The 57,671-nt window shown below is 64.8% G+C and carries 49 protein-coding genes and 1 pseudogene (2 of these 50 only partly in view); 32 read left to right on the top strand and 18 right to left on the bottom strand.

Annotation, left to right across the window (positions count from 1 at the left end):
• The 5 genes in view from R3D65_RS11725 to R3D65_RS11705 are tightly spaced (at most 13 nt apart) and all read left to right on the top strand, a layout consistent with a single transcriptional unit that may run on beyond the window.
• Positions 1-24 carry the end of an STAS domain-containing protein gene (locus tag R3D65_RS11725; protein WP_371275400.1) on the top strand. 264 nt of this gene lie to the left of the window's left edge, so the window shows 24 of its 288 coding nt (coding positions 265-288); the start codon falls outside the window, past its left edge; the stop codon is at positions 22-24.
• Between the two features lie 5 nt (positions 25-29).
• Entirely contained in the window at positions 30-377 is a 348-nt protein-coding gene (locus R3D65_RS11720) for a hypothetical protein (protein WP_371275399.1), read from the top strand.
• Positions 378-390: 13 nt separating this feature from the next.
• Entirely contained in the window at positions 391-2,502 is a 2,112-nt protein-coding gene (locus R3D65_RS11715) for an SLBB domain-containing protein (RefSeq protein WP_371275398.1), read from the top strand.
• A 7-nt stretch (positions 2,503-2,509) separates the two neighbouring features.
• The gene (locus tag R3D65_RS11710) at positions 2,510-3,196 is read left to right on the top strand and encodes a hypothetical protein (protein ID WP_371275397.1); all 687 of its coding nucleotides are present in this window, start codon (positions 2,510-2,512) and stop codon (positions 3,194-3,196) included.
• Positions 3,197-3,205: 9 nt separating this feature from the next.
• On the top strand, positions 3,206-4,225 hold the full coding sequence (locus tag R3D65_RS11705; protein WP_371275396.1) for a glycosyltransferase: 1,020 nt from the start codon (positions 3,206-3,208) through the stop codon (positions 4,223-4,225).
• A 27-nt stretch (positions 4,226-4,252) separates the two neighbouring features.
• Here the strand turns inward: R3D65_RS11705 and R3D65_RS11700 are convergent, their stop codons facing one another.
• On the bottom strand, positions 4,253-5,758 hold the full coding sequence (locus R3D65_RS11700; RefSeq protein WP_371275395.1) for a SpoIIE family protein phosphatase: 1,506 nt from the start codon (positions 5,756-5,758) through the stop codon (positions 4,253-4,255).
• Positions 5,752-6,690: a glycosyltransferase family 2 protein gene (locus R3D65_RS11695; protein ID WP_371275394.1), complete on the bottom strand. Its 939-nt coding sequence runs from the start codon at positions 6,688-6,690 to the stop codon at positions 5,752-5,754. Before R3D65_RS11695 ends, R3D65_RS11700 begins: the two co-directional genes overlap by 7 nt.
• 100 nt (positions 6,691-6,790) lie before the next feature.
• Here R3D65_RS11695 and R3D65_RS11690 point away from each other — a divergent pair, with 100 nt between their 5' ends.
• The 8 genes from R3D65_RS11690 (at position 6,791) to R3D65_RS11655 (ending at position 16,803) form a co-directional block, all read left to right on the top strand.
• On the top strand, positions 6,791-7,951 hold the full coding sequence (locus tag R3D65_RS11690; protein WP_371275393.1) for a glycosyltransferase: 1,161 nt from the start codon (positions 6,791-6,793) through the stop codon (positions 7,949-7,951).
• Positions 7,952-7,954: 3 nt separating this feature from the next.
• Positions 7,955-9,367: a lipopolysaccharide biosynthesis protein gene (locus R3D65_RS11685; protein ID WP_371275392.1), complete on the top strand. Its 1,413-nt coding sequence runs from the start codon at positions 7,955-7,957 to the stop codon at positions 9,365-9,367.
• Complete coding sequence (locus tag R3D65_RS11680) at positions 9,351-10,820, top strand: O-antigen ligase family protein (protein ID WP_371275391.1); 1,470 nt, start codon at positions 9,351-9,353, stop codon at positions 10,818-10,820. Before R3D65_RS11685 ends, R3D65_RS11680 begins: the two co-directional genes overlap by 17 nt.
• Positions 10,821-10,863: 43 nt before the next feature.
• Positions 10,864-12,675 carry a glutamine--fructose-6-phosphate transaminase (isomerizing) gene (gene glmS, locus R3D65_RS11675; RefSeq protein WP_371275390.1) on the top strand — a complete coding sequence of 604 codons (1,812 nt, stop codon included), beginning with the start codon at positions 10,864-10,866 and terminating at the stop codon, positions 12,673-12,675.
• Positions 12,672-13,394 (top strand): hypothetical protein, encoded by a 723-nt coding sequence (locus R3D65_RS11670; RefSeq protein ID WP_371275389.1) that lies wholly within the window; start codon positions 12,672-12,674, stop codon positions 13,392-13,394. The genes glmS and R3D65_RS11670 overlap by 4 nt, the downstream gene beginning before the upstream one ends.
• Positions 13,384-14,517, top strand: a complete 1,134-nt coding sequence (locus R3D65_RS11665) for a hypothetical protein (protein WP_371275388.1) — start codon at positions 13,384-13,386, stop codon at positions 14,515-14,517. The genes R3D65_RS11670 and R3D65_RS11665 overlap by 11 nt, the downstream gene beginning before the upstream one ends.
• A 64-nt stretch (positions 14,518-14,581) precedes the next feature.
• Positions 14,582-15,376, top strand: coding sequence for a hypothetical protein (locus tag R3D65_RS11660; protein ID WP_371275387.1), 795 nt, complete (start codon positions 14,582-14,584; stop codon positions 15,374-15,376).
• A complete protein-coding gene (locus tag R3D65_RS11655) occupies positions 15,376-16,803 on the top strand; it encodes a GumC family protein (protein WP_371275386.1) in 1,428 nt (475 codons plus the stop codon). Before R3D65_RS11660 ends, R3D65_RS11655 begins: the two co-directional genes overlap by 1 nt.
• Positions 16,804-16,833: 30 nt before the next feature.
• On the opposite strand, the gene R3D65_RS11650 is transcribed toward R3D65_RS11655, so the two are convergent.
• From R3D65_RS11650 to R3D65_RS11620, 7 genes are all read right to left on the bottom strand, one after another.
• The gene (locus tag R3D65_RS11650; protein WP_371275385.1) at positions 16,834-18,324 is read right to left on the bottom strand and encodes a sigma-54-dependent transcriptional regulator; all 1,491 of its coding nucleotides are present in this window, start codon (positions 18,322-18,324) and stop codon (positions 16,834-16,836) included.
• Between the two features lie 94 nt (positions 18,325-18,418).
• Positions 18,419-20,701 (bottom strand): ATP-binding protein, encoded by a 2,283-nt coding sequence (locus tag R3D65_RS11645; RefSeq protein ID WP_371275384.1) that lies wholly within the window; start codon positions 20,699-20,701, stop codon positions 18,419-18,421.
• On the bottom strand, positions 20,698-21,159 hold the full coding sequence (locus R3D65_RS11640; RefSeq protein ID WP_371275383.1) for a hypothetical protein: 462 nt from the start codon (positions 21,157-21,159) through the stop codon (positions 20,698-20,700). Before R3D65_RS11640 ends, R3D65_RS11645 begins: the two co-directional genes overlap by 4 nt.
• A gap of 176 nt (positions 21,160-21,335) precedes the next feature.
• Positions 21,336-22,385 carry a cytochrome-c peroxidase gene (locus tag R3D65_RS11635; protein ID WP_371275382.1) on the bottom strand — a complete coding sequence of 350 codons (1,050 nt, stop codon included), beginning with the start codon at positions 22,383-22,385 and terminating at the stop codon, positions 21,336-21,338.
• Between the two features lie 134 nt (positions 22,386-22,519).
• On the bottom strand, positions 22,520-22,930 hold the full coding sequence (locus R3D65_RS11630; protein ID WP_371275381.1) for a transcriptional repressor: 411 nt from the start codon (positions 22,928-22,930) through the stop codon (positions 22,520-22,522).
• On the bottom strand, positions 22,923-23,747 hold the full coding sequence (locus tag R3D65_RS11625; protein ID WP_371275380.1) for a metal ABC transporter permease: 825 nt from the start codon (positions 23,745-23,747) through the stop codon (positions 22,923-22,925). Before R3D65_RS11625 ends, R3D65_RS11630 begins: the two co-directional genes overlap by 8 nt.
• Entirely contained in the window at positions 23,740-24,621 is an 882-nt protein-coding gene (locus R3D65_RS11620; RefSeq protein WP_371275379.1) for an ATP-binding cassette domain-containing protein, read from the bottom strand. Before R3D65_RS11620 ends, R3D65_RS11625 begins: the two co-directional genes overlap by 8 nt.
• A gap of 209 nt (positions 24,622-24,830) precedes the next feature.
• Here R3D65_RS11620 and R3D65_RS11615 point away from each other — a divergent pair, with 209 nt between their 5' ends.
• Together R3D65_RS11615 and R3D65_RS11610 are read left to right on the top strand one after the other, a co-directional pair.
• On the top strand, positions 24,831-25,772 hold the full coding sequence (locus R3D65_RS11615) for a zinc ABC transporter substrate-binding protein (RefSeq protein ID WP_371275378.1): 942 nt from the start codon (positions 24,831-24,833) through the stop codon (positions 25,770-25,772).
• 32 nt (positions 25,773-25,804) lie between these two features.
• Positions 25,805-26,260 (top strand): MgtC/SapB family protein, encoded by a 456-nt coding sequence (locus R3D65_RS11610; RefSeq protein WP_371275377.1) that lies wholly within the window; start codon positions 25,805-25,807, stop codon positions 26,258-26,260.
• Positions 26,261-26,281: 21 nt separating this feature from the next.
• Here the strand turns inward: R3D65_RS11610 and R3D65_RS11605 are convergent, their stop codons facing one another.
• The 3 genes from R3D65_RS11605 to R3D65_RS11595 all read right to left on the bottom strand — a co-directional run bounded on the left by R3D65_RS11605 (position 26,282) and on the right by R3D65_RS11595 (position 29,953).
• On the bottom strand, positions 26,282-27,436 hold the full coding sequence (locus R3D65_RS11605; RefSeq protein ID WP_371275376.1) for a P-loop NTPase: 1,155 nt from the start codon (positions 27,434-27,436) through the stop codon (positions 26,282-26,284).
• 113 nt (positions 27,437-27,549) lie between these two features.
• The gene (locus tag R3D65_RS11600; protein ID WP_371275375.1) at positions 27,550-28,782 is read right to left on the bottom strand and encodes an NAD(P)/FAD-dependent oxidoreductase; all 1,233 of its coding nucleotides are present in this window, start codon (positions 28,780-28,782) and stop codon (positions 27,550-27,552) included.
• A gap of 79 nt (positions 28,783-28,861) precedes the next feature.
• Positions 28,862-29,953 (bottom strand): CaiB/BaiF CoA transferase family protein, encoded by a 1,092-nt coding sequence (locus R3D65_RS11595; RefSeq protein ID WP_371275374.1) that lies wholly within the window; start codon positions 29,951-29,953, stop codon positions 28,862-28,864.
• Positions 29,954-30,066: 113 nt separating this feature from the next.
• On the opposite strand from R3D65_RS11595, the gene R3D65_RS11590 reads away from it, so the two are divergent.
• The gene (locus R3D65_RS11590) at positions 30,067-30,942 is read left to right on the top strand and encodes an alpha/beta fold hydrolase (protein ID WP_371275373.1); all 876 of its coding nucleotides are present in this window, start codon (positions 30,067-30,069) and stop codon (positions 30,940-30,942) included.
• 3 nt (positions 30,943-30,945) lie between these two features.
• On the opposite strand, the gene R3D65_RS11585 is transcribed toward R3D65_RS11590, so the two are convergent.
• Positions 30,946-31,680 carry a sulfite exporter TauE/SafE family protein gene (locus tag R3D65_RS11585; protein WP_371275372.1) on the bottom strand — a complete coding sequence of 245 codons (735 nt, stop codon included), beginning with the start codon at positions 31,678-31,680 and terminating at the stop codon, positions 30,946-30,948.
• Between the two features lie 99 nt (positions 31,681-31,779).
• Positions 31,780-35,400: a bifunctional proline dehydrogenase/L-glutamate gamma-semialdehyde dehydrogenase PutA gene (gene putA, locus R3D65_RS11580; protein ID WP_371275371.1), complete on the bottom strand. Its 3,621-nt coding sequence runs from the start codon at positions 35,398-35,400 to the stop codon at positions 31,780-31,782.
• Between the two features lie 130 nt (positions 35,401-35,530).
• Between putA and R3D65_RS11575 the strand changes: the two are divergent.
• Together R3D65_RS11575 and R3D65_RS11570 are read left to right on the top strand one after the other, a co-directional pair.
• Positions 35,531-35,982: pseudogene (locus R3D65_RS11575) on the top strand (Lrp/AsnC ligand binding domain-containing protein).
• Between the two features lie 44 nt (positions 35,983-36,026).
• Positions 36,027-36,800: a hypothetical protein gene (locus R3D65_RS11570; RefSeq protein WP_371275370.1), complete on the top strand. Its 774-nt coding sequence runs from the start codon at positions 36,027-36,029 to the stop codon at positions 36,798-36,800.
• 6 nt (positions 36,801-36,806) lie between these two features.
• Here the strand turns inward: R3D65_RS11570 and R3D65_RS11565 are convergent, their stop codons facing one another.
• Together R3D65_RS11565 and R3D65_RS11560 are read right to left on the bottom strand one after the other, a co-directional pair.
• On the bottom strand, positions 36,807-38,264 hold the full coding sequence (locus R3D65_RS11565; protein WP_371275369.1) for an NAD-dependent succinate-semialdehyde dehydrogenase: 1,458 nt from the start codon (positions 38,262-38,264) through the stop codon (positions 36,807-36,809).
• A 154-nt stretch (positions 38,265-38,418) separates the two neighbouring features.
• On the bottom strand, positions 38,419-39,366 hold the full coding sequence (locus R3D65_RS11560) for an AEC family transporter (protein ID WP_371275368.1): 948 nt from the start codon (positions 39,364-39,366) through the stop codon (positions 38,419-38,421).
• A 160-nt stretch (positions 39,367-39,526) separates the two neighbouring features.
• Between R3D65_RS11560 and R3D65_RS11555 the strand changes: the two genes are divergently transcribed.
• From R3D65_RS11555 to R3D65_RS11535, 5 genes are all read left to right on the top strand, one after another.
• On the top strand, positions 39,527-39,808 hold the full coding sequence (locus R3D65_RS11555; protein WP_371275367.1) for an acyl carrier protein: 282 nt from the start codon (positions 39,527-39,529) through the stop codon (positions 39,806-39,808).
• A 19-nt stretch (positions 39,809-39,827) separates the two neighbouring features.
• Positions 39,828-40,997, top strand: a complete 1,170-nt coding sequence (locus R3D65_RS11550; RefSeq protein ID WP_371275366.1) for a beta-ketoacyl-ACP synthase — start codon at positions 39,828-39,830, stop codon at positions 40,995-40,997.
• Between the two features lie 14 nt (positions 40,998-41,011).
• The gene (locus tag R3D65_RS11545; protein WP_371275365.1) at positions 41,012-42,286 is read left to right on the top strand and encodes a beta-ketoacyl-ACP synthase; all 1,275 of its coding nucleotides are present in this window, start codon (positions 41,012-41,014) and stop codon (positions 42,284-42,286) included.
• Positions 42,287-42,407: 121 nt separating this feature from the next.
• Complete coding sequence (locus R3D65_RS11540) at positions 42,408-43,436, top strand: zinc-binding dehydrogenase (protein ID WP_371275364.1); 1,029 nt, start codon at positions 42,408-42,410, stop codon at positions 43,434-43,436.
• 18 nt (positions 43,437-43,454) lie between these two features.
• On the top strand, positions 43,455-45,929 hold the full coding sequence (locus R3D65_RS11535; protein WP_371275363.1) for a lipid A biosynthesis lauroyl acyltransferase: 2,475 nt from the start codon (positions 43,455-43,457) through the stop codon (positions 45,927-45,929).
• A 116-nt stretch (positions 45,930-46,045) separates the two neighbouring features.
• On the opposite strand, the gene R3D65_RS11530 is transcribed toward R3D65_RS11535, so the two are convergent.
• Positions 46,046-46,477 carry a L,D-transpeptidase gene (locus R3D65_RS11530; protein WP_371275362.1) on the bottom strand — a complete coding sequence of 144 codons (432 nt, stop codon included), beginning with the start codon at positions 46,475-46,477 and terminating at the stop codon, positions 46,046-46,048.
• 203 nt (positions 46,478-46,680) lie between these two features.
• Here R3D65_RS11530 and R3D65_RS11525 point away from each other — a divergent pair, with 203 nt between their 5' ends.
• The 5 genes from R3D65_RS11525 to R3D65_RS11505 all read left to right on the top strand — a co-directional run bounded on the left by R3D65_RS11525 (position 46,681) and on the right by R3D65_RS11505 (position 53,119).
• Positions 46,681-47,979 (top strand): acetylornithine deacetylase/succinyl-diaminopimelate desuccinylase family protein, encoded by a 1,299-nt coding sequence (locus tag R3D65_RS11525; RefSeq protein WP_371275361.1) that lies wholly within the window; start codon positions 46,681-46,683, stop codon positions 47,977-47,979.
• 104 nt (positions 47,980-48,083) lie between these two features.
• The gene (locus R3D65_RS11520) at positions 48,084-49,568 is read left to right on the top strand and encodes an ABC transporter substrate-binding protein (protein ID WP_371275360.1); all 1,485 of its coding nucleotides are present in this window, start codon (positions 48,084-48,086) and stop codon (positions 49,566-49,568) included.
• Positions 49,569-49,656: 88 nt separating this feature from the next.
• Positions 49,657-50,601, top strand: a complete 945-nt coding sequence (locus R3D65_RS11515; RefSeq protein WP_371275359.1) for an ABC transporter permease — start codon at positions 49,657-49,659, stop codon at positions 50,599-50,601.
• On the top strand, positions 50,601-51,473 hold the full coding sequence (locus tag R3D65_RS11510; RefSeq protein ID WP_371275358.1) for an ABC transporter permease: 873 nt from the start codon (positions 50,601-50,603) through the stop codon (positions 51,471-51,473). Before R3D65_RS11515 ends, R3D65_RS11510 begins: the two co-directional genes overlap by 1 nt.
• Positions 51,473-53,119 (top strand): ABC transporter ATP-binding protein, encoded by a 1,647-nt coding sequence (locus R3D65_RS11505; RefSeq protein WP_371275357.1) that lies wholly within the window; start codon positions 51,473-51,475, stop codon positions 53,117-53,119. Before R3D65_RS11510 ends, R3D65_RS11505 begins: the two co-directional genes overlap by 1 nt.
• Before the next feature lie 4 nt (positions 53,120-53,123).
• Here R3D65_RS11505 and R3D65_RS11500 read toward each other — a convergent pair whose 3' ends face one another.
• Complete coding sequence (locus R3D65_RS11500) at positions 53,124-53,540, bottom strand: TerB family tellurite resistance protein (RefSeq protein ID WP_371275356.1); 417 nt, start codon at positions 53,538-53,540, stop codon at positions 53,124-53,126.
• Positions 53,541-53,667: 127 nt separating this feature from the next.
• Between R3D65_RS11500 and R3D65_RS11495 the strand changes: the two genes are divergently transcribed.
• The 4 genes from R3D65_RS11495 to R3D65_RS11480 all read left to right on the top strand — a co-directional run.
• The gene (locus R3D65_RS11495; protein ID WP_371275355.1) at positions 53,668-54,447 is read left to right on the top strand and encodes a TSUP family transporter; all 780 of its coding nucleotides are present in this window, start codon (positions 53,668-53,670) and stop codon (positions 54,445-54,447) included.
• 111 nt (positions 54,448-54,558) lie between these two features.
• Positions 54,559-55,725, top strand: a complete 1,167-nt coding sequence (locus R3D65_RS11490) for an isobutyryl-CoA dehydrogenase (protein ID WP_371275354.1) — start codon at positions 54,559-54,561, stop codon at positions 55,723-55,725.
• A 33-nt stretch (positions 55,726-55,758) separates the two neighbouring features.
• Positions 55,759-56,643: a 3-hydroxyisobutyrate dehydrogenase gene (mmsB, locus tag R3D65_RS11485; protein ID WP_371275353.1), complete on the top strand. Its 885-nt coding sequence runs from the start codon at positions 55,759-55,761 to the stop codon at positions 56,641-56,643.
• Between the two features lie 339 nt (positions 56,644-56,982).
• Positions 56,983-57,671, top strand: partial view of an efflux RND transporter periplasmic adaptor subunit gene (locus R3D65_RS11480; protein ID WP_371275352.1) — the 5' portion only. It continues 67 nt past the right edge of the window; 689 of the gene's 756 nt are visible here — the first part of the coding sequence; its start codon is at positions 56,983-56,985; its stop codon lies off the right edge, out of view.

The raw sequence follows: 57,671 nt of genomic DNA, 5'->3' as shown, positions 1-57,671 counted from the left end.
GCTGACGACCGGAGCGCAGCGTAAAGGCCATGCGCGCTGTTCTCCCTCTCACGCTGGCTATCCTGTCATCCGGACTGACCGCCTGTGTCCATCCGTGGCCGCCGGCGGCGCGTGGCGGTCTTGCCGGCGGGCCGGCGCCGACACCGGAAATGGCAGGCGTCGCCACCGCACTCGACCGTGCGGCGGTGACGGGCGCCTTGCACCCGGCAGAGGCGTTTTCCGCCCGCCAGCGCCTCGACCTTGCCGGCCGTGAATACCGCGCCGGGCTTGCAGCCGATGCCGAAGCGGGCCTGCTCGATGTTTCCGTGAAACTTGGCGGCAGCGATATCGCCACCGCCGCAGGGCGCAAGACCTGCCTGAAGGCGCCATGTACCTGACCGGAGCCCCACGATGACAATCCCGCCGATCATCCGCCTGTTGCTCACGCTTGCCGTTCTGGCTGTGGTTTCGCCTGCCGCGCGGGCAGATGACAACGACCCGATCCGCATTGGTGACACGCTGGCCTTGCTGCTGCCCGGCGAGGCAACGCTGACCGGCGACTTTGCCGTCGACCGCAAGGGCGCCATCACGCTACCGGAAATAGGTCCGGTCGCTGTCGCCGGGTTGCCGCTGGAAGAGGCGGCCACGCTGGTGCGCCGGAAGCTGTCCCTCGCCTTTCGCGATATTGCGCGGCTGACGATGCGGCTGAAGGAGCGCAAGCTCTTCGTTGCCGTGGCCGGTCAGGTGGAAAAGCCCGGCACGCAGGAATTGCCGGGCGATGCCACGGTCGAAGTGGCGATTGCGGAGGCCGGCGGCATCAAGGCCGGGGCGCAGCTCGACAAGCTGAAACTCATTCGCGGCGACAGGGAAATCGTCTTCAATTACAAGCAATACCTGGATACGGGCGATCTGGACATCCTGCCGGCGCTTCAGCCCCTCGATATCGTTTTCGTTCCGATTTCCCCCCTCACCGGCAATGTGCAGATCGATTTCGACGCCGAAACGCTTTCGCGCGCAGGCGACGGCGCCGACGCCGGCGGTTCGGTGCGCATCTTCGGTGAGGTCCAGAAGCCGGCCCAGTTTGCCTTCAAGGACAACATGTCGCTGGTCGATCTGATCATGCGCGCCGGTGGCGTGACCCGCTATGCAGCCGTGGAGCAGATTCGCGTCATCACCGACAAGGGTCCCGTGCTGTTCAACCTGCAAGCCTATCTCGACAGCGGCGATGCCTCGCTGATGCCGGCCCTCGAACCCGGCGCCACGGTGTTCGTGCCGATCCTGGCCGACCAGATCAAACGCGGCAAGCACACCGTCTACATCATGGGCGAAGTGGCCAAGCCCGGCGCGTTCGAGGCCCAGAAGGGAACGACCTTCATCGATATCCTCGCCAACGCCGGCGGCCCCACCCGTTTCGCCGAGACCCGTCAGATCCGCGTCATCCGCGCTGGCGGCAATGTCGAGATGTTCGACCTGGTCGCCTTCACCGAAGGCAAGATAGCCGAAATCCCCCTCGTCCAGCCCGGAGACGCCATTCTCGTGCCGGAGAAGACCGAAACGCAGGAGCCTTCCTGGACCCGGCTGCCGCCGACCCGTTCGGTTCAGGTCATGGGCGCTGTCACCAAGCCGGGCCGTTATGAATGGGCGGACGAGATGAGCCTGTTCGACCTCATCGGCCATGCCGGCGGCCCCACGGCGAAAGGCGACCTCGCCGCCATCCAGATCGTCAAGCGCGCCAATGGCAAGGCGGAAACGGAGATTTTCAACATGAAGGCCTATCTGGACAATGGCGGCAGCGAGGCAGCCGTCCCGCTGATCCGTGCCGGCTATGTGGTCGTCGTGCCGGAACTCCCCGTCGATCCCAATGACAACAAGTCGCTTTGGGTGCGACAGGATGCCGACCGCTCCATCTATGTCATGGGAGCGGTCGGATCGCCGGGACGCTATGCGTTCGATCCTTCCTTCGGCTTTCTGGACATCCTGTCCGCAGCCGACGGGCCGACCGAAAACGCAGACCTGCGGCGCATCCGCGTCTCGCTGCGCGGCCAGGGCGATGCCGATCCGATCCGCGTCGACCTGCTGCGCTACATGGAAACCGGTGACGAGCGGGTTCTGCCGCACCTGCAACCGGGCGACATGATCTATGTGCCCGGCCATGACCGGACATGGACCGAGATCGAGACGGCGGAAACGGTGCGCGTTCTGGGCGCGGTGGCCAAGCCCGGCCGCTACACGTTCACCGCCCGGATGAACATACTCGACTTGCTGGCCCAGGCCGGCGGCCCCACCGACAGCGCCCTGCAGGACAGGATCGTGGTGGTCAACATGGGCAAGGAAAACAAGGCCTTTCATTTCGATCTTGAAGCTTTCAGCCGGACCGCAGACACCACGCGCTTGCCCGTGGTTCGCCCTGGTGACACGGTCTATGTGCCAGACAAGACACAGAGCCACTGGGCCCGGGTGATGAGCACGGTCAAGGATGCCGCGCAAATCGTCGCGCTCGTGGCCGCTGTCGCTGCCCTGTGAGGTTGCCATGATTTCCAAATCACGACATCTGGCCGCTCAAAGGGCCTATTCCGCCACACTGGGGCGGGGCGCACACACCCTCGCCGTCACCGGTTCCCAGCCCGATGCCGGCTCCACGGACCTGGCCTTCGACATCGCTGCCGCCGGCGCCGGGTTCGGAAAGCGTGTGCTCCTGGTCCGCGCCCATCTCACCGGCGCGGACATGGCCCGCCAAGCCGATATCGGCATCGGCCTGGAAGATGTCCGCGCGGCCAGCCAGCCGGCCGCCAACATGCTGTGGACCATCGACGTGCCGGCCGGAACCAGCCTGCATGCGCTTCTCAACGACGGCCAGGGCCTGCCCGCCGCCTCGGCGCAATGGCTGGCTTTCTTCGATTCCATCGTCTTCGACTGTCCACCCTTCGAGGCGCACCAGCCGGCCCTCTATACCCCGATGACCGCATCGGCCGCCGAAGCCCTCCTGCTGGTCACCATGCCCGGCGCCATGGCGCGCGGCGGCATGGAGGAAGTGCTCAAGTGGCTCACCGAATCCGGCGCGGTGGTTTCAGCCCTGGTCCTGAACGACAGGCTGAACCCGACGCTGGCCCAGGAAATGATCCGTGAAGCCAACCGCCTGCGGCGCGTGGCACCCGCCCTTGTGCGCTACATCACCCGCAAGGTGGAAGGCTGGCCCGCGCTCAACATGCACCAGTGAGGTCCGACGATGATCCTGCACTATCTTGATGCCCGCTATGTCGGCGGCATTGAAACCCATGTCGAAACCATTGTCGCCGCGCAGCGCGCCGAAGGGCTCGACGCCCGTATCCTGCTCCATGCCGTCTACTCCGAAAGCCCCGCCCATGCGCGGTTTCGTGCGGCGGGACTGCCGATTGCCGTTGCCGCGGATTTCGTCGGCCTGTGCCGCCTGTTGCGGATCATGCGCCCGGACATGGTGCATACCCATGGCTACAAGGCCGGCATTCTCGGGCGGATCGCGGCCCGGCTGGTCCACGTTCCCGTCGTCTCCACCTTTCATGCCGGCGAACGCGCGCGCGGTGCGGTGGGCGTTTACCAGTGGATCGACGAGAAGACCGCGTTCCTGGGCGGCCGGCTCGCCGTCTCTCGCGACATCGCCTGCGCCCTACCCTGGTCGGCCACCGTGATCCGCAATTTCGTGAACCCCGCAGCGCGGCCGCGAACGGAACCCGCGACGCCGGTTTTCCTGTTTGCAGGACGTCTTTCGCGGGAAAAGGGTCCGGACCTGTTCCTCAAGCTGGCGAACATGCGCGCCCGGTCCGGCGAATGGCGGCTGCTGGGTGACGGACCGATGCGCGAGGAACTCGTCCTGTCGCTGAACAGCCCGGCCGTCCTGGAGGGTTTCGCGATCAACATCACACCCTGGCTCGAACGCACAACAGCCCTCGTCATGACGAGCCGCAAGGAAGGCCTGCCAATGGCTGCGCTTGAGGCCATGGGACTGGGCGTGCCGGTCATAGCGCCGGCCGTGGGTGCATTGCCCGATCTCGTGCGCCATGGTGTGAACGGTTATCTCTATCCGCCGGGCGACATGGAGGAAGCCGCCGCATGCATCGACCGCCTGATGGCATCCGGCCCGGCCGCGCGTTCGGCCATGGGAGAGGCCGCGATCGCCACGATTCGCGCGGCTTATTCCCCGCAAACGGCCATGCCGGCGATTTTCGCCGCCTATCGCCGCGCCGGCTACAGGCCGCATCCGGCTGTCTGAGCGAATGCGCCGTCGCGGCGCGGAAATTCATCCGGCGCCTTCGATCAGGACGAACGTCCAGTCGTCCTGCGGCCGGGCGCCGAATGTCTTCAACGCTTCCGCCTCGATGGCATCGGCTGCCGCTTCGAGCGGCAAGGCGGACGATTGGCGGATGACCCGCAACAGCGTCTCTGGCATGCCCTCCAGCGTGTCGCTGCTGGCAGGTGCAAGTCCATCCGTCGCCAGAAACAGCCGTTCCCCGTCCTGGAGCCGAAGTGACCGGGCCCGCGCGCTGCATTCCGAAGTCAGTCCGGGCATCAATCCCTGCAAGGGGAAGGATCGTGCCGTATTGCCTGCCAGCAGAAGCGGGGCCGGATGCCCGCCCGAGGCCAGTTCCAGAACGCCAGCGCCGGGGAGATCGACAACCAGCACGGTGGCGATAAGCTGGCTGACCGCCGGGCTGGCGAGAATTGCCCCCGACAGATCGTCGAGACAGGCATCCGGGCCCGCCCACCGGTCTTGCGCCTGCCCGGCCAGCAAGCCGCCGAGCATGGCGGCCTGCAAACGGGCCGGCATGCCGTGGCCCATGCAATCGGCCATCACGAAGCGCCGCCTTTCACCGGTCCCGGTTCCACCGCCAAGATCGATGAAGGCATCGCCGCCGCCAGCCGTTGCCACCGCGGCGCGTGCCAACAGGCGCAGTCCGCCTGCCTCAACCGGCTTTGCAGCCGCGATACCCGGCGCCACGTCGGCCGTGAAGCGGCGGACTGCGCGAAGCGCATGGCTGCGATGGGCCGCCACAGCCTCGGCCGCCCGTTCGCGCAGTTCGAGCGGCCGTACCGGTTTCGCCAGCAGCATGTGTATCCCGTGACGCAGACCGCTTTCGCGGGCCACGCCTGTGGTGTCTGCGGTGATGAAGATGATCGGGCAATCGAGATCGAGGCGTGTTTCGAGCAGTGCCACCGCCTCGCCGTCGTCAAGGTTGTAGTCGGCCACAATGAGGTCGAAGACGCTGTCGGTGAGGATTGCGCCCGCTTCACGCAGCGAACGGGCGGCTGTTACCACGCCAACCTTTGACAGAAGCGCCGTGTAGAGCCCGCGCGTCGTGTCGTCGTCTTCGACCAGCAGGATCTCCGGCTGCGCGGGTTCACCGATCGACCGGCAGAACGACCAGGCATTGTCCTGGCCGTGGCTGTAGACCAGATCGTCGGTCGACTGGCGCACCAGCCAGAGGCCGCGGCCACTTTCGGCCATCGGATCCATCGCTGCAAGCGTACTGTCTTTCCATGCGCGCTTGAATTCCCTGAAAGGCGCCCCGTCGTCATGGAAATCGACGCGCAGGCGCCCTCCTTCCAGATGCAGGGCGACGGAAAAGCGCGACGGCTTTTCCGCCGCGTGGTTCACCGCGTTCGCGGCGATCTCGGCAAAGGCCAGTTCCAGGTCTTCCAGCGCCTTGCGCACGCCTGGCTTCTGAAATGCCTGGCAGGTAAAGACGCTGCGCATGCGCGCCGCCGTTTCCAGGCTTGCAGGTCCTTCCATACGGGCGATCAGCATGCGCCGGCCTTTCCTGAAATCCCGCCGAGACGGGCCACCGCGGCAAGCGCCTCATGGACATTGCGCCGGCTGGGCTGGCGCAGCAATGCGCCGAGGCGGAACGCCAGCGCGTCACCGTGGCGTCCATCGATCGACGCGGCTTCCGCGCGAACCGTGGCAAGGCGCGCCCTGGCCTCCCGGCGTGCCGAACGGGTCCCGCCCGAATGTCCGTAGCGCTTCAGGATCGTTTCCATGGCCGCGATGCGCGCCGTGCGGTTGGCGGTTTCGCTGTGTGGACGGACCAGATAATTCGCCGTCACCTGCGTGGAGACCGCAACCGGCCCGTCCTGGGCAAGGCGCAACCACAGATCCCAGTCCTCGGCCGAAGGCAGATCCTCTGCAAATCCGTTCGCGTTTCGCAACCGTTCGCGTTTCGCAACAACCGTGGACGTGCCCACGAGATTGCAGCCGATCAGCCTGACAAGGGCGTTTTCAAGCGGCATGAATGTCTCCTCGCGCAGATTCCGGAAACCGGGCTTCCAGTATTCAAAGGCGGTCCCGAGCGACCTGCCCTGCGGATCGAGATGAAGATAATCGGTAAACGTGAACGAAATGTCCGGCTGCGCCTCATGGTAGGCAATGTCGCGCGCAAGCTTGCCCGGCAGCCATTCATCATCCGCATCGAGAAACGCGATCAGGCCGGAATTTGCTTTCTCTATCAGAAGGTTGCGGGCCCGAGCTGGCCCCAGGTCTCCGCCTTCGAAAACCTTGAGCCAGGGCCGTTGCGCACGCACGATGCGGAGCCATTCGGCGGTGCCGTCGGTCGAGCCGTCATCCAGCACGAGAACCTCGAGCCCCGAGATGGACTGGGCCTCCACCGAGGCAATGGCCGAGGGCAGGAAATCCATGGCGTTGAAGGCCGGGATGACAACCGAACACAGGGGTCTGGGCATGTTTTCGTCTCCGCGCAAATCATGACGTCAGGTGCCGCCGGCGGCACGCTGGCATCCCCCTTGCAAGGCCGATGCCGAAACAATGCCGGAGCTTTCTTCCTTGAAGACCATCGCCTATGTCCTGACCGCCTTCCCGGTTCTGTCCGAAACCTTCATCGGCAACGAGATGCGCGCCATGCAAGCGCACGGGCACAGGATCGTGCCCTTCGTCTTTGATCTGCGCGACGGTCCCGCCCAGCCCCGCGACGATGAAATCGCAGCGCACGCGGTGCCGGTGGCCCGTATTCCGGCCTGGCAGGGTTTGCGCATGTTGCCCCTTGCCTGGCGCGCGCTTACCTTCCTGTGGAGGCAACAGCGCCTGTCACGCCGCTCCCTGCTCTGGAACGGGCTGAAACTGGCCGGGGCGATCCGGGCTGCCGGATGCAGCCACGTTCACGCGCATTTCGCCGGTGGCGGCGCGGCCCATGGTGTTGTCGCCGCCCGCATTGCCGGGCGGCCCGTCAGCTTCACCTGCCATGGCCATGACGTCTATGCCGAGCCGGAAGACCTGGAGGTCAAGCTCGCCGCAGCCGACCGTGTCGTCGCGGTCTGCGCCGACCTGGAAAGCGACTTGCGCGCGATGAACAGCAGGGCAGCGCTTGTCCGCATCCCCTGCGGAACCGATCCGGAGCGTTTCCAGCCACGCGATGAAGATGCCGGCGACAATGGCCGCTTCCTGTTCATCGGCCGCTTTGTCGGCTCAAAGGGGCTCGACGACCTGTTTGAGGCTCTCGGCTTCCTGGAAGGCAAGCACCGCATCAGGCTCGACATCGTGGGCGACGGACCGTTGCGCGCGCAAATCGGCGATGCCGCCGAAAGGATCAACCGCCAGGCCTTTCACCATATTCGCCTGCTCGGCAGCCGCGACGCGGCCTGGCTGGCAAGCCATGGACCAGCCTATCGCGCCGTCTGCCTGCCTTTCAAGGCCACGGCCGACGGTAACCGCGAAACCGGTCCGCTCGTGGTCAAGGAAGCCATGGCCATGGGCCTGCCGGTCATCTCCACCGCTTTCATGGGCGTGAAGGAAATGGTCACCCCGCAGACCGGCATTCTCGTGCCTCCCGCCGATCCCGTCGCGCTCGCCCAGGCCATTGGGCGAATGGACGCCATGCCGGCAGAACGCAGGCGAGCGATGGGGGCGGCCGGCCGTCTGCGCCTGCTCCGCCATTTCACGCTGGGCGCCCAGGCCGGCGCGCTCTCGGCAATGGTCGAGGCGGCCTGAGCCATGCGCCTGTCCCAGCCAGTCACCAGTTTTCTCGTCTACGGCCTCTCCATCATCCTGATGAAGGGATTTTCGCTCGTCACGATCCCGCTCCTGGCCTGGAAGCTCCCGACAGCCGCCTTTGGCGAACTCGATCTGGCCACGAGCCTGATCGAGTTCGCCGCTCTTTTTTCGGCGCTCGGCCTGACCGAACTGCTCTACCGCTTCTGCGCCGGAGAGGACAGTGAAGCCCGCATCCGCCTGGCCGAACTGGCCGGGACGGCCTTGATCGCCTTTCTCATCGTCCTGGCCCTGCTGCAGGCAATGGCAGGACCGCTGCAGCAATGGGCGGCGCTGGCCGTCGCCCCGCAAGCCTTCCGCCTGGCCCTGACAGGCGCTGCGGTGACCGCCCTTGTCGAGACACCGCTGGCCTGGCTGCGCCTGCGCAACAGGCCGGTGGCCTTTCTCGGCTTCATCCTCGCGCGCTCCATGGCGCAGATCGCGCTCGTATGGTCGGCCCTGGCCGCTGGCCTTGGCGCCTCGGGCGTGCTGGTCGCCAATGCCTCGGTGGACATTGTTCTGGCCGCCCTGCTTGCAGGCCTTTTCCTGCGCGAAAACGGTCTTTCCATCTCGCGGCTCATGGTCCGTAGGCTGGGCGTCTACGGATTGCCCATCGTCTTGTCCGGTCTTTGCATGTTCGCGCTTGGCGCGGCGGATCGCTGGTTCATTGCCGGCCACGTATCGCGTGCTGAAATGGCCCAATACGCCATTGCCGCCAAACTGGCGCTGGCGACGGCGCTGGTCGTGCAGCCCTTCGGCCTGTGGTGGTATCCGCGCCGGCTGTCGCTGCTCGCCCGTCCCGGCGGCAAGGAGCAGAATGCCACGGCATGGCTTGTGGGTCTGGCCATCCTGTGCGGCGGGGCCGTGGCGCTGCATCTGGTCATGCCGGCATTTGTCCGCCTCGCGTTGCCGGATGCCTACGGGCATGCGCTGCACTGGTTGCCATGGCTGATCGGCGCGATCGTGCTGAACGAGCTCGTCAGCCTGTCCAATGCAGGCGCCTATCTGGGCGGTCACACGTTCCGTGTACTGGCTGTCAACGCGGCCGCTGCCGTCGTCGCCATTGCACTCTATGCCGTTCTGATCCCGCAATCGGGTCTTGCCGGCGCCATCGCGGCCACGCTTGCTGCACAGGTGTTCAGGCTGGGCTGCTTCATCGCCCTGTCGCGCAAGAATGCACCGGTCCCCTTCGCTTCGCCGGCGGCGCTTCTGATCGTGCTCGCGGCGGTCAGTCCGACCCTGGCCGTTCCGCACGATGCCGGACTTGCCGCCGCTTTCGCAGCCGCCATCGCGGCCCCCATGCTGGCTTTCGCCGCCCTCGCCGTGGCCAGGCCGGACCTGCTCCGTTTCGCCCGCCTCCATGCCCTTCGCGCCTGATCCCCTTCAAGGTCCGCGCCAGGTCAAGGCGGTCAGCGCGAAAATCGTCGCTGTCGGCCTTGCCATGGCCATCGTCTCGGTGCTTCCGACGCTGGCGATTTCCCATCCCGCTCTGGTGATGCCCCTGGCCGCGGCGCCGCTCGGCCTCATCATCATGATGCGCATTCCGGTCTGGCTTGTCCTGGGCTTCGTATCCTTCACCTTCTTCCGCCTGCATGAGGCATTTCCCTTTCTCATGCCCTTCCGGATTCCCCAATTGCTGGCCCTTCCGACATTGATGGTGCTTGTCTGGCACATCGGCATCATGAAGCGCATCAAGCCGTTCTGGGGTAGCCAGATCACCGCCTTCGCCGTCTTCTTCACGCTCGTGACGGTCGGATTGCCCTTCGCATCCAATCCGGGCGTCGCCATTGCCTACTGGACCAGCGCCTATGTGAAGATTGCCATCATGACGCTGTCGATCGCCTGGCTGTTGCGCAAACCGTCGGATTTCCAGCTTGCCGCCCGCGTCATCGTCATTTCCGGAATTGCCGTTTCCTATGTGGCTGTCACCAACAAGCTTGCCGGCATCGGCCTGGTGGAAGGCACGCGGGTGACGATCGGCCGGGAGATCGGCTCGGTTCTGGGCGATCCCAATGACCTGTCGCTCGTGCTCACCTTTCCCTTGTCCTTCGCCGTTTCCATGGCCACGACCCGCGGCGGCTGGTTCAACCGGCTTCTGGGCACCGTCGCCATCGTCATGATCATCTGGGCGGTCCTGTCCACGCAAAGCCGGGGCGGCCTTCTCGGCAGCATGGCGGTCTTTGGCGTGACCGGGCTCAGGATCATACGCTCGAAACTGGTCCTGGCCGGCATTGGCGGGCTCGCCGCCACCGTGCTTTTCGCAGCCGCCGGCATCTCTGACCGCTCGTCCGGCGGCGCTGCCGAAGACGGTATCGACGAAAGCGCCATGGGCCGCATATGGGCGTGGACCGCCGCGTTCAACATGGCCATGGCGCGGCCACTCAACGGCGTCGGCCTTGACAATTTCATTCCCAACTACTGGCTCTACACGCCGCATTGGAGCGGCTTCAACAAGGCGGTCCATTCCACCTGGCTGGGTGTTTTGGCGGAGACCGGATGGCCAGGACTGTTCGCCTTCGTGGCGATGATCATCGCCATCGCGCGCGTGGCCGTTCGCGCCTCCCGCATCCTTCGCGAATACCATGCGCCCATGCCGGTTCAGGTCGCCGCCTTCTCCGTCACCTCCGGCATTGCCGGCTTCTGCACGTCAGGCACTTTTCTCACCCAGGGCTTCACATGGCCCGTCTACATCCTTCTGGCCATCGTCTCGGCCGCTTCCCACTTTGCGAACAGCTTCGCATTTGGCGAACCCGCCAGGCCGGAAAAGCCGCAAATCCGCATCATAAGGCGCATTTCCAAGGAAAATCGCACTGGCACGCTTTCTGCCTAGTCCGGAGAAGACCGTTTTTCCAGGAATGAAAGGACCGTGGATCATGTGTGGAATTTTTGCCGTCGCAGGCGATGAAGACGCCGCACCGACACTGCTGGAGGGGCTGAAGAGGCTGGAATACCGCGGCTATGATTCCGCCGGCCTTGCCGTCCGCGAAGGCAACGGAATAGCCGTACGCAAGGAAGCCGGCAACGTCACCTCGCTGGAAACGCTTCTGGCGAAAATGCCGGCGAACGGATCGAGCGGCATCGCTCATACCCGCTGGGCGACCCACGGGGCGCCGGCCCGTGTGAATTCCCACCCGCATCAGGCGCCGGGAATCGCTGTCGTGCACAACGGCATCGTCGAAAACCATGCAGCCCTGCGCCAGGATCTTTCACGCCAGGGCGCCCGCTTCGTCAGCGAAACGGATTCCGAAGTCATTCCCTGGCTTGTGCGCGACGCCATGGATCGCGGCGCCCCGCCAAGGGTCGCCCTTACCGAGGCCGCCGGCCGGCTGGAGGGTGCCTATGCGATTGCGATGATGGCGGAAGCCGCGCCCGGCGAGGTTTTCGCGGCCCGCCGGGGCAGCCCGATCGTTGCCGGCATCGGCAACCGCCGCACCTTTCTCTCCTCCGACATCAACGCGCTTGCCGGCCTCGCGACCCATGCCATCGCCCTGGAGGATGGCGACACCGCGCGCCTGACACCCGAAGGTGTCGACATCCGTGACGTGGCCGGACGGCCGGTCAACCGCCGCCTTCTCGACGTTCCGGGCGTCGTCAACGCCTTCGATACCGGCGACCACGGCCACTTCATGGCCAAGGAGATTTTCGAGCAGCCCGAGGTCATCGAGCAGATCAACCGTCTTTATCGTGACGGCTCCTTGCTCGACCAACTGCTTGCGCTCGATGTCACGCGAATTCGCCGCATCAACTTCGTGGCCTGCGGCTCATCCTTCTTCGCCGCTTCGGCGACACGTTACTGGATCCAGTCCATGACCGGCATCGAATGCGCCGTACATGTCGCCTCGGAATACCGGTATGATCCCATGCCCCAGGTCTATCCGGGTGAAGTGGCCGTGCTGGTCTCGCAATCCGGCGAAACCGCGGACACCCTGGCCGTGCTGGAGCGCCTGCAACACATCGGCATGCCGATCATCGCCATCGTCAACGAGATGGGTTCGAGCATGGCACGGCAGGCCGACATGACATTGCCGCTGGCCGCAGGGCCGGAAATCGGCGTGGCCTCCACAAAGGCCTTCATGGCGCAGCTCGTGGTCATGGCACATCTGTCCGTTCACATTTCACAGCGCCGCAACAGCGGCGCCGCCACCGGGCGTCTGCGCGATCATCTTGCCCGCCTGCCTGAATTCGTCCAGGCCGCCCTGCACAACGAGCCTGCCGTCATGGAGGCGGCATCGCGGCTGGAACAGGCCCGCAGCGCCATCTTCCTGGGTCGCGGGCAGTTTCACCCGCTCGCCTGCGAAGGGGCGCTGAAGCTGAAGGAAACCAGCTACATCCACGCAGAGGCCTTTCCAGCCGGAGAGCTGAAGCACGGTCCCCTGGCGCTGATCGACGAGACCATGCCCGTCTTCGCCCTGGCCGGAAGCGATGTCCTGCTGCCAAAGCTCGCCTCCAACATCCGCGAAGTTGCCGCGCGCGGGGGGCAGATCCACGTCATCGCCGACCGGGAAGCCATGCTGACCATGTCCGATGCCGCCGCCGGCGTGCTCACCATTCCCCGGGCGCCGGAATTTGTCCGCCCGATGGTGGCGACAGTGCCGTTGCAGCTTCTCTCCTACCATACCGCAACCATGCGCGGACTGGATGTCGACCGGCCGCGCAACCTCGCCAAGTCGGTGACGGTCGAATGAACGGGCTGCGCGAATGGGCCAAGGCCGGGCGCTCGCCACTCGCCCGGACCGTCGGCGCGGCGGTCAGGCGCTGCCGTTCGGCTTCGCTTCCGGTCGTGCCCGCCATCCATCGCCCGCTCTACGAGGCGCGCCGGATGACGCTTGCAGCATGGCAGGCTGTCTGGCGGGCGGCCTGGACAACGCCGCTGTTCAAGGCACGCCTGGCAACGAAAGCACCCGGCCTGTTCATTTATGGCGGCATGCCGCTGGTGATCGGTCCCGTGCGCATGGCCTTCGGACGCGATGTCCGCATTTCGGGCCAGACGACGATCACCGGACGGCCCGGAACGCCGGAACCGCCGAAACTGGTCGTCGGGTCCAATGTCGACATCGGCTGGCAAACCACCATCGCGGTCGCCGGAAAGGTTGTCATTGGCGACAATGTCCGCATCGCGGGGCGCGCCTTTCTGGCAGGCTATCCGGGCCATCCGCTGGATGCCGCAGACCGCGCCGCCGGCCTGCCCGATACACCGGACCAATGCGGCGACATCGTGCTGGAACGCGATGTCTGGCTTGCAACCGGCGTGACGGTTCTGGCGGGGGTGACCATCGGCCGGGGCACCGTCGTCGGGGCTGGCAGCATCGTGACAGGCGACCTCCCGCCCTACGTTCTGGCTGCCGGATCGCCCGCGCGTATCCTCCGGCACCTGCCCGCCGGGAAGCTGGCCCATGCCGCATGATCTGGTGGTCTTCGGCGAAGACTGGGGCCGTCACCCCTCATCGACCCAGCATCTGGTCTCCCGGCTGGCGGCGGAACGAAAGACCGTGTGGGTCAACTCGCTGGGTCTGCGGCGTCCGCGCCTGTCATGGCCGGACCTTCAGCGTCTTGCCGCCAAGGCCGCGCGGCTGGCTGCACCGTCGCGAACACGCAGCATTTCGCCCGCCGGGCCCGGCCATCCCTTCACCGCCATGATCGAGCCACGCGCCATCCCGTGGCCGGGTTCCCGTATGGCAGCCGCCTTCAACCGGCGCCAGGTCGGTGCTCAGGTGCGCGCGACCATGACCGAACAGGGACTTTCAGCGCCGGTGCTCTGGACATCGCTGCCCACCGCCCTGCCCCTCCTCGGCACGCTTGGCGAACGGGCCGTGATCTACTATGCCGGTGATGATTTCGCGGCCCTGCACGGCGTTGACCACGGCCCCGTTCTCGCCATGGAACTGGAACTGGCTGAGCGTGCGGCCCTCGTTCTGGCGGCAAGCCCGGAAAGCGCCCGCCGTTTCGACCCGGCCAAGACCGTGATCCTGCCCCATGGCGTGGATTTTGACCTTTTTGCCAATCCCGTTGCACCAGCGCCAGACATGCCGCCCGGCAAGGTTGCCGGCTTCTATGGTTCGCTCAATGGCTGGATCGATGTGGAAGCGATCGCCACCGCGGCGCGCAGCCTGCCGGACTGGACCTTCGTGCTCATCGGCCGCGCGGAAACGGATCTCTCCGCCCTGGATGGTCTGGCCAATGTCCGGCGCCTTGCGCCCTTGCCGCATGATGACTTGCCGGCATGGTCGCAGCATTGGACCGTGTCGCTCCTGCCCTTTCGGCGCAACCGGCAGATCGCCGCGTGCAACCCGCTCAAGCTGCGCGAATATCTCGCCACCGGCCGGCCGGTGGCAGCGACCTGGAAATTCCCTGCCATCGACGCCATCGCAGCGCCGGTGGAAACCCCGGCCGGCGGCGAAACCCTGGCCAGTGCCATCCTGCGCGCCGAAGCCGGTGGCCAGCGCGCCCGCGAATTCGCCCCGCGCCTGAAGGGTGAAAGCTGGGATGCCCGCGCCGCCTTCCTGGCCCAGCTCATCGACGCGCTGTGAGGCACCAGGCCTCTGGCATGGTTCTTGGAACGCATCGGTCAAATCCAGTCAGGAGACGTCCGAGATGAGGCTCAGAACGCTTATTCCCGCCATGGCTTTGCTTTCCGCAACAGCGCTTTCAGGTTGTGTTTCGCAAAACGCGACGGCCATGCTGCCGCAGGAGGTGCAATTGGCCCTGGCCGCCGACGCTGCGCGGCAATCCGTGCCGGAGGCAACGGAACCGGAGGCAAACATGGACGCCGCGACCGGAGAGCGCGAAACGGCGCCGGCCCTCTCCGCCGTCGAGATGGAGTACCGCCGCCAGGTGGCGCGCCTTGCCGCCGACCGTCCCGAAGGGGTGCCGTCAACCGGCAAGGGTAATGCGGTCGCGCTGTTCAACCAGGCGCGGCAATTGCAGGCGGTTCGCGCCATGGCGCAACCGTCGAGCCAGACGGAAAGCCCGTCACCCGCTGCTCAGGATTTGACGCCCGAGGCAACATGGAATGCCGCGCTTGCCAAGGCCCGCGCAAGCACGCCTCCCGCGCCTGCCGGAGCGGACACGACGATCACGACCGCCGCCGTGGGCACCGGCCCCAAGCCCGCCGACGTGATCGAGTTCCAACTGGAAAGCGCGACGACGCAACTGCCCGCCGAAACGGTCATGCAATTGCGGCTCAGGAAGCTTGGCGGGCGCGTTGTCCGCCGCATCGTTGTCGGCCGGATCGCCGGAGAGGGCTATGAGGTGCTTGCGCGCGCCCAGCAGATTGCCCGCGTCGTGGCGTCCGTGACAGGCGGAGAACCGGGCATGGGCTATGACCCGTCCATGAGTGCAGGCGCCGTGCGTGTCGAATACGAACCCTTTGCGGGAGCCGCCGGCTGATGGTCCGGGATATTCCCAGTCTTCTCTTGCAGGTCTTCGACATCGCATGGCGCCGCCGCTACCTGATCGTCGTGCCAGTGCTCGCCCTGCCACCTGTCGCCTACATGGCCGGCGGTCTCGCGCCCAAGACCTATGTCGCCCGCTCGACGATCCTCGTCCAGGAGACGGCAAAGCTCAATCCCTTCCTGACCGATCTCGCCGTGGGGCCGAACCTCAAGGAGCGCATGCCCGCCCTCAAGACCCTGGTTCACTCCGCCCACATTCTCGAAGCAGTGCTGGAAGATACCGGGCACATCTCGGCGCAGTCGACACTGACCGAGCGCGCCAACGCGGTCCGCAACCTGTCCGGCGCCATATCTGTCGACCTCATGGGCAATGACCTTGTTGCCTTTTCGATCCGCGGCAGCGTGCCCACCGGCATGGCGGACACGCTGCGCGCCCTGTCGCATCACTTTGTCGACAAGCTGCTGGCGCCCGAGCGCAGTTCCATCCGCGACAGCCAGGTCTTTCTCAGCCAGGAACTGGAAGCGCGCGCCCGGCGCCTCTCGGAAGCCCAGGAAGCCTATGCCGCGTTCAAACGGCGCAATCGCAACCGCTTGCCAACCCTGGAGAGCAGCCTTGTCACCCGGCTGGCCGGCCTTGAACAGAAATTTTCCGAGAACCGCATGAAACTGAAGGCGGCCGAAGCGGAACTGGGCGATGTGCGCCAGCGCCTGATCGGGACCAATCCGGTCATCGGCCGTATCGAGGACGACATTCTGAAGACCCGCCGCCGTCTTGGCGAACTCAAGACGCGCTACACGGACGAGCATTCCGCCGTCCAGGCCGAATTGCGAACGCTGGACCGCCTGGAAGACGAACGCGAAGCGCTGCTCAAGGATGCCGAGGCGATGAAAAGCGCCGACATAGACCGGCTCTGGAACCTCGCCGCCGGTTCGCTCACCCAGGAAGACGGCAAGACGCCTCCGCTTCTGGTCTCGCAGATGACCCGCCTGCAGGAAAGCAATGCCGAATACCTGCGCCTGAAGGAGGAGACGTCAGCCATCGAGGCCGAGATCGACAGCATCCATACCGCCATCGCGGAGACCGGTCCGGTCATGCAGGAACAGAAGCGGCTCGAGGAAGAGATCCGCATGGCTCAGGAAAGCCACGACTCCATCTCCAAGCGCTTTGACAATGCCCAGATCACCGGTGCCCTCGGCAAGTTCGAGGCACCCGAGCGCATCAAGGTCATCGACGCGCCGGTGGACCCGGTCGTGCCTGTCACGCCGGGCCGCATCCTGTTTCTCGTTGTCGGCATCGTCGCCGGCCTGGTGGCGGGCGCCGGACTGGCCGCGGCTGCCGAAATACTGGATACGCGGCTGCGCCGGCAGCACGAATTCGAAGCGGTTTGCGAGGCGCCGGTCGTCTCGCGCTATTGCAATTGACGGGACCCGGAGAAGACGGGCAACAGACCGTCAGCCGGCCGCCTTCGTGTCGCCTTCATCCGCCCGCCAGTTCTCCATCCTGCGATAGATTGTCGAGGGACTGACATCCAGCGCCGCCGCGGCACGCGGGATCGAACCGTTGCACGCCTCGATGGCGCCCTCGATCGTGGCGCGGATGACATCGTCGAGGGGCCTGATCTCTCCGGACGCCCCCTCACCGGGCATCAGCCGCGCCCTTGCCAGGATCTCGGCTAGCGGACGTGTCAGTTCAGGCGCCGCCGGCCCGTCCTCGCCGCCGCTGTGCCGGGCGCTTCCCAGCATGTCCAGCGGCAGCATGTCGGCAGTCACCGTCTCACCGTCATTGAGCACGACGACGGAGCGGATGACGTTCTGAAGCTGGCGCACATTGCCCGGCCAGTCATAGGACAGCAGGAAGGCCGCGGCATCGGGCGAAAAATCCTTGAAATCCTTGCCGTCCTCTTCCGCAAAACGCAGCAGGAAGGATCGTGCAATCTCCACGATGTCTTCGCCGCGGGCACGAAGCGGTGGCAATTCCACCGGAATGACGTGCAGCCGGTAGAACAGATCCTCCCGGAAACGGCCGGCCTTCACCTCCTCCACCGGGTTGCGGTTGGTCGCGCAGACGATGCGCACGTCGCTGACGCGCACCCTGTCCTCGCCGAGCCGCTGAACCTGCCTGCTTTGCAGGAAACGCAGCAGCTTGGACTGGAGGCCAAGGTCCATCTCGCAGATTTCGTCCAGGAACAATGTGCCGCCATCGGCCGAGAGCGCCGCGCCGCGCCGGTCGCCCGTGGCACCGGAGAACGCACCCTTGACGTGGCCGAAAATCTCGCTTTCCAGCAGATCCTTCGGAATAGCGGCTGCATTGATGGTCACGAACGGCCCCTTGGCGCGGCCGGACAGCCGGTGCAGCGCTTCGGCGCAGACCTCCTTGCCCGTTCCGCTTTCACCCGTGACGAAGACGGTGGCATTCGATGGCGCGGCCCGCTGCAGGATGCGGTAGACGCCCTGCATGGCGCGCGACCGGCCGATGAAGCCGGCCAGTCCGGCATCCTCGCCGCAATCGTCGCTTGCCGGTGCCGGCGCGCTTTCAGCGGCTCTGGCCGGTGCCTTGTCCGCAGGCTTGTCCGCGCGCCGGGCATCGATCGCATTGCCGACCGTCTTGCACAGGCGCTCGCCATTGAAGGGCTTGACGAGGAAATCGTAGGCGCCCAGACGCATCACATCCACGGCGGTGCTGATCGAGGCATTGGCCGTGATGACCACGACCGAGGTGGTTATGCCGCGCTCCTGCAGCCGGGCCATGATGTCGATTCCGCTCATGTCCGGCAGGTTCACGTCAAGGACGATGCAGTCATATTCGGTTTCGCAGATCTTCGCCAGGGCGTCTTCGCCCGTGCCGGCCAGGTCGCATTGGCCGCAAACCGGACGCAGGAAACCGCGATAGGTTTCCGCAAGCGCCGTGCTGTCTTCGACCACCAGGATCTTCGGGTTTTTCATTGCAACGCCCCCCAGCGTGTTATTCCGCACTCCGAGAAGTTACGGGTAAGCCATTAACCAATTTCTAATGCGCAATGTCCCTTGTTCAAGTTCTTCAGGCGGCTTTGTCTTCGTGGTTAATTGTTTGGCCATGAAGATGCGCGCGTAAAGCACGAATCCCGTTGCGACTCGCGGCGATTGTTTCCGAAATGTCGTCAATTCCGATGTCTTCGCCGGCGGCGTTTTCAAGGTCGCGCGCAAGCAGCGCCGCCTTCGTCATGGCAAACTGGCCAAGCAGCCCCGCGAGCTTGTGCGCTGTCTTTCGCACATCCTCACCGCTGAACGCCGCGGAAGCCTCTTCCAGCCGGCCGATACACAGTTCCACCTCGCTTTCGACCTGGTTGACGAGGTGACGCATGGTCGCCTCGCCCACATCCTCCTGCATGGATTGCAGTAAACCGGCATCGAGATGCGCTTCATCTTCCTCCGGCGCGCTGGCGCTCTGCGTCGCCGCGCCTTGCGCTGATCCGCCTCGGCTCCGGCCGTTCACCAATGGGCCCAACGCCAACTCGATATCGCGCATCCGCACCGGCTTGGCGACATAGGCGTCAAAGCCGGCCTTGATGAGCCTGGCCCGGTCGCGCGGGAAGCTCTGGGCGGTCAGCGCCACGAACATGGCGCCCGCGCTCGCTCCGGCGCGCTTCATCGCCTTCATTGCCGACGGCCCGTCCATTCCGGGCATCTGCACATCGAGGATGACCAGGTCATAGGCTTTGGAAAGCCCAAGCTCCACGGCCTCTTCGCCACAGATGGCCGTGTCGACTGCCGCCCCGAAGCGCGCGAACATGGTTTCCGCCACGAGAAGGCTTGCCGCCGTGTCATCGACAACGAGGACGGACCTGCCGGTCAGGTCAAGGCGGATGTTTGCGCCCGCATCGTCGTCAATCGTCGTTTCAGGCCCGGCAACGGCCAGCTCGATGTCGAACGTGAAAACCGAACCGAAACCCGGCGTGCTGTCGACAACGATGCGCCCGCCCATGAGCCGGACGAGCCGGTCCGAGATCGCAAGGCCCAGCCCGCTGGACCCGCCATGGGTTGCCCGGCTGTTCTCGCCCTGCTCGAAGGGCTGGAAAAGCCGCCGGCGCAAGCCCTCCGAGATCCCTTCGCCATTGTCGGACACGGCGAACCGCACAAGCCCGTTGCCATTGCGCTCTCCGGCACAATCCAGCGCGATCATCACATCGCCATTGCGCGTGAACTTGTTGGCATTGCCGACGAGGTTCATCAGCACCTGGCGGATGCGGTCGCGGTCGCCGATCATCCGTTCAGGCATGTCTTGATTGACCTGCACCGACACGCGGTTGCGGTTCCTGGCGGCCAGTACGCCCGTCACCTCGACAACCTCGTGGACCAGGTCCACCGGCGAGAACTCCGCCGGCTCCAGCCGCAGCTTGCCTGCCTCCAGCCTTGTCAGGTCGAGAATGTCGTTGATCAGGGAAAGCAGACCCTCCGAAGCGCGCAGCACGGTGGAGATGTGCTTGCGCTTGTGCGGGTCTGTCTCCTCCTTCTCCATGATGTCGGAAAGCCCGATGATGGCGTTGAGCGGCGTGCGGATGTCATGGCTCATCATCGCCAGGAAGTCCGATTTCGCCTGCGACGCGGTTGTCGCCTTGCGGGCCAGCAGGCGCATCTGTTCGGCTTGCTTGTCCGCCCGTTCCCGCGCTTCTTCCAGATGCGCGCGCACCTTGTTGGCATAGGCAAGGTGAAAGCGCGCGCGCCGCTCGCTGACGAACAGATAGCCCAGCATGAGCGACAGCAGAATGGCCGCCGCGGTTCCGAAGTGCGACAATTGCTGCTGCAGCAATTCGTGATCTTGGGCCAGCATCTGCCGCTCCGCCCTGTCGCTTTTCAGGCTGGCCATGGTCAGCTTGCGCAGCGATGCCTTGTGCGGCACAAGAAGGTCGCGCATCTGCGCAGCGGCTTTCCGGTCACCGGCGCTGGCCGATGCAAGCAACGCATCCGCCGCCTTCAGCGCGGACAGAAAATCGGCATAGGTTTTCGCCAGTTCAGGATCGGCGCGCACACCATCGGCCAGAACGCCTGCCTGGTAAAGCGTGGCACGGCTCCACAGGAGATCGAACTGGTTGCTGAGCGGCAGGTTTTCGTCCAGTGCAAGGCCTGCTGACCGGGGCGCCAATTGCGCCAGCGTCCGGGCCAGTTCCACTTCCGCCTGCGTTGCCGCCCAGATGGTGTTTTCCGGAATCCGGTAGGTGATCCGCTCCTGGACCTCCGTCAGCGCGAAATATGCATTGGCGGTGGAGGCCAGCAGAACGCCGAGGCACAGCAAAACGATAGAGCGGGCGGCAGTGAAAAGGCGGGAGCGATGCGGAATGCTCACTGGAACTCCAGCGAGCGCACTTGCCACACCCATTTGTAATTGTGCCGCTCATCATTGAATTCGGGAAATCCGTCGCGCGGATAGACGATCCAGAAAGGCCCTTTCTCGCGAAGCGGCATGCGCTTGCCGTTTTGCCGCGTGGCCAGCAGAACCGGATAGGCCAGCAATTCCGACACCTCAAGTTCGGCTTCATAGCCGTTGATGGCCGTGACTTTCATCATGCCGTTCTTCACGCCATGCACTTCGGCGATCCTTGAAAGAAGAACGCCATCGAATGACTGCGGACCATCGGTCCAGGACGTGGTGGTCACAAGGGAGCTCATGCCGAGCGCCTCCAGCTCTGCTTCCGAATAGACTGTTGCCACACCCCCTGCGCGAACCTCCAGTTCGCCAGCCCGGCCGGCAACCGGCAAGGCAAGGATCAGCAGCGACAGGAAACAACCAAGGATCCGCACCATCCTTCATCCCCCTTCTTTGTTTCAACATTACCCTTTTAGGAAGGATGAGGAAAGACCGCGTTGATTGAAATGATAAAAATCAAGCAATTGAAGAAAAATGCAGCCACGCATGGGCTGCGTGGCTGCGCATCGGTTTTCCGCTTCACGGCACCGAGGCCGTGCGGGCGCGTTGTCCGTTACTTCACCTCACCCGTCGGGCGCGGTGTTGACGCCGTCTCGGCAGGCAGCACCGGATAGGTCACTTCCGGCATCTTGCCGGTGAGCGATTCGAGGAATGCCACCATCTTGTCGGCCTCCTCGTCCGTCAGATCCTCGCCAAGCTGGCTCTCACCCATGATCTGCACGGCGACCTTGAGATCCCAGACGAGGCCCGAATGGAAGTAGGGCGCCGTTTCCGCGATATTGCGCAGCGGAGCGGCGCGGAACACATATTCGTCATCGGCGGTTTCGGTGACGGCAAATCGGCCCTTGTCGCCGGCTGGCAGGATGTCGGCACCGGGCTTTTCGATCAGGCCGAACGGATAGTAGCCGTTCCCGCCAAGGTTGACGCCGTTGTGACAGGCCGTGCAGCCCTTGTCGATGAACAGCGCCATGCCTTCCTTCTGCATGGCGCTCATCGCGTTGTCGTCACCGTTCAGATAGGCATCGAACGGGGCCGGCGTCGTCAGCGTTGCCTCGAATGCCTCGATGGCCTTGGCGAAATTGTCGAAGGTCACGGGATCGGCTTCCTCCGGGAAGGCCGCCTTGAACCATTCGACATATTTCGGCATCGAATTGAGCGTGGCGATGACGTTATCGGGCGTGTTGGCCATTTCGACGCCGGCCTGGACCGGCCCCTTGGCCTGAGCCTTCAGGTCGTCGGCGCGGCCATCCCAGAACTGGGCAATGTTGAAGACTGCGTTGAGAACGGTCGGCGAATTGCGCGGCCCCTTCTGCCAGCCATGGCCGATTGACGTCGGCATGTTGTCATCGCCACCGGTCGCGAGATTGTGGCACGAATTGCACGAGAACACGCCCGAAGCCGACATGCGCGGATCGAAGAACAGCGCCTTGCCGAGTTCGATCTTTTCCGGCGTGATCGGATTGTCGGCAACCGCGGGAACCGTTGATGGCAAGGGCTTGAAAGCCTCCATCGCCTTCTCGCGCAACTCGTCCGCCGTGGCCAGGGAAACTGCACTTGCGCTCGCCAGTGCGGCCGCGAGCAAGACCGTTTTGAACCGTTTCATGGTGAACCCCCTTTTGGTTCCGGTTACGGGGGCAGTCTCCACCATGAAGACTTCAGAATATTGACATAAATCAATGAGCTGAGAGACTTCCGCACGATTCCCTTGCGACATTTTCGCATCGCCACACGTCCGGCTCAGCCGGACTGGCAATTGCGGCACAGACCATGCATTTCCACCACGGAACGCGCCGGGCGGAAGCCCGCCTGCCGGGCGATGACCCGCAGGCGCGCGCCCAGATCCGCATCGCCGATCTCGCGGACCTGACCGCATGAATCGCAAATCGCGAAAGCGATGGTTTCGTGGCTCTCGCAACCCGGATGGCGGCAGGCAACGAAGGCATTGAGGCTTTCCAGCCGGTGTACCATGCCCAGTTCCACCAGCTTTTCCAGCGCCCGGTACACCTGCAAGGGCGCGCGAAAGCCGGCATCGCGCAGCTTGTCGAGAATCCCGTAGGCGCTGAGCGGCCCTTCCGAAGTCGACAGGGTTTCCAGCACAAGCGCCTGGTTGCGCGTCAGGTCAGGCATTGCATGATCTTGGTCAGCCATGACCTTCTCCCTTCCTGCCGCCGCCGGCCATCCCGTAGCCAAGCGGCACGAGCGACAGCGCAAACAGCATCAGCGCGGCGACCACGACGGAAGGTCCCGACGGCGTATCCCATTGCAGCGAGCCAAACAGGCCGCCGGCAACCGCCGCCACGCCGATCGCGGAGGCCAGAAGCGCCATTTGCTCCGGCCCGGAGGCAAACCGTCTGGCTGTCGCCGCCGGGATGATCAGCATCGCGGTGATCAGAAGCACGCCGATGATCTTCATGGCAATGGCGATCACGCCGGCCATCAGCAGCATGAAGACGATGTTGGCGCGTTGCGGCCGCATGCCTTCCGCCTCGGCGATTTCCGGGTTCACGGTGGCTGCGAAAAGCGGCCGCCAGACTGCGGCCAGAACGGCCAGCACGGCCAGGCCGCCGCCCCAGATCAACACCAGGTCCGATTTCGATACCGCCAGGATATCGCCGAACAGCAGCCCCATCAGGTCCACGCGCACCCAGGTCATGAAGGCGAGGACGACAAGCCCCAGCGCCAGCGAGGAATGCGACAGGAGGCCGAGCAACGCGTCGGAGGAAAGGCTGGCCCTGCGCTGCAGAACCAGAAGGGCGAGCGAAACGAGCGCAGACACGGCAAAGACCGCCAGGGTCAGGTCGACTTGCAGCAGGAGGCCAAGCGCCACGCCGAGAAGCGCTCCATGAGAGAGCGTGTCGCCGAAATAGGCGAGCCGCCGCCAGACGATGAAGCAGCCGAGCGGCCCCGCCACGAGCGCGACGCCCATGCCCGCCAGAAGGGCGCGGATGAAGAAATCGTCAAGCATTCCGGCCCGTCCCGTGTCCGTCTTCCGGCGCGTCGTGGCCGCCGCCATGCGTCAGGTCCGGCCCATGACGATGCTCATGGTGGTGATGCCCGTCACCTGGATGGCAATGGTCGGTGACCGTGCCGTCAGCATGGCGCACCCGGCCATCCGGCAGATGCGTGTGATCGTGGTGATGCTCGTAGATGGCCAGTGCCGGCGCGGCCTGGCGGCCGAACAGCCGGCGGTATTCCGGGCTTGAGGCAACGGCCTTGGGCGTGCCCGAGCAGCAGACATGGCCGTTCAGGCAAAGCACGCGATCCGTTGCTGCCATGACGACATGCAGATCATGCGAGATCAGCAGCACACCGCAGCCCAGATCGTTGCGGATCTGCCCGATCAACTCGTATAGCGCGATTTCGCCTGTGAAATCGACCCCCTGCACCGGCTCGTCGAGAACCAGGAGGTCCGGCTTGCGGGCGATCGCACGCGCCAGAAGCACCCGCTGGAACTCGCCGCCGGACAGCGTGCGAACCTCCGCCTTGTGCAGATGCGCAATGCCCGTGGCGTCCATCGCCCGCCTTGCCTCGTCCTCGCTGACCTTGCCGGTCAGATGCATGAAGCGGCTGACATGGAGCGGCAGGGTCCAGTCCACCGACACCTTCTGCGGCACATAGGAGACGACCAGTCCGGCGCGCCGCCGCACCGCACCTTCGTCGGGACGCAGGATGCCGAGCGCCATCTTGGCTGTCGTCGACTTGCCGGACCCGTTTGGCCCGACAAGCGTCACGATTTCGCCCGCTGAAAGCGACAGGTCGACACCGCGCACCAGCCAGCGTCCGGAACGGTAAATCCCGGCCTGTTCGAGAGTGAAGAGACTGGAAGGCGATGCGGCCATGAAGAACGGTTTCCGGTGTCGGTTGCGCGGGCCCGCGCTTTTGCCCGGCGCCCTTGCGCCTTTCTATCGCATACGTTATACAATTACACAATCGCGTAACAAAATAACATTACATAAGCCCCTCCGTCAGTTGCAAAGGTTCAAAGATGAAGCGCCTCGCCTCACTTATTCTCGCTTCGGGATTTGCGTTCGCCGCGCCGCACCCTGTCTTGGCCGATATCACGGTGGCGGCCTCCATCAAGCCGGTTCATTCGCTGGTTGCCGCCGTCATGCAGGGAACAGGCGAACCGGGCCTGATCGTCGAAGGCGCCGGCTCGCCGCACACCTATGCCCTCAAGCCTTCGCAGGCCCGCCTGCTTCAGGAAGCCGATCTCGTCTTCTGGGTCGGCCCGACCCTGGAGGCCTTCCTGGAAAAGCCGCTGGAGACCATTGCGGCGAAGGCCGAGGCTGTCGAACTTTTCGATGTGGCCGGTCTCGTCCACCTGCCCTACCGCGAAGGCACGACCTTCGAGCGCCACAAGCATGATGCGGATGAACCTGACAACGAACACGATCACGCTGCCGAAGGCCATGACCATGCAGCCGAGGGGCACGGCCACGAAGATGAAGGGCACGGCCAGGCGGAACATGGCGTGGACGGCCATGTCTGGCTTGATCCGGTGAATGCCAAGGCCCTGGTCGACGAGATCGCTGCTCGCCTTGCGGCCGCTGATCCGCGCAATGCGGCAACCTACCGCGCCAATGCCGCATCCACGCGCCAGCGCCTCGACGCCCTGATCGGCGACGTGCAAGCAAAGATCGATCCGGTTCGCGACCGGCCATTCATCGTCTTCCACGATGCCTACCAGTATTTCGAGAACCGGTTCGGCCTTCAGGCCGCGGGTTCCGTGACCCTCTCGCCGGAACATGCGCCCGGTGCGGAGCGCATCGCCGCCATTCACGCCAAGATCGGTCAGCTTTCCGCCGCCTGCGTCTTTTCCGAACCGCAGTTTGAACCGAAACTCATCCAGACGGTTATCGAAGGGACACCGGCGCGCAGTGGTGTGATCGATCCGCTCGGCGCGAGCCTGCCGGCAGGGCCCGATCTCTATTTTGCCTTGATCGGCAATATGGCGAAGGCGCTGCACGATTGCCTGGCCGGCGAGAGCTGAGGCTCCCGTGCGGCCTGCGAAAGGAGTCCGCGATGGAATATCTGCCAGCCGCCCTTCACGACACGATGGCCATGCCTGTAGGCACGGCTTTCACGCGGTTGGCCATGGCAGGAGCCTTTGGCGCCGTCATCGGGCTGGACCGCGAGGCCCGCGATCACGCCGCCGGTTTGCGCACCCATATCCTTGTCTCGCTGGCCGCCTGCCTGTTCACGCTCATCGCCCTCGAACTGTTTGAACGCTTCAGCATGGACGGCGGACGAACCGATCCGATTCGCGTGATCGAGGCCGTGACTGCGGGCGTCGCCTTCCTGGCCGCCGGATCGATTATCCATGCGCGCGGCAATGTCCGCGGATTGACAACCGGTGCGGGCATGTGGCTGGCCGGCGCCGTCGGCCTGTCCGTCGGTGCCGGGCTCTATCTCGTCGCGATTGCCGCCACGGTCATGGCGGTCATCGTTCTGGTGATCATCAAGCGGCTGGAGCCGTGAAGCCGGGGGTTCGGACGCGGCCTATTCGAAGACGATGTTCGGCCCCTTGGATGCCCCCTGCGCCGCCGTTACCCCTTCCCAGACGCGCGCCGCGATATCGCGATACATCTGTGCATGCGGCCCGTCCGGCGCCGAGACAACGACCGGCGAGCCGGCATCGGATGTCTCGCGGATCGTCATTTCCAGCGGCACTTCGCCCAGGAAAGGCACCCCGATGCGCCCGGCTTCATCGCGTGCGCCGCCATGGCCGAAGATGTCATGCCGTTCGCCGCAATTGGAGCAGATGAAATAGCTCATGTTTTCCACGAGGCCGAGCACAGGCACATCGACGCGATTGAACATGTTCAGCCCCTTGCGGGCATCGATGAGCGCAAGGTCCTGAGGCGTCGAGACGATCACCGCGCCGGCCAGGGGCACCGACTGCGCCATGGTCAGTTGCGCGTCCCCCGTGCCGGGCGGCATGTCGACCACCAGCACATCGAGTTCGCCCCATTCCACTTCGTTCATCATCTGCTTGAGCGCCGACATCACCATCGGTCCGCGCCAGATCACCGGCGTGTCCTCGTCCACCATGAAACCCATGGACATGACTTTCAGCCCGTAGCGCTCCATCGGCTTGAGCTTCTTGGCCGATGCAAGTTCCGGATTGCCCGACAGCTTCAGCAGGCGCGGCATGGACGGCCCGTAGATGTCCGCGTCGAGAATGCCGACGGCAAGGCCGAGTTCCTTCAGCCCAAGTGCAAGATTGACGGTCGTCGTCGACTTGCCGACACCGCCCTTTCCCGATGCGACAGCGATGATTGCCTTGATGCCGGGAATCCCGGCCGGCTTGGGCTGCGGCGCCTGGTTGGCCGGCCTGGGCGGTGCCTGCGGCTCCGGCGGCATTTTCGGCGGCTGCGACGGTGCCGCGCCGGGCTTGCGTTCGGCCGTCAGGACAGCCATGGCGGAGGTGATCCCGTCCACCTGCAACGCCGCCGTTTCGGCCGCCTCGCGCAGCGGCTCCAGCTGTTCAGCCTGCTCGGCTGGCACGGAAATCGAGAAAAAGGCCTTTCCGTCGATGATGACGACCTGCGACGTCATCCCGAGGTCGACAATATTGCCCGAACCATCCGGCCCGGCAACGCGCTTGAGCTGTTCGACGACTTGGGACTGGAGATCGGCCACGGCATTCACCATCGTTCACTGCAACTGGTCCGGACATAGGTCATATGCGCGGCTTTGCCAATGGGGCGAAATGACGAAACAGCCACACGTTATGGAAGAATATTCTGATCGACCCGCCGGCCTCATCAAGCGGCGTGATGGGCCTGCAGCCCCGCCTTGAGCGCTGCCGCGCCGGCAGCGATTTCCGCGTCGCCCGGCGAATAGCCAGCCGCCAGGATGCGCCGCGCCAGCATGTGATCGCCAGGCCGGTTCACGCTGTCGACGGCCAGCAGCCTGTCGCCGGCGAAATGATAGACCGAGAAAGCGCCGCTGTCGGTATCGCCGGAAACGAGCCGCCGGTCAGCCCCGGCGGAAAGCCCGGCCATCTGCAGCTTGCGCTCGCCCTGGTCGGACCAGAACCAGGCCACGGCATCGAAGGCTTCCTTGGCGCCAAGCATGGTTTTCGCCACATGGCGCGCCTGGTCGGTCGCGTTCTGCACCGATTCCAGCCGCAGCCGCCGACCGCTGGCCGCATGCGGGAAGCTGACGCAATCACCAATCGCGAAAATGGCCGGATCAGAGGTCGCAAGCCGCCCGTCGACGGCAATGCCGTTATCCGTGTCCAGCCCTGCGGCAACCGCCAGCCCGGTCTCCGGCATTGCGCCGATGCCCGCGATCACGATGTCGGCGGGGATGACCCGCCCACCGGCCACGCGCACCCCGGCCACGTCGCTGCCCTCCACGGCAATCGCCTCGAGCCCGGTATCCGTGAGCACGGTGATGCCGAGGCTCTCGTGATAGGCCTTCATGTGCGCCGAGACTTCCGGCGAAACGGCGCGTCCCAGCAGCCGGTCGGCCATTTCCACCACGGTCACCGCCCTGCCCGCCTGCGCAAACGTCGCCGCCGCCTCCAGCCCGATGAAACCGCCTCCGATCACGGCAATGTCCTGCGCATGCGCCTTGGCGTCGCGCAGCGCTCGCGCGTCATTGGCATTGCGCAGGTAGAACACGCCGCGCGCATCGTGCCCCGGGCATGTCAGTCGCCGCGGCCCGGCTCCGGTCGCCAGCAGCAACCAAGTGTAGGACAGGACCTGCCCGTCATCCAGCGTGACGGTCTGTGCCTTCCTGTCAATGCCCATCGCCGTCTGGCCAAGCATCAGGTCTATCGCATTGTCGGTATAGAAGCCCTCCCCCTTGAGCAATTGCAGGCCGGCATCGGGGGCCTTGAGGAAAGCCTTGGAAAGCGGCGGCTTGTGATAGGGCAGATCCGCATCCTCGGAAATCATTGCGATTTCGCCTTGCCAGCCCTCCTGCCTGAGACTTGCCGCGGCCTGCACCCCGCCATGGCCTGCACCGACGATGATGATCCGATCCGTCACGCTCGCTTCTCCTTCATGATGAGACATGCCAGTCTCCGCTTGCGCGGTTTTGGAATGCCGGTGCGCCCTTGGCAAGTCTTCACAAGGCCCGGCCGACCTCCGCCAGGATGGCATCGCGGTCTCCGTCACGGGCGGGCGAAGGGCGCGGCGCGGGTGCCGGCCTGCCGTCGAAACGCGGCGCGGCCGCGGCCTGCAGGACACCGCCCGGCGCCTGCCAGACACCGCGTGCTGCCATGTGCGGATCGTCCATCGCCTCCTGCGGAGCATGAACCGGCGCCGCGCATGCATCCGACCCCGCAAAGCATTCCGCCCATTCGGCCCGCGTACGGCTGGCAAACAAGGCTTCCAGGCGCCGGTTCAGCGCCGGCCAGCGGCGCTGGTCGAACTGGTGACGGAAATCCGGGTCGTCGGAAAGCCCAAGCTTTTCCAGGAGGATGGCGTAGAATTTGGGCTCGAGGCTCTGGACAGAGAAGAAGCCGCCATCCTTGGTGCGATAGGTCCGGCTCCAGTGTGGGCCATCGAGCAGGCTGCGTCCGCGTTCCATCGCCAGGCCGCCCGCCTGTTTCAGCGACATCAGCAGGTTCATCATGTGCGCCGAACCGTCCACGATGGCCGCATCGACAACCGTGCCCTGCCCGCCCACCCTCGCCTTGAAAATGCCCGAAAGCATGCCGATGGCCAGATAGAGCGCGCCGCCGCCGATGTCCCCCACCACCGTTGGCGGCGTGAACGGGCATTCGCCCGCCGGCGAGGCATACCATGCCGCTCCCGAAAGCGAGGCATAGTTGAGATCGTGGCCGGCCTGCAGCGCGCGCGGGCCGTCCTGACCCCATCCGGTCATGCGGCCATAGACAAGCGACGGCCGTACCCCGTGGCAATCTTCGGGTCCAAGCCCGAGCCGCTCCATCACGCCCGGCCGGAATCCCTCGATCAGTCCGTCGGCGGTCTTGACGAGGTCGAGGAAGATGGCCTTGTCATCGGCGCTTTTCAGATCCAGCGCGATGGACCGCTTGCCGCGATCCAGCAGGTTCTCCGCTGGTGCGCCGGGCGCCATCGAACCGTCCGGCCGATGCACCACGATGACATCGGCTCCCAGATCCGCCAGCAGCATGCCGCAGAACGGCCCCGGCCCCAATCCCTCGACCTCGATGATTCGCACGCCCTCCAGCATTCCAGTCCTCCGGTTTCGGTATCGGGCGCAAGGAAAGACCGCCCGGCCTTGCCCGTCAACTCGGGCAGGACTAGTTTCCCCGCCTTGGAACGACAGGAGGAGGGAAGCGATCCATGTTCGAGGGCTTTCGCCACGGCCGGCATGAGACCGGCATGGCCAATATCGCCTATGTGACGGCCGGCGACGGTCCGCCGGTTCTTCTTCTGCACGGCTTTCCGCAGACAAAGGCCATGTGGGCGAAAATAGCGCCGCAACTGGCTGAAAAATTCACCGTGGTGGCCGCCGACCTGCGCGGCTATGGCGATTCGTCGAAGCCGGACAACGGACCCGAGAGCGGCAATTACTGTTTCCGCGCCATGGCCGACGACATGGTTTCGCTGATGCAGGCGCTCGGCCATGACAGCTTCCACCTGGTCGGGCACGACCGGGGCGGGCGCACGGCACACCGCCTGACGCTGGACCATCCGGCCCGGGTGCGCACCCTCACCGTCATGGATATCATCCCCACCCGAACGGTCTTTGCCGAAGGTGGCCCCAAAACCGCTCACGCCTATTATCACTGGTTCTTTCTCGCCCAGCCTTTCCCCTTCCCGGAAACGATGATCGGCCATGATCCCGATCTGTTCTTCGAGAACTGCCTTTCGGGCTGGGGGCCGGACGGCATCGCCGCATTCGATGACGGCCAGCTTGCCGAATACCGCCGCTGCTGGCGCGACCCGGAATCGATTCGGGCCATGTGCGCAGACTACCGTGCCGCCTGGCTGGTGGACTGGCCGATGGACGAAGCCGGCCGCGACATGCGCGTCACCTGCCCCGTCCAGGCACTCTACGGGGCCGAGGGGCTGATGGCCAGGCAGTTCGATGTCACCGCCGAGTGGCGCCGCTGCTGCGACGACGTGACCGGCAGCGCGATGACCGGCGGTCACTTCTTTCCCGATACCGCACCGGATGCCACGGCAACGGCGATCCTGGACTTCCTGTCGCCGTGAACGTCATCCGGTCGCCTGGAGAAGCAGACGGATTGCTATCAGCGTCAGCACCGCGAGGATGATCTTGTCGAAGGTCTCGCGTGAGATGTGGCGCGCCAGCCAGGCGCCAACCGGCATGCCGGCGAAGATCGGCAGGATTGCCGCCGTGCTCAGGAGGAAGCGTTGCCCGTCCATGATGCCATAGGCAAACAGCATCGGGATCTGAACCACGCCCATCATGACGAAGAACACGGTAACGGTGGCGACGAAGGTCCGCCGCTCCAGTTTCATGGCGTTCAGAAAGCTGAGCGAGACCGGCGCCGACAGGCCTGACGCGCCGAACAGGACCCCTGCCAGCGTACCGAAGAACGGCGCCAGCTTCTCGGCCAGCGGGTAGAGCAGCACCCAGCCGGGCCGCGCCAGCCGGAAACCGACATAGACGAAGACCGACAGCGCCACCACGAGCGTCAGCGCATGGCCCGGAAGGTTGGCCAGCAGGACGGTGCCGATGAAGGTTCCGAGCGCGCCGCCCCCGGCGAAGGAAATCATGAAACGCGGTGGCAATCGCTGGCTGCGATAGGTCCACGCCTGCCAGACATTGGCCAGCAGGTTGGGCACCGCGAATATGGCGACGGCGACCGGAACGTTGAAATAGATCGCCATGATCGGCACGGCGAGAATGGGCGCGCCGGCGCCCGTTGCTCCCTTGAGCAGGCCGCCCAGGGCCAGTCCGACAATGGCGAGGATGACACCGGTCATGCCATGCCTATCGGCCAGTCCGGCGGCGAAAGCAAGATGCAGGTGGCTTTTCCCCTGGCTTCAGGCGGTCGTCCCAACCGCCTGAAACCGCTCGCCTCTTCAGCCCGCCGCCGCCAGAAGCGAGGCATTGCCGCCCGCCGCCGTCGTATCCACGCACAAGGCCCGCTCATGCACATAGGCCGATGGCGCCAGCCGCTCGTCGATCAGCCGAACGATGGCTCCCGGCCGGGCCGCCAGCGCCTGACGCACACGCCGCAGATCGTCTTCACCGGCATGCAGCGCCACCGCATCCAGCCTTGCCTCGCCAAGCAGGCTCTCCGCCACGATGCCATTGGCAACCGCCAGCGGCAGCCCCTGGCCCATGAGCGGTTTGAGGGCCTCGTTCGCATCCGGCGCAATGGCCACGACAGCATTGCCGAAGGCCAGCGCCTGAACCGCCTGGTCCAGCAGCACGTCCGGCGAAGGTCCAAGGCACAGCACCAGCCCGCGCGCCGCCAGTGTCAGGCTGTTGCCCTCACCCGTCGGGCCCGGCAGATCGACAGGCCCCTGGTCGACACCGGCTGCCGCGGCCACGGCCGGCGCGGCGCGCCCGCGCAGCACCTTGCGCAGATGCGCGATCCGGTCTGTCCGACCCGCCCATTGCAGCGCCGCCTCGGCATCCGGCATCGGCAGTCCGGAAACCGGATCACCCTCCAATGCGCCGGTCTCGCCATCGGCAGGAACCTTGCGGAACCGGCGCAGGTAGAGCGGCCCGCCCGCCTTCGGCCCCGTGCCCGACAGGCCTTCGCCGCCGAAGGGCTGCGAGCCGACAATGGCGCCGATCTGGTTGCGGTTCACATAGACATTGCCGGCATGGATGCGGTCGACGACATGCTGCACGCGGTCATCGATGCGCGTATGCAGGCCGAAGGTCAGACCATAGCCCTTGGCATTGATGGCCGCGATCACCGAATCGAGCTGATCGGCCCTGAAGGTGGCCAGATGCAGGACAGGGCCGAAAATCTCCCGCTCCATCTCTTCGATTCCGCGCACCCGAAGGATGTGCGGCGCCACGAACAGGCCGTCTGCCGGCACGTCCAGCTTCGCCACGAGGCGGCCTTCGCCAGCCTTTTCCTGGCAATAGGCGGCGATGGAAGCGCGCGCCTCCTCGTCGATCACCGGACCTACATCGGTGGCGATGTCCGACGGATCACCCACGCTGAGCGCCTCCATGGCGCCGGTCAGCATGGTTGTCACCTTTGCGGCCACATCCTCCTGGACGTAGAGTACGCGCAGCGCTGAACAGCGCTGGCCCGCGCTCTGGAAGGCCGAGGCCACGGCATCGCGCACAGCCTGTTCAGGCAGGGCGGTGGAATCGACGATCATGGCGTTCAGCCCGCCCGTCTCCGCGATCAGCATGGCGTCCGCCGTACCGGTTTTCGCCAATTGCCGCTCGATGATGCGTGCCACTTCGGTCGACCCGGTGAAGCAGACCCCGTTCAGGCCCGGCAGCGCAGTCAGCGTGGCGCCCACCGCCTCGCCATCGCCCGGCAGCAATTGCAGTACGCCCGCCGGAACCCCGGCCTGATGCAGAAGCTCGACCGCCCGCGCCGCGATCAAGGGGGTCTGTTCGGCCGGCTTTGCCAGAACCGCATTGCCGGTGACCAGCGCCGCAGCCACCTGGCCGGTGAAGATCGCCAGCGGGAAGTTCCACGGCGAGATGCAGGCAATCACGCCGCGCGCCCGCGATCCGGCTTCTGTCTTCGGCGCCTGCGCTGCGTAGTAGTGCAGGAAGTCGATGGCCTCGCGCACTTCGGCAATGGCATCGGCCAGCGTCTTGCCGGCCTCGCGGGCACAAAGCGCGAAGAATTCCTCGGCATGCTTTTCATAAAGCGCGGCGGCGTCCGAAAGGATGGCGCCACGCTGGCGCGCGCCCAGCGCCTCCCATTCCCCTTGTGCCTCGCGCGCCGCATCGTGCGCGGCGATCACATCGTCCCGCGTGGCGTCGAAACACCCGCCCACCGTGTCGCCGGGCACGGCCGGATTGGTCACCGGGTATCCATCGCCAAATGCCGCGCGCCCCGGCACGGTGGGCCGTGCCTGCCATTGATGCGGCGCCATGAAGGGCGCACGCGCGGCCTCCATCGCGGCCAGGTCGAGCGGATCGGTGAAATCGCGCCCGCGCGAATTGGCCCGGTCAGGCTTGAAGACATCGGCCGGGCGGCGAATGGCCGGGTTCGGTGCAGCCCCCGTTTCCAGCACCGAGGCAATCGGATCGCGGGCGATCTCTTCCGGCGGCACGTCCTCGTCGACGATCTGGTGGACAAAGGAGGAATTGGCGCCATTTTCAAGCAGGCGTCGCACCAGATAGGCCAGCAGGTCGGAGTGCTGGCCAACCGGAGCATAGATGCGGCAGCGCGTGCCCTCGCCCTTGCGGATCGCCTCATGCAGCGTCTCGCCCATGCCGTGCAGACGCTGGAACTCGAAACAGTCCTTGTCCGGAGCCATGGCCAGGATCGCGGCGGCCGTATGGGCATTGTGCGTGGCGAATTGCGGATAGATGCGGTCTGTCATGGACAGGAGCTTGCGCGCGCATGCCAGGTAGGAAACATCGGTGTGGGTCTTGCGGGTGAAGACCGGGTAGCCCGGCAATCCCATCACCTGCGCCCGCTTGATCTCGCTGTCCCAATAGGCGCCCTTGACGAGCCGCACCATGATGTGCCGGTCATGCTTCGTGGCAAGCGCATGAAGCCAGTCCAGCACGAAGGGCGCGCGCGGCCCGTAGGCCTGCACCACCACGCCGAAACCGTCCCAGCCTTCGAGCGACGGATCGGAAAGCACCCGCTCGATCACGTCCAGCGAGATATCCAGCCGGTCGGCCTCTTCCGCATCGATGTTGAGCCCCATGCGGGCATCTTTTGCTGCCTTGGCAAGCGCCAGAAGCCGCTCTGTCATCTCCGGCAGCATGGTCTCGCGCTTGACCGCCTCGTAGCGTGGATGCAGCGCGGACAGCTTGACCGAAATGCCGGGATTGTGGCGAATGTCTGGCCTGTTGGAAGACCGCGCCAGTTCCGCGATAGCGCCGGCATAGGCGTCGAAGTAGCGCTCGGCATCCTCCGCCGTACGCGCCGCCTCGCCCAGCATGTCATAGGAATAGAGGTAGCCCTTGGCGATCAGGTCGCGCCCGCGCTTCACCGCTTCGCCGATATTGCGGCCCAGCACGAACTGGTCGCCCATCTCGCGCATCGCGGCCCCCACGGCCCGCCGGATCACCGGCTCGCCCAGACGGCGCACGAGCGAAAGCAGGGTGCCTTCGATGCCGCGCTCCTCCTCGTCGTCCAGCACGCGGCCCGTCAGCATCAGCGCCCATGTCGAGGCGTTGACCATGATGGACGAGGAATGGCCCTGATGCGCCGACCAGTCATGCGGTGTGATCTTGTCGCGGATCAGGTCGTCCACGGTTTCGGCGTCGGGCACGCGCAGCAGCGCTTCCGCCAGGCACATCAGGGCCACGCCCTCGCCGGTGGAGAGGCCATATTCGCCCAGGAAGCTTTCCATCATGGTCGGCGCCGAGGACGATCGCACCGTGCGCACCAGGCCGGCTGCACGCGCCGAAATCGCCGACCGGTCGCCTTCAGACAGGTCCGCAGTCTCGATCAGCCGCATGACGGCGGCGCTCTCATCGGCGATCATGTGCGTGCGCATCCCGGCGCGGATGTGGTCGAGATCAGGCTTGGTCATGGCGGGCCTCCACAATCGGTTTTTTCCAGAATACCACGTGACCACAGACCTTTTGGCTTGCCAATGGCTTACAGGAAGTCTATTCGACCAAATTTAATTGAAAATAAACACCATTTGAACTGGAAAATTGATGACTATGGACCAACTGGACCGCATAGACCGCACCATTCTCAAGATTCTTGCCCGTGACGGACGCATTTCCATGGCCGCGCTGGCCGAACAGGCAGGCCTGTCGAAGACGCCGGTTCAGGCGCGGGTGAAGCGGCTGGAAAACGAGGGCTATATCCGTGGCTATGTCGCCCTTGTCGATGCCGAGCGCATGGGCCAGGGCCATATCGCCTTCGTGCAGGTTTCCCTGACCGACACGCGCAGCCACGCCCTCGATGCGTTCAACCGGGCCGTCCAGAATGTTGCCGAGATCGAGCAATGCCACATGATCGCCGGCAGTTTCGATTATCTTCTCAAGATCGCACCACGGACATCGCAGCCTATCGCACGGTCTTGGGCGAAAAGATCTCATCCCTCCCCCATGTTTCGAAAACATCCACATTCGTGGCCATGGAGACGGTCAAGGAGCGGTGATAGCCTGCCGGCACGATGAACCGGCCCGCGAAAGGGTTGCGCCCATGATGCCGACAGACCTTGCAGCCGCCGCCCTTGGCGCAGCCGGTGTCTACGCGCTCGTTCGCCTCGCAGCCGGAGCCGTGCTTTCCGGGCAGCGGACGCAGGCCGTTCTCGCCAGGCTTCCCGCCAGCCATCACGATCCCGTTGCCCTGCAAATCCATGGTCTGCTCGACTACTGGATCGGGCCGCGGACTCCCATGCGCCGATTCCTTGCCGCCACTCTTGTGGCCACGCTGACCGGTACGGCCATCGCGCTGCTGGCGTTCATTGCCGGCCTGCCGCCCTACTTTGCCGCCTTCGGTTCCAGCGGCGGGCTGTGGGCCTTCGTCAGCCGCTTCATTGCCAGCCAAAGCGTGGTTGCCTTCGTGGTGAACTACCTTTCCTTCACCGCGCTCGGCCTTGCCGCGCGATCCGTCGCCATCGCCCGGCCGCCGCGCCTCCTTGTGTTCACGCTGATGGATTTCGCTGCAAGGATTGCGCTCTTCGGCGGCATTTCCGCCGGCATCTACGCCGCCTATGCGCGCCTTGCCGGCAGTTTCGGCGGGTCATGGCGAACCGCCGTCGCCGTGGTGCCGGAAACGATGCTGAGCGCGAGCCGGTTCAACAACCTGACCGGCGTTGTCCTCTACGGGGTTGTCGCCAGCAGCTTTCCGCTGTTCCTGGCCCTGGCTTATCGCTTTCCACCCGCCCGCACGTCCATGCACGCGGCGACGGCCCGCATGGCCGCCGCCCTTTCGCTCGCCGCCTTCGCACTGTCGCTGGCAGCAGCAGGCTAGGCTCACCTAAAGGCCCAGTCCGCCGATGCAGACATATTTGGTGTCGAGATAATCCTCGATGCCCTGATGGCCGCCTTCCTTGCCCAGCCCGCTTTCCTTCAGGCCGCCGAAGGGCGCTTCCACGGTGGTGATGATGCCCTCGTTGATGCCGATCAATCCGTATTTCAGGCCTTCCATGACCCGGAAGGCACGGCCCATGTGCTGGGTGTAGAAATAGCAGGCAAGGCCGAATTCGGTATCATTGGCCATGGCGATCGCCTCGTCCTCCGTCTTGAACCGGTAGACCGGCGCCACGGGGCCGAAGATTTCCTCCTTCATGAACTTCATGTCGGTGGTCGCCTCGGCAATGACGGTTGGCGAGAAGAACGTGCCGCCCAGTTCGTGCCGCTTGCCACCGGCCAGGATCTTGCCGCCCTTGCTTTCGGCATCGGCAATGAAGTCTTCCACCTTTTCCACCGCGTTCATGTCGATCAGCGGCCCCTGGTTCACCCCCTCTTCCAGACCGGGGCCGACCTTCAGCTTCCTGGTTGCAGCCGCCAGCTTTTCAACGAATGCGTCATAAATGCCGTCCTGCACGAAGAACCGGTTCGTACACACGCAGGTCTGCCCGGAATTGCGGTACTTGGCTGCAATGGATCCTTCCACGGCACGGTCGATATCGGCATCGTCGAAAATCAGGAAGGGAGCATTGCCGCCCAGTTCCATCGACACCTTCTTCACGGTCGATGCCGCCTGCTTGAGAAGGATCTTGCCGACATCGGTCGAGCCGGTGAAGGTGATCTTCTTGATCAGCGGATTCTCGCAGATTTCCTGGCCGATCTCGCTGGCCGAACCCGTCACGACATTCAGCACGCCCCTGGGAAAGCCGACCTGCTCGGCGAGCACGCCCCAGGCAATGCCCGAATACGGCGTCTGCGAGGCAGGCTTGACCACTGCCGTGCATCCCGCTGCCAGTGCCGGGCCGATCTTTCGCGCCAGCATGGACGAGGGAAAGTTCCAGGGCGTGATGGCACCGATGACGCCTGTGGCCTCCTTGGTCACCAGAATGCGCCGGTCCGCCCAGGGCGACGGCACGACGTCGCCATAGACGCGCCGCCCCTCTTCGGCATACCACAGCACATAGGCCGCCGACATGCCCACCTCGCCTTTTGCCTCGGCAAGGGGCTTGCCCTGCTCCATCGTCAGCAGTTCGGCCAGTTCGTCCTGGTTGTCCATGATCGCATCATGCAGCTTGCGCAGCATTTGCGAACGGTGCAGCGCGGACGTCTTCTTCCAGGCGTGGAAGGCGTCCTCCGCCGCTTCGATGGCGCGCCGGGTTTCGGATTTGCCGGATTTCGGCACGCCCCCGATGCGCTCTCCGCTGGCCGGGTTGACGACATCGATCATGGCGCCGGAATCGGCCTGCACCCATTCCCCGTTGATGAAATTGGCCTCGCGCAGGAATGCGCTGGATTTCTTGAGCATGGTCTCACTCCCTCTTGCTGCCGTGGCATTCCTGCCCACCGGCATGAAAAATACGTCACCGGCCAACGCGATGGCGCGCCGGTTTGATCCCGTCGGCGCGGACGATGCGACGAATTTCCCCGGCCATCAAGACCGGTGCTTGCAACGTTCCGCTTCAGCCGAAAACCGCCCGCGCCAGCATGATCCAGACCGCCGTCGAGAACAGCGCCGTGGCAGTGCCCAGGGTCATGGCGCTGGCCGCCAGCGCCTGGCCCGTTCCGAAACGGGTCGCGATCAGGTAGGAATTGACGCCGGCCGGCAGCGCGGCCGCCATGACTGCAACCTCTGCCACGGGCGCCGGAAGACCGGCGACCCAAGCAAGCCCGAGCGCGATTGCGGGCATGAGGAAAAGCTTCAGCCCGGCCAGCGCGGCGGCTGCCCGCAGGTTTCCGGCCAGTCCGAAATCGTTCAGCGACATGCCCATGGCGAAAAGCGCCACCGGCCCGGCCACACCGGCCAGCGCATCCACCATGCGCGGCAGGGGCGCCGGCATGTCGAGGCCGGTCAGGCGCCATGCCAGTCCGGCCAGGATGCCTAGAATCAGCGGATTGACGAAGAGGCGGCGCAGGAATGTGCGCACCACATCGCGCATGTTCACCGTCCCGCTGTCCCGGCTGGCCCATTCGAAAAGGATGATCGACGCCGACATCATGACCGGCAGATGCACCGCGATGATGAGCGACAGCGTTTCGAAACCCGACTGGCCGAGCAGGCTGAGAATGAGGGGGATGCCAAGCAGCACGAGGTTGGAAAAGGCCGATGAGACACCTGCAACGACACCGGCGCGCCTGTCCCGGCCGAAAACCGCGCGGATCGTCCCGTGCCCCGCAGCCCATGTCAGCGCGACGGCGCCGAAATACACCGCCCAGAGCAGCCACGGCGCCGAGCCGGAGAAGTCGGCGCCCGCCATGGTGCGGAACAGCAGCACCGGCGCGGCGATGGTGACGGCGAAATCGGCCAGTCCCTCCCCGGTGCCCTTCCTGAGCACGCCGAATCGCGCTGACAGCCAGCCGAGCCCGACCAGCCCGAAGACGTATAATATGGTCACTGCCGAGTCGTTCATGGCGTCGCAGTACCGCCCGCGCAACGGGCTGGCAAGCAGGCTTGCCGCAGCGCAAGCAGCGCCGGCAGGGCCGATTTGAGGCTTTGCCCTTTTCCCGACGCGAAAAACCGTTTAATGCCACGCGTCAAGCGAATGAGAATCCATCAAGAGGACTTTTTCCGTGTCATCCACTTTCGACAAGGTTGCCGACATCATCGCAGAGACCAGCGAGATCGAGCGCGACACGATCACGCCGGAAAGCCACACGATCGACGATCTGGGCATCGACAGCCTCGATTTCCTGGATATCGTCTTTGCCATCGACAAGGAATTCGGCATCAAGATCCCGCTGGAAACCTGGACTCAGAAAGTCAATGACGGCAAGGCGTCGACCGACGAGTATTTCGTCATGAAGAACCTCTGCGCCAAGATCGATTCGCTGGTCGCCGAAAAGACGGCCTGACGAACAGGCCACGCCCGTCATGAGCCAACGCGACGCAGTCATCACCGGCATCGGCATCGTCTCCTGTCTCGGCGAGGGCAAGGAAGTCCACCGCGCTGCCCTGACGGCGGGGCCCCGGGCGCCGAAGCTCGACACGCAGGCCTTCGCGCCCTACGCGGTCCATCCGCTGCCCGCGATCGACTGGGGGCAGCAGATCCCCAAGCGTGGCGACCAGCGACAGATGGAGACCTGGCAGCGTATCGGCACCTATGCCGCCGGGCTCGCGCTCGACGATGCCGGCGTCAAGGGCGATGAAGCGCTTTGCGCGACCATGGACATGATCGTGGCTGCCGGCGGCGGCGAGCGTGACGAGGCCGCCGACTCGCTCATCATCGAGGCGGCCGCCGACAGAGCAGACCGCGACAACCTGCTCAACGAGAAGCTGACCACGGAACTGCGCCCGACCCTCTTTCTTGCGCAATTGTCGAACCTGCTGGCAGGCAACATCTCGATCGTCCACAAGGTGACCGGCTCCTCACGCACCTTCATGGGCGAAGAAGGCGCCGGCGTCTCCGCCGTGGACATGACGGTCGCCCGCATCCGTGCCGGTCAGTCCACCCATGCGCTGGTCGGCGCTTCCTACAATTGCGAACATCCCGACATGCTGCTGGCCTATGAATTGGGCGGCTACCTGCACCGCGCACCCTGGGCGCCGGTGTGGAAGCGCGGCGGCGCGGAAGGTGGCGGCATCATCCCCGGTTCGGGCGGCGTGTTCCTGGTGCTGGAAGAGCGGTCCCATGCCGAAAGGCGCGGTGCCCATGTCTATGCTGCTCTCGGCGATGTGAAGGCCGGCCGCGTACGCCGCACCCGCGACGATCTTTCAGCCGCCATCGCCGCCATGGCAAGGGATGCCGCGCCGGATGCCCGCATCGCGATTTCGGCGGCTTCGGGCGCGGCCGAGCCGACGGCGGCGGAAGCCTCGGCTCTGTCGGGCCTGGCGCTGCGCGGATTTTCCAGCCTGACCGGCCATTTCAAGGAAGCGCAATTCCCCTTCGCGATTGCACTGGCCGCGCTGGCACTGGATGCCGGCCTGTCGGTCGAGCCTTTCGCCGAAGGCGAGATGGCTCCGGACGCACCGGCCAACGAAATCCTGGCAACGGCCATCGGTTTCATCTCCGGCGAAGGCATGGTTTCAGTCCGCAAGGCCTGAGGGAAAAGGATGCGATGACGAAGTTCACGGATCATCTCGGCCGGCCGGTCGTCGCAGTCACCGGTATCGGCATCATCACGTCGCTGGGCGTGGGACGCGCGGAAAACTGGCAGGCGCTGGCCTCGGGCCGTTCCGGCATCGGGGCGATCACCCGCTTCCCCACCGACGGGCTGCGCACGCGCATTTCGGGCATGGTGGATTTCCTTGCCTCCTCCAGCGACGGCCCCGGTCCCCTGACCCATGAAATGGCCGAGACCACGGCACTGGAAGCCATTGCCCAGGCCGGTCTGCCGCAGGACGCCTTCGGCGGCCCGCTGTTTCTTGCCGCTCCGCCCGTCGAGACCGAATGGCGCCACCGTTTCGAGCTTGCCGAACTTGGCGGCAGCGACGGCACGCCCTATCAGCGCATGCTGGCCGCAGCCCGCGCCGGCAAGCATCCCGATCTGTTCTCTCGCGCCATGTTCGGCACCATCGCGGAGCGCCTCGCCGACCGCTTTGGCACGCGCGGCCTGCCGGTGACCCTGTCGACCGCCTGCGCTTCGGGCGCGACCGCCATCCAGTGCGGCGTCGAGGCGATCCGCCGCGGCGAGGCAGACCGGGCGCTCGCCATCGGTTCCGATGGTTCTGCCACGGCGGAAGCCTTGATCCGCTTCTCCCTGCTTTCGGCCCTGTCCACCCAGAACGAAGCACCGGAAAAGGCTTCCAAGCCCTTCTCGAAGGACCGCGACGGCTTCGTGTTGGCCGAAGGGTCGGCCACGCTGGTTCTGGAATCGCTGGAAAGCGCCGTTGCGCGCGGCGCGAAGGTGCTCGGCATTCTCGGCGGCTGCGGCGAAAAGGCCGACGATTTCCACCGCACCCGCTCCAAGCCCGATGCATCGCCGGCCATCGGCGCCGTGCGCGCGGCCCTGGCCGATGCCGGCATGGGCAGCACGCCTGTCGGCTATATCAACGCCCATGGCACATCGACACCGGAAAACGACAAGATGGAGTATCTGGCGCTGTCCACCGTTTTCGGTGACGCCATGGCCGCCATACCCGTCTCCTCCAACAAGTCGATGATCGGCCACACGCTCTCGGCCGCTGGCGCGATCGAGGCCGCCTTCTCGATCCTCACCATGCAGGAAGGCTTCCTGCCGCCGACGATCAACCACGACAATCCCGACCCGGCCATTCCGGTCGATTGCGTGCCCAACAGGGGACGCACGGCGGAAATTTCCACCGTGTTGTCCAATTCGTTCGGCTTTGGCGGGCAGAACACCTGCCTTGTCATGGCGCGCGAACCGGTCTAGACGCCCCTCACATTGCCCAGGCCTGGCGGCGGCAACCGCTGGATGCCGGAAGCGTTTCGGCGCCGGGCAGACCATAACACCTCGCGGTCGCAACGGCCGCTTCAGCCAGGATGCTCGGGCCATGCGTGCATTGCAACTCGTCGAAGACCGCAAGCTGGAAATCGTTGATCTGCCCGCCCCTCCTGCGCCCGGTCCCGGCGAGGCCACGATCCGCGTGAAGGTTGTCGCGCTCAACCACATCGATGTCTGGGGCTGGCGCGGCATGGCCTTCGCCAAGCGCAAGATGCCGCTGGTGATCGGCGCGGAAGCCTCCGGCGAGGTCGAGGCGATCGGTCCCGGCGTTGCCAATGTTCTGCCCGGCCAGCTTGTCTCCATCTACGGTGCCCGCACCTGCGGTCATTGCCGCCCCTGCCGCGAAGGCCGGGACAACCTCTGCGAACACGTCAGCGGCGTGCATGGCTTTCATCTCGACGGCTTCGCCCAGGAACGCATGAACATTCCCGCCCGTCTGCTCATTCCCGCCCCGCCTGGCGTGTCGGATGTCGGCGCGGCCCTGGCTCCCGTCACCTTTGGCACGGTCGAACACATGCTTTTCGACAATGCGAAGCTCGAACCGGGAGAGACCATTCTTGTTCATGCCGGCGGATCGGGCATTGGCACGGCTGCCATACAATTGGCCAGGCGCATGGGCTGCACGGTCATCACCACGGTCGGGTCGGACGCCAAGATCGAACCGGCCAGGGCACTGGGCGCCGATCACGTCATCAATTATCGCGAGGACCGTTTCGAGGGCGTCGTGCGGAAGCTGACGAAAAAGAAGGGTGTGGACGTGGTTTTCGAGCATGTCGGCGCCGACACATGGGCAGGCTCCATGCTCTGCCTGAAGCGCGGCGGCCGCCTCGTGACATGCGGCTCCACCTCCGGCGTGTCCACGTCCATGAACCTGATGCAGCTTTTCCAGCAGCAATTGAAGATCTTCGGCTCCTTCGGCTGCCGTATGGAGAACATGGCCGACGCCATGCAGAAAATGGCGCGCGGGCTGGCCGAACCCGTCATCGACACCGAATGCGGCTTCGAGGATATTGCCGTCGCGTTGAAGCGCATGGAGACGCGCGACGTCTTCGGCAAGATCATCCTGCGGGTTTCCTGACCGGTCGGGGCGCGCGCCATGAAGATGCTCGTCTATCGTGTTCTGCGCCGCCTCAAGAATGTCGAATACTGGATTGTCGCCCGGCTGACGCTCGGCCTGCTCTGGCTGATCAAGCTTCTGCCGGCAGACCGGTCGCTCGCCCTCCTGGAACGGCTGGCCCGCCGCTTCGGCCCCATGTCCGGCCGCCACAAGGTTGCCATGGACAATCTGCGCCAGGCTTTTCCGGACAAGGACGAGGCCGGGTTGCAGGCCATCGCCCTGGACATGTGGGGCAACATGGCCCGCCTGATGGGCGAATACGTCTTTCTCGACAAGATCCTCGATTTCGATCCTGAAAATCCGCATGCCGGCCGTGTCACCATAGACGGCGCGGAGATCTTCGACCGGTTGCGGGCGGCAGACGGCCGGCCGGCCATCTTCTTCACGGCGCATATGGGAAATTTCGAGCTCCTGCCGGTTGCCGCCATGACCCACGGGCTGGAAGTGACCGCCCTGTTCCGCCCGCCCAACAACCCCTATCTTGCCGAACGCCTTCTTTCAGCTCGCCACACCGCGATGGGCGCGCTGGTCCCCTCCCGCGCCGGCGCCTCTTTCGCGCTCGCCCGCGTATTGGAAAATGGCGGCAAGGCCGGCATGCTGGTGGACCAGTATTTCATGCGCGGTCGAATGGTCGAGTTTTTCGGCCGTGAAGCCTCCACCAGCCCGCTTCTCGGCAAGCTGGCCCGCCAGTTCGACTGCGCCATCCATCCCGCCCGCTGCATCCGCCTGCCCGGCGGCCGCTTTCACCTGACCCTTTTCGAGGCCATCGACCCGGTTCGTGATGCCAATGGCCGCGTGGATGTCCACGGCGTGACGCAGCAGGTCACAAGCATCGTGGAAGACTGGATCCGCCAGGACCCCGGCCAGTGGATGTGGTTCCACAAGCGCTGGAAGCCGGCCCCCAGGCGCGACGCCGCAAGACCCCCGCCTGAACGCTGCCCCGCGCGGCACGAAACCCGCCAGACGTCCGGCCATGCAATACCGCTACGGCATGCGCCCATGGCGCGCCTTAACGCGCCGGAAACGATTTTTGGTTGTATATATAGAAATATGCAATCTGGAGTGCCTATAATGCTCGAAACAATCGCGGAAGCTGCGGCCAAGCCGGTGCCGGTGATCATCGCCTCCAATCCCCTTCCGGGCTTCTGGCCGCGCTCCACGCCGGAACGCCCCTGGTGCTTCCGGCGCTCCGGCGCGGCACAGTCGCCGGTGGAAAAATTGCTGGAACAACTGCTCGATGACCCGCGTTTCGCGCCGCCCATACTGATTGTCGGTGAACTGGCCCTGCGCGCTGCAACGGAACAGACCGCCTGCTGGCGCGAGCGCGGTCTTCTGGTGCTTGTCGTGCCCTCCGACACCCGCAACGGCACCGCCGCCGCGCTGGCTATGCTGGAGATCGCGGCCCGCCGCCGGCGCTCCTGCGCTATTTTCCTGCCGGCCAGCCTGCACGTCGACAGCGGCGGCTCGCCCGCCGATATCCTGGCGCAGGCCGCCGCGACCTTTCCATCCGGCAAGCAGGCCATGATCTTCACCCGCCATGCCCGCCAGGACGACACGGCGCCGGCCTATGTCCGGGGTGCTCTCATCGGCGGGCGTCTGCACCATGCGCAAGTCATCCTCCCCCCCGAAGAGAAGGAGGCGCGCGAGACAGCGCTGGCGGCCAACGATCTTCATGTGCCGACCGGCCCGGTCCTGTGTCACAGCCACGGCTTTTCCGACGCGCTTCGGGAGGCCGCGCCCATGCTGCTCAAATCGGCGGTCAGCGCCTTGCAGCACGCGGATCGCAACGGCGCCATCATCCGCCCCCATCCCGGCTTCCTGTCGCTTGTGGCCAGCCACAGCGTCACCGATCTGGTCGGGGTACGGCCGCAGGACATCGTTCTCAACGCTGCCGGCGAGCAGATCAGGACGTTGCGCGGATGGGCGGATATCGAACCCGCCGCCGACGAAACGCTGCGCCCCATCCACGTCGGGGTCTCCGGTTTGCCGCCCCACCGCGTCATCCAGGGCGGCGCCGGCATATTCATTTGCGCGACGGGCCACGAGGCGGCGGCGGCCCGCTTCTTTCCCAGGCCCGGCCTCAGCGACGCACCCCGTTCACCGGGCTCGTTCCTGCGCGCATGGGGAAACGAACAGCTTGTCGAGGAGGAATACGGGATCAAGATCCTGCGGCTTGAAGTCTCGCCTGGAATGTCGCTTCAGCCGGAATGCCATTTCCGCCGCACCGAAACCTGGTCGGTAAGTTCGGGCGCAGCGATCGCAAAAGTCGACCGCCGGGTCGAGAACATGGGGCCCGGCGACCATCTGACCATTCCGCCGGGCGCGGTACACGCCCTGCGCAACACCGGGCCCGAACCGCTCGTCATCTACGAATTCCGGGTCGGCTCCTATCTCGAGGACGACGACCGGATCCGCACATCGAAACTGGAACCGGCAATGCCGGGCATGGCCTGAGCGGGAACCGGAACAGTCCGGTCACCCCCGGTTCGACCCCGCGGCACATGCGCACGCGGACCGGTCACGCCACCAAACGCGATGCCGGCCGGATTGCAGGCCGGATTTCCGAAAGGTCAATTGGTGATGACGATCCGCACGTTACGCGGCCCCACTTCGCGCGCCATCTGATAAAGCTGCGCGGCATTCTTGGGCGCCAGCCGCACGCATCCATGCGAAGCAGGACGGCCGAGATTCTTCACCGCGCCGGTGCCATGGATGGCATAACCGCCGCGAAAGAAGATCGAATGCGGCATTGGCGACATGTCGTATTTACGCGAATACCACATCTTGTGCATGCGGGTCGGCCTGTATGTGCCGCGCGGCGTGTAGTAGCCGCGACGCGCCGTGGAGACCTTCCAGCGCCCCACCACGCGCCCGTGCTTCTTGACCGTCATCGTCTGTGCCGAGACATCGATATGCGCCACCAGGCTTGCCGCAAAAGAAGCAGCCGTTCCGCCCATGACCAGCATGATTGCCGCTGAAACCATCGTGATGAATTTACGCATGAAACCTACCCTCTCACCTTATGACGCCGTCACCCTAGATTACAGTACGGTAATTTCCTGTGATCTTCATTACACGTCAATGTGAATTGTCTTCATGGTTACCGGCGATGCCGGGACGGGCCGATGCCGGCGGCAAGGGCGACCGTGCGCGCTTCGGATTTCTGCGGCTTGCCAAAACGCGATTCTGGCATTCAAATCGCGCCATGACAGAACCGCTGAAAACACGGCTTGCAGCCGAAATCGAAAACCGCCGCGATGAACTGGTCGCGCTGACCCGCGACCTCATCCGCTTTCCCACGGTCAACCCGCCCGGCGAGGCTTACCGGCCCTGCGCCGAATTCGTCGGGGCGCAAATGGCAGCCCGGGGCTTTGCCATCGAATACATTCGCGGCGCAGGCACACCGGGCGACAGCGATGCCTATCCGCGCGTCAATGTGGTGGCCCGCCGGGAGGGCGGTCGTCCTGGCCCCGTCGTCCACTTCAATTCCCACATCGACGTGGTTGAGGCCGGCCACGGATGGACGGTCGATCCCTTCGAGGGGGTGGTAAAGGATGGCCGGGTCTATGGCCGGGGCGCCTGTGACATGAAGGGCGGCCTTGCGGCGTCCATCATAGCCGTCGATGCCTTTCTGGCATTGTTTCCGGAATATCCCGGCGCCATTGAGATTTCCGGCACGGTGGACGAGGAATCCGGCGGTTTCGGCGGCGTCGCCTACCTGGCGCAAAAGGGCTATTTCTCCCGTCCGCGCGTCGACCATGTCATCATTCCCGAACCGCTGAACAAGGATCGCATCTGCCTCGGCCATCGCGGCGTATGGTGGGCGGAGATCGAGACAAAAGGCGAGATCGCCCACGGTTCGATGCCATTTCTGGGCGATTGCGCCGTGCGCCACATGGGTGCTGTCCTGTCTGCTTTCGAGGACGACCTTTTCCCGGTGCTTGACCGCAAGCAGACCCGCATGCCGGTGGTGCCCGAAGGCGCGCGCCGCTCCACCATGAACATCAATTCGATCCATGGTGGCCAGACGGACGACTATTCCGGCCTGCCCTCGCCCAATGTGCCCGACAGTTGCCGCCTGACCATCGACCGCCGCTTCCTGCTGGAAGAGGACATCGCCGAGGTCAAACGCGAGGTCGTCGCCATTCTGGAGCGGCTGAAGCGCGAACGGCCGAAGTTCGACTTTTCCATTCGCGACGTCATGGAAGTCCTGCCGCTGATGACGGAGAAGGATGCGCCCGTGGTGCAAGCCGTGACACAGGCCGTGCGCGATGTCTTCGGGAAGGATCCCGACTACGTCATTTCACCGGGCACCTACGACCAGAAGCACATGGCCCGCATCGGCCATCTGCACGACGCCATCGCCTATGGCCCGGGCATCCTGGATCTGGCGCACAAGCCGGACGAATGGGTGGGCATTGACGACATGGTCGAATCCGCAACCGTCATGGCACTTGGCCTGGCGCGTCTGCTTTTCGCCAACCAGTCCGCTGAATCGGAGTGAACGCGGCAAATCCTGCTGACAAGCTTCGATATTGCTGATTTACTTCGCGCCAAGGCCGCTGTGGCGGTCCAGATAACAAGATGGGGAAACAGGTGAGGTCTTCGATGAGAAACATGAAATCAATCCTGGCGGCGGGCATGCTCGTGCTCGCCTCGGGCGTCACCGCCTTCGCTGCGCGCAGCGATCTCGTGCTCGGCATCGTGCTGGAACCGCCGCATCTCGATCCGACCGCATCGGCCGCCGCCGCTGTCGATGAGGTGGTCTACGCCAATGTCTTCGAGGGCCTGACCCGCATCGGCCCGGACGGCCAGGTCATGCCTGGCCTCGCCGAAAACTGGGACATCTCGGAAGATGGCAAGACCTATACGTTCAAGCTGCGCAACGGCGTGAAATTCCACGACGGCTCCGAATTCGACGCCGAGGACGTGAAGTTCTCGCTCGACCGCGCGCGCGCCGAAGATTCGACCAACGCCCAGAAGGGCCTGTTTTCCGCCATCGACTCCGTCGAAGTCGTGGACCCCTCGACCGTCAAGGTCACGCTCAAGCAGCCGCAGGGCGCCTTCCTCTACAACATGGGCTGGGGCGACGCCGTGATCGTGGCGCCGGAGTCGGCGGAAACGAACAAGGAAAACCCGGTCGGAACCGGGCCGTTCAGGTTCGGCAACTGGGCCAAGGGCTCATCGATCACCATCGTGAAGAACCCGGACTACTGGGGCGAGCCGGTATCGCTTGAAAAGGCGGAGTTCCGCATCGTGCCCGATGCCGCCGCCGCCGTGCCCGCGCTCCTGTCGGGCGACGTCCAGGCCTTCCCGCAGTTCCCGGCCGGCGATGCCCTGCCCCAGGTGCAGGCCGATCCGCGCTTTGCCGTGGTCATCGGCGCCACCGAGGGCGAGACCATCCTGTCCACCAACAACAAGAAGCCGCCCTTCGACAACCTGAAGGTCCGCCAGGCGATCGCCCATGCGCTGGACCGCCAGGCGATCATCGAAGGCGCTTCGGCCGGCGGCAATGGCGTGCCGATCGGCACCCACTTCTCGCCCGCCAACAAGGACTACGTCGACCTGACCGGCATGTACCCGCACGACATCGCCAAGGCGAAGGAACTGCTCAAGGAAGCCGGCCTCGAAAACGGCTTCAAGGCGACGATCAAGCTGCCGCCGCCGGCCTATGCGCGTGATGGCGGCCAGATCATAGCCTCGCAGCTCAAGGAAGTCGGCATCGAGCTGGAAATCATTCCCGTGGAATGGGCGCAATGGCTCGAACAGGTCTTCAAGGGCAAGGACTACGACCTGACCATCGTGTCGCATACCGAGCCCAACGACATCGGCATCTATGCCCGCGACGACTACTACTTCAACTACGACAACCCGGAATTCAAGAAGGTCATGGCCGAACTGGACGTCACCGCCGATCCGGCGAAGCGTTCCGAACTGCTCAAGTCGGCCCAGACGATCCTTGCCGAGGATGCGGTCAACGGCTTCCTGTTCGAACTGCCGAAAATCGGCGTCTGGGATGCCAAGGTGGAAGGCCTCTGGGAAAATTCGCCCATCCAGGCCAACGACCTGACCAAGGTGAAGTGGACGGATTGACCGTCCGTGCATTGACGGCTGCCGCGACTTGCGGCGGCCGCCTCCTGCCTGAAACGTCCAGCCTGCCCGAGGGCAAGGGTAAGGGCCATTGACCGCCTATCTGCTCAAACGCCTTTTCATAGGCATTCTGACGCTGCTGTTTGCATCCGTCGTGGTGTTCGCGGTGCTTGAAGTCGTGCCGGGCGATCCGGCCCGCCTCATGCTTGGCATGAATGCGACCGAAGATGCCGTGCAGGCGCTGCGCGAACAGATGGGGCTCAACCAGCCGCTGCTGACACGTTACGTCTCCTGGCTGGCGGATTTCGCAACCGGCGATTTCGGCCGCTCGCTCACCTATTCGGTGCCGGTGATCGATCTCGTGACTGAACGCATGGTCGTCTCCCTGCCGCTCGCGGTTCTTGCCCTGGCGCTTTCGACGGCCATCGCCATTCCCGCCGGCCTGTTTGCCGCCGCCCGGCGCGGCCGCGCGGCCGATACGGCGACCATGGGCTTTGCCCAGGTGGGCGTTGCAATCCCGAATTTCTGGCTGGCCCTTCTGCTGGTCTACGTTTTCGCCGTCTGGCTGCGCCTCGTGCCCGCCGGCGGGTTTCCGGGCTGGGGCAACGGCATATGGACTGGCATCAAGGCCCTGCTTCTGCCGGCGATCGCGCTGGCCCTGCCACAGGCGGCCATTCTGGCGCGCGTCACGCGCTCGGCCCTGATCGAGGTTCTTGGCGAGGACTACATCCGCACGGCCCGTGCCAAGGGCCTGCCCCGCCCCCGGGTGCTTTGGCGCCATGCCCTGCGCAACGCGCTCATTCCGGTGCTGACCATCATGGGCCTGCAATTCGCATTCCTGCTCGCCGGCACCATCATCATCGAGAACGTGTTCTACCTGCCCGGCCTCGGCCGCCTGCTGTTCCAGGCCATCACGCAACGCGATCTCATCGTTGTCGAAAGCGTCATCATGCTGCTCGTCGCCTCGGTCATCGTGGTCAATGTCCTCGTGGATCTGTCCTATGCCGTGGTCGATCCACGCCTGAGGGCGCGCTGATGACCACAACCGCCCCGATGGACGAAACCGAATCCTGGCGCGCCTTTGCCGCAAAGGCGCTCGCCAACCGGTCATTCCTGCTCGGCCTCGTCATCACCGCTCTGATCGCCCTGATGGCGCTCGTTTCCTTCGTCTGGACCCCCTATGACGTGACCGATCTGCCGGTGACGAACCGCATGGCACCGCCGGGCGGAGAGCACCTCTTTGGCACGGATCATTTCGGCCGCGACATCTTCTCCATGATCATGGTCGGCAGCCGCAATTCCATTGCCGTCGCCTTCGTCGCCGTGGCCATCGGCATGGGTGTGGGCGTGCCGCTCGGCTGCTGGGCTGCCGCGCGGCGCGGGTGGGTCGACGAGGCGCTGATGCGCTTCAACGATGTGGTCTTCGCCTTCCCCGCCCTGCTGTCGGCGGTCATGATCACGGCCATTTTCGGCCCCGGCGCCATCAATGCCATCATCGCCATCGGCATTTTCAACATCCCGGTCTTCGCCCGGGTCGCCCGCGCCGGCGCACTGTCCATCTGGCCACGCGAATACATCCTCGCCGCGCGCGCCTCCGGCAAGAACGCGACCCAGATCACCATCGAGCACATCCTGCCCAACATCGCTTCCATCCTGCTGGTGCAGGGCACGATCCAGTTCGCGCTCGGCATCCTTGCCGAGGCCGGCCTTTCCTATGTCGGCTTTGGTGCGCAACCGCCCATGCCAAGCTGGGGACGCATGCTGTTCGAGGCACAGACGCGCATGATCGTCGCCCCGCACATGGCGATCTTTCCGGGCCTGGCCATAGTCATCACGGTACTGGGACTCAATCTGCTGGGCGATGGCCTGCGCGACCTGCTCGACCCCAAGACGCGGCGGGAGCGCTGATGTCGGTGGCGGACAACCTTTTGCATGTTGAGAACCTGTCGCTCTTCATCGGCGAAACGCCGATCCTCACGCATGTCGACATGCATGTCGGCAAGGGCGAGGTGCTGGGCCTTGTCGGCGAGTCCGGTTCGGGCAAATCCATGACGGCGCTCGCCATCATGCAGCTTCTGCCGCATGCCGCGCGAACCTCCGGCCGCATTCTCTTTGACGGGCAGGATTTGCTGACGCGCACCGAGAGCGAGATGTGCGCCTTGCGCGGCGACGATATCGGCATGGTCTTCCAGGAACCGATGACGGCGCTCAACCCGGTCAAGACCATTGGCGAACAGGTTGCCGAGGGTATCCGCTGGCACACACGCTGCTCCCGCGCCGAGGCAGAGTCGCGCGCCGCCGCCATCCTCGACAGGGTCGGCCTGCCTCAAGCGAAGTTTCCGCTGTCGCGCTTTCCGCATGAACTGTCGGGAGGGCAGCGCCAGCGTGTCGTCATCGCCATTGCCTGCGCCCTCAAGCCGCGCCTGCTGATCGCCGACGAACCGACCACGGCGCTGGACGTGGTGCTTCAGGCGCAGATCCTCGACCTGCTGCGCGATCTGGTCGAGGAAAACCGCATGGGCCTCCTGCTCATCAGCCACGACCTTGCTGTCGTGGCCGACATGGCCGACCGCATCACCGTCATGCGCCATGGCGAGGTGATGGAGCAGGGCGAGACGGCACATACGCTGCGGCGCCAGGCCCACCCTTATACCCGGCAATTGGCCGAGGCCTCCATGCATGTTCCGGCGTCAAGGCAAGCCGTCGCGCCACAGCCGTCGAAAACCCGCGACGCGCCGCCGCTCCTGGCCGTGGAGAACGTCGTGAAGGATTATCCGGCCCGGCGCACGTCGCTGTTTCGCAAGCCCGAATCGTTCCGCGCCGTCAATGATGTTTCCTTTGCCATGGAGCCCGGCCATTCGGTCGCGCTTGTCGGACGTTCAGGCTGCGGCAAGTCCACGCTGGCGCGCATGATCCTGGCCCTCGACCATCCCACCGGTGGCGCGATCAGGCTGGCCGGTCAGGATCTGTCGCATCTGGAAGGCGAGGCCCTTCGCCCCTTCCGGCGGCAGATGCAGGTCGTCTTCCAGGATCCTTATGGCTCGTTCAATCCGCGTCACAAGGTGGAACGGCTGGTCGCCGAACCGCTCCATCTCCTCGATCGCCAGCCCTCCGGGACCGAGCGCCGCGACCGGGTGGCCGAGGCCCTTCGCGAAGTGCATATGCCGCCGGACAGCATGGACCGCTATCCGCACGAATTCTCAGGCGGTCAGCGCCAGCGCATTTCCATCGCCCGCGCCATCATCACCCGGCCCGCGCTGATCGTGGCCGATGAGCCGGTATCCGCACTCGACGTTTCCATCCGTGCCCAGATCCTGGACCTGTTTGCCGAACTCAACGACAAACTCCGCCTGGCCTATCTCTTCATCACCCATGACCTCACCGTCGCCCGTGCCATTACCGACGATGTCATGGTCATGCATGATGGCGAAATCGTCGAACGTGGCCGCACCGCCGATGTCCTGTCGAATCCGCGGCATGAAGCAACGCGGGCGCTTGTTGATGCCGCACCGGATCTCGAACGTGCCATTGCCCGCCGCCTGCAAATGGCCTGACCGTTCAGGCGCCGCCAGACGCTTCGTTGAGCTTTTCGATCGTGCGACGGATCAGGCCGGCCTCCCGCTCGTCAAGACTGTGATCGGAGCGCGCAATCGCTTCCATATGCTCCACCAGCGCCTTCTTGCGTTCGTAGGACATCGAGCGGAACACCTCCGCTGCCTGCTTGCCGGTTGTCTCGTAGCCGAATTCGTGCAGATAGCGCACCACATCGGGAAAGCTCTCCGGACCGATACCAAAGGCCTCCTCGGCGATGCGTTTCAGCATGTCCATTTCGGCCTGTTCCACCTTCCCGTCGGCCAGGGCGACGCGGAAAAGCAACAGCAATTCCGCCGTGACCGACGGATCCTGCGCCACCTTGCGAACCGCCGGGTCGCCTTCGAAAAACGCCACCAGTCTGTCTATGATGCTCGGCGTCATCCTGTTCTTCCCCACCCAATCCTGTTGTCCTGCACACAGCGATGATGGTAACGGCTGATTTCGCTTGCGCAAGATCAGCGGCCATGCTGCAAACCGCCGCGCCTGCACTTCGCGGCCTGGATGCCTCATGATCGACCTTTCGCTTGAAATCGCAGCCCTGCTCGCCCTCGCCGCCTTCCTGGCCGGCTTCATCGACGCCATTGCCGGCGGCGGCGGGCTGATCACCGTTCCCGCGCTGCTGCTGGCCGGCTTCGATCCCGTGGTTGCGCTCGGCACGAACAAGCTGCAAAGCCTGTTCGGCTCCGGCTCTGCAACGCTCGCCTACGCCTCGAAGGGTCACGTCCAGCTTCGCAGGCAATTGCCCGCCGCGCTGGCCTCCTGCCTCGGCGCCATGGCCGGCGCCCTGCTCGCCACGGTGCTGCCGGACACGGTACTCAAGGCCGTTCTGCCGATCCTTCTCGTCGCCATCGCGCTCTATTTTGCCTTCAAGCCATCGCTCTCCGACATCGACCGGGCGCAACGCATCGGGCCGTTTCTTTTCTCACTGACAGCGGTACCGCTGATCGGCTTCTACGACGGCGTCTTCGGGCCCGGCACCGGCTCCTTCTTCATGCTGGCCTATGTCGGCCTCGCCGGTTACGGCGTTCTCAAGGCCACGGCCCATACCAAGGTGATGAACTTCGCCTCCAATATCGGCGGGTTTGCCGCCTTCACCGCTGTTGGTGTCGTTGCCTGGAAGGCCGGCATCGTGATGGGCATCATGCAGTTTGCCGGCGCCCGTCTGGGCGCCCATTTCGCCATGAGGAACGGCGCGCGCATCATCAAGCCGCTACTCGTTGCCACCTGCACCGTGCTGGCCATCCGGCTCCTGATGGAGGCCGACAATCCGCTGCGCCAACTGCTTTGATGAGCCGGCGCACATCGGCTGTGCGGCGAATGTGTACATGCAGGGCATGTTGCGCGCACCGTGGCTTGGTCTAGATTGGTGACCGGCAAACCTGAACACAGGGAGGACATCATGGACGCGAGCGTCGTCATGACCGCAGGGCAGTTCGAGCTGAACGAGGATCAGCGCGCCATTCAGGACATGGCCCGCTCCTTCGCCGATGACCGTGTGGCGCCCCATGCGCTGGAATGGGACAAGGCGCGCCATTTCCCCGATGACGTCATCCGCGAGACCGGGCCGCTCGGCTTCGGCGGCATCTATGTGCGCGACGATGTCGGCGGTTCCGCCCTGTCCCGGCTGGATGCGGTTCTGGTCTTCGAGGCCCTGTCCACCGCCTGCCCGGCCTTCTCCTCCTTCATCTCGATCCACAACATGGCCGCCTGGATGATCGACACATTCGGCAACGAGGAACAGCGCCAGCGCTTCCTGCCGAAGCTCACGTCGATGGAGTTGCTGGCCGGCTACTGCCTGACCGAACCGGGCGCGGGGTCAGATGCAGCCGCACTGAAGACCAAGGCCGTCCGCGACGGTGATCACTATGTGATCAACGGCGCCAAGCAGTTCATTTCCGGTGCCGGCGCCAATGACATCTACGTGGCGATGGTGCGTACCGGCGGCGACGGCCCGTCAGGCATTTCCACCATCGTGGTGGAGAAGGACACGCCCGGCCTTTCCTTCGGTGCGCCGGAGAACAAGATGGGCTGGCACATGCAGCCCACCGCACAGGTGATTTTCGACAATTGCCGCGTGCCCGTGGAGAACCGCCTGTCCGATGAAGGCATGGGCTTCCGCATCGCCATGGCCGGGCTTGACGGCGGCCGCCTCAACATCGCCGCCTGCTCGCTGGGCGGCGCAACCGCCGCCATCGAGAAGGCGCTGGCCTATGCCGGCGAACGCCAGGCCTTTGGCAAGGCGATCAACCAGTTCCAGTCCCTGCAGTTCAAGCTGGCCGACATGGAGATCGAACTCTCGGCCGCCCGGCAATTGCTCTACACCGCGGCTTCCAAGCTGGACCGCAAGAGCCCGGATGCCTCCAAATGGTCCGCCATGGCGAAGCGCTTCGTCACCGATGCCGGATTCCGGATCGCTAACGATGCGCTCCAGGTTCATGGCGGCTACGGCTATCTGCACGATTACGGAATGGAGAAACTGGTGCGCGACCTGCGCGTCCACCAGATTCTCGAAGGAACCAATGAGATCATGCGCATGATCGTCGCCCGTCACATGATCGGACGCTGAGCCTCGACAGGCGCCAAGGAGGAGAGACAGGACATGACCACGATCGCATTCATCGGCCTCGGCAACATGGGCAATCCCATGGCGGCCAATCTCGTCAAGGGTGGCCACCAGGTACAGGGCTTCGACCTTGTGCCGGAAAACCTGCGGGTCGCAGGTGAGAATGGCGTCACCGTGATGGCCAGTGCGGCTGCCGCGGTGCGCGAGGCCGATGTCATCATCACCATGCTGCCGGCGGGCAAGCATGTGCTTTCCGTCTACAACGAGATCGTGGCGGCCGCCGACCGCGCCGCGTTGTTCATCGATTCCTCCACCATCGATGTCGAATCGGCGCGCAAGGCCCATGCCATTGCCGAAGCCGCCGGCATGCAATCGCTGGATGCGCCGGTTTCCGGTGGCGTCGGCGGTGCGCAGGCCGGTACGCTCACCTTCATGTGCGGCGGCTCGGAAGCGGCCTTCAAGCGCGCCGAACCCTATCTCGCGCTGATGGGCAGGAAGGCCGTACATTGCGGCGATGCCGGCAATGGCCAGGCGGCGAAAATCTGCAACAACATGATCCTCGGCATTTCCATGATCGGCGTCGGCGAGGCGTTCGCACTGGCTGAGAAGCTGGGACTGTCACACCAGGCATTGTTCGATGTCGCGTCCACGTCCTCCGGCCAGTGCTGGTCGCTGACCACCTATTGCCCGGTGCCCGGACCGGTGCCCTCCTCGCCTGCCAACAACGGCTACAAGCCCGGCTTCGCGGCTGGCCTCATGCTCAAGGATTTGCGCCTTGCCCAGGAAGCCGCCCAGGCGGCCGGCGCCTCCACGCCGCTCGGCGCCGAAGCCGCCCAGCTCTATTCGCTGTTCAATGCGCAGGGCCACGCCGATACCGATTTCTCGGGCATCATCAATTTCCTGCGCGGCAAGGAAGGTTGACATCCGTTAACCCGCGTAAACGCGTAAAAACCGAAAAAATTGCACGATTTAGATTTGCTTAAGGCCTCGCTAACCAGCCGGTAACGATACCGCTTTAAAAGGAATGACAAGGCGAATGAATACCGCCTTGCCGCTCCGGATCAGGTATCGCGTACCGGAGCAAAGCGTTTCCCGGCCCTGCGTGCCGTTTACCGGGCGGGAGCCATGCGTATCGAGTGGCAAGACCGCGTTCCGCCGCAGCAGGCGGGCGCGGTTTTTGCCATCGGCGCACAAATTTAAGGTTGTATCTTTCAGATAAATACAACTATTCTTCCCGTGATTCATGATCTCGGGGACCAGATGACACGCTCCATCCTTTCCATTGCCGCCGCCGTCCTGCTGCTGTTCAGCGCTGCCGCGCATGGCGGCGACAACGATCCCGCGGCTGAACTGCGCGGCGTCGTGCGCTCCAAGGCAAGGGTGGAGATCGCCACGGACCTCACCGTGCCGCTTGCCAGGGCACCACTGCGAGACGGTATGGGCTTTCGCAAGGGGGACGTGTTGCTGGAATTCGATTGCAGCCGTCTGGAAGCCGAGCATCGCGCAGCAAGCGCGGCCGCCCGTGCCGCGGCGATCGAATACAACCAGCAGGCGCATTTGCAGAAATTCGGCGCCGCCGGCAAGGGCGACGTCGCCCTCGCATCCGCCACCCGCGAGAAAGGACAAGCCGAGCTTGAACTGGCGGAAGCGCGAATGGCCGGCTGCCGCATCGAGGCACCCTTTGACGGAAGGGTGGTCGAGCTTCTCGGTGAAGCCCATGAAATGCCCGAGCCCGGAAAGCCGCTGGTCATCATAGTGGACGACCGCAACCTTGAAATCGATTTCGTGGCTCCGTCGCGCTGGCTTCGCTGGCTCAGCGACGGGGACCGCTTCGACTTCACTGTCGATGAGACAGGAGCGACCGTTCTGGGTCATCTGGAGCGGATCGGCGCGGAAGTGGACCCTGTCAGCCAGACGATCCGCCTGACCGGAACGCTCGACGTGACCGA

Source organism: Zhengella sp., assembly GCF_041397485.1.
Classification (GTDB): Bacteria; Pseudomonadota; Alphaproteobacteria; order Rhizobiales; family Rhizobiaceae; genus Zhengella.
This window is presented reverse-complemented; position numbering and strand designations above follow the sequence as displayed.

Excerpts from the sequence above, each read along its gene's own strand:
- R3D65_RS11680 (WP_371275391.1), top strand. The coding sequence starts at position 9,351 with ATGCCCTTCGCGCCTGATCCCCTTCAAGGTCCGCGCCAGGTCAAGGCG.
- R3D65_RS11520 (WP_371275360.1), top strand. The coding sequence starts at position 48,084 with ATGAGAAACATGAAATCAATCCTGGCGGCGGGCATGCTCGTGCTCGCC.
- R3D65_RS11665 (WP_371275388.1), top strand. The coding sequence starts at position 13,384 with ATGCCGCATGATCTGGTGGTCTTCGGCGAAGACTGGGGCCGTCACCCC.
- R3D65_RS11585 (WP_371275372.1), bottom strand. The coding sequence starts at position 31,680 with ATGACCGGTGTCATCCTCGCCATTGTCGGACTGGCCCTGGGCGGCCTG.
- R3D65_RS11545 (WP_371275365.1), top strand. The coding sequence starts at position 41,012 with ATGACGAAGTTCACGGATCATCTCGGCCGGCCGGTCGTCGCAGTCACC.
- R3D65_RS11540 (WP_371275364.1), top strand. The coding sequence starts at position 42,408 with ATGCGTGCATTGCAACTCGTCGAAGACCGCAAGCTGGAAATCGTTGAT.
- R3D65_RS11620 (WP_371275379.1), bottom strand. The coding sequence starts at position 24,621 with ATGGCCGCATCGCCTTCCAGTCTCTTCACTCTCGAACAGGCCGGGATT.
- R3D65_RS11685 (WP_371275392.1), top strand. The coding sequence starts at position 7,955 with ATGCGCCTGTCCCAGCCAGTCACCAGTTTTCTCGTCTACGGCCTCTCC.
- R3D65_RS11595 (WP_371275374.1), bottom strand. The coding sequence starts at position 29,953 with ATGCTGGAGGGCGTGCGAATCATCGAGGTCGAGGGATTGGGGCCGGGG.
- R3D65_RS11505 (WP_371275357.1), top strand. The coding sequence starts at position 51,473 with ATGTCGGTGGCGGACAACCTTTTGCATGTTGAGAACCTGTCGCTCTTC.
- R3D65_RS11635 (WP_371275382.1), bottom strand. The coding sequence starts at position 22,385 with ATGAAACGGTTCAAAACGGTCTTGCTCGCGGCCGCACTGGCGAGCGCA.
- R3D65_RS11630 (WP_371275381.1), bottom strand. The coding sequence starts at position 22,930 with ATGGCTGACCAAGATCATGCAATGCCTGACCTGACGCGCAACCAGGCG.
- R3D65_RS11640 (WP_371275383.1), bottom strand. The coding sequence starts at position 21,159 with ATGGTGCGGATCCTTGGTTGTTTCCTGTCGCTGCTGATCCTTGCCTTG.
- R3D65_RS11490 (WP_371275354.1), top strand. The coding sequence starts at position 54,559 with ATGGACGCGAGCGTCGTCATGACCGCAGGGCAGTTCGAGCTGAACGAG.
- R3D65_RS11670 (WP_371275389.1), top strand. The coding sequence starts at position 12,672 with ATGAACGGGCTGCGCGAATGGGCCAAGGCCGGGCGCTCGCCACTCGCC.
- mmsB (WP_371275353.1), top strand. The coding sequence starts at position 55,759 with ATGACCACGATCGCATTCATCGGCCTCGGCAACATGGGCAATCCCATG.
- putA (WP_371275371.1), bottom strand. The coding sequence starts at position 35,400 with ATGACCAAGCCTGATCTCGACCACATCCGCGCCGGGATGCGCACGCAC.
- R3D65_RS11710 (WP_371275397.1), top strand. The coding sequence starts at position 2,510 with ATGATTTCCAAATCACGACATCTGGCCGCTCAAAGGGCCTATTCCGCC.
- R3D65_RS11500 (WP_371275356.1), bottom strand. The coding sequence starts at position 53,540 with ATGACGCCGAGCATCATAGACAGACTGGTGGCGTTTTTCGAAGGCGAC.
- R3D65_RS11525 (WP_371275361.1), top strand. The coding sequence starts at position 46,681 with ATGACAGAACCGCTGAAAACACGGCTTGCAGCCGAAATCGAAAACCGC.
- R3D65_RS11570 (WP_371275370.1), top strand. The coding sequence starts at position 36,027 with ATGATGCCGACAGACCTTGCAGCCGCCGCCCTTGGCGCAGCCGGTGTC.
- R3D65_RS11625 (WP_371275380.1), bottom strand. The coding sequence starts at position 23,747 with ATGCTTGACGATTTCTTCATCCGCGCCCTTCTGGCGGGCATGGGCGTC.
- R3D65_RS11610 (WP_371275377.1), top strand. The coding sequence starts at position 25,805 with ATGGAATATCTGCCAGCCGCCCTTCACGACACGATGGCCATGCCTGTA.
- R3D65_RS11495 (WP_371275355.1), top strand. The coding sequence starts at position 53,668 with ATGATCGACCTTTCGCTTGAAATCGCAGCCCTGCTCGCCCTCGCCGCC.
- R3D65_RS11705 (WP_371275396.1), top strand. The coding sequence starts at position 3,206 with ATGATCCTGCACTATCTTGATGCCCGCTATGTCGGCGGCATTGAAACC.
- R3D65_RS11535 (WP_371275363.1), top strand. The coding sequence starts at position 43,455 with ATGAAGATGCTCGTCTATCGTGTTCTGCGCCGCCTCAAGAATGTCGAA.
- R3D65_RS11510 (WP_371275358.1), top strand. The coding sequence starts at position 50,601 with ATGACCACAACCGCCCCGATGGACGAAACCGAATCCTGGCGCGCCTTT.
- R3D65_RS11650 (WP_371275385.1), bottom strand. The coding sequence starts at position 18,324 with ATGAAAAACCCGAAGATCCTGGTGGTCGAAGACAGCACGGCGCTTGCG.
- R3D65_RS11715 (WP_371275398.1), top strand. The coding sequence starts at position 391 with ATGACAATCCCGCCGATCATCCGCCTGTTGCTCACGCTTGCCGTTCTG.
- R3D65_RS11560 (WP_371275368.1), bottom strand. The coding sequence starts at position 39,366 with ATGAACGACTCGGCAGTGACCATATTATACGTCTTCGGGCTGGTCGGG.
- R3D65_RS11655 (WP_371275386.1), top strand. The coding sequence starts at position 15,376 with ATGGTCCGGGATATTCCCAGTCTTCTCTTGCAGGTCTTCGACATCGCA.
- R3D65_RS11530 (WP_371275362.1), bottom strand. The coding sequence starts at position 46,477 with ATGCGTAAATTCATCACGATGGTTTCAGCGGCAATCATGCTGGTCATG.
- R3D65_RS11605 (WP_371275376.1), bottom strand. The coding sequence starts at position 27,436 with ATGGTGAATGCCGTGGCCGATCTCCAGTCCCAAGTCGTCGAACAGCTC.
- R3D65_RS11720 (WP_371275399.1), top strand. The coding sequence starts at position 30 with ATGCGCGCTGTTCTCCCTCTCACGCTGGCTATCCTGTCATCCGGACTG.
- glmS (WP_371275390.1), top strand. The coding sequence starts at position 10,864 with ATGTGTGGAATTTTTGCCGTCGCAGGCGATGAAGACGCCGCACCGACA.
- R3D65_RS11695 (WP_371275394.1), bottom strand. The coding sequence starts at position 6,690 with ATGCCCAGACCCCTGTGTTCGGTTGTCATCCCGGCCTTCAACGCCATG.
- R3D65_RS11660 (WP_371275387.1), top strand. The coding sequence starts at position 14,582 with ATGAGGCTCAGAACGCTTATTCCCGCCATGGCTTTGCTTTCCGCAACA.
- R3D65_RS11700 (WP_371275395.1), bottom strand. The coding sequence starts at position 5,758 with ATGCTGATCGCCCGTATGGAAGGACCTGCAAGCCTGGAAACGGCGGCG.
- R3D65_RS11550 (WP_371275366.1), top strand. The coding sequence starts at position 39,828 with ATGAGCCAACGCGACGCAGTCATCACCGGCATCGGCATCGTCTCCTGT.
- R3D65_RS11590 (WP_371275373.1), top strand. The coding sequence starts at position 30,067 with ATGTTCGAGGGCTTTCGCCACGGCCGGCATGAGACCGGCATGGCCAAT.
- R3D65_RS11565 (WP_371275369.1), bottom strand. The coding sequence starts at position 38,264 with ATGCTCAAGAAATCCAGCGCATTCCTGCGCGAGGCCAATTTCATCAAC.